The organism is Pantoea sp. Fr-CA_6 (assembly GCF_024520895.1).
Classification (GTDB): domain Bacteria; phylum Pseudomonadota; class Gammaproteobacteria; order Enterobacterales; family Enterobacteriaceae; genus Pantoea; species Pantoea agglomerans.
Map to the genome: position 1 here is coordinate 1 of NZ_JALNPO010000010.1, position 57,671 is coordinate 57,671.

The 57,671-nt window shown below is 52.1% G+C and carries 50 protein-coding genes and 3 pseudogenes (1 of these 53 running past the window's edge); 33 read left to right on the forward strand and 20 right to left on the reverse strand.

What is annotated here, in order from left to right; all coding sequences use genetic code 11:
* The 4 genes and pseudogenes from NR201_RS16725 to NR201_RS16740 form a co-directional block, all read left to right on the forward strand.
* A pseudogene (locus tag NR201_RS16725) lies at nt 1-1,815 on the forward strand (hypothetical protein); the annotation flags it as partial.
* A gap of 394 nt (nt 1,816-2,209) precedes the next feature.
* Nucleotides 2,210-3,424, forward strand: coding sequence for a TolC family protein (locus NR201_RS16730; protein ID WP_071778629.1), 1,215 nt, complete (start codon nt 2,210-2,212; stop codon nt 3,422-3,424).
* Nucleotides 3,425-3,566: 142 nt separating this feature from the next.
* Complete coding sequence (locus tag NR201_RS16735; protein ID WP_256850032.1) at nt 3,567-5,789, forward strand: type I secretion system permease/ATPase; 2,223 nt, start codon at nt 3,567-3,569, stop codon at nt 5,787-5,789.
* Entirely contained in the window at nt 5,786-7,030 is a 1,245-nt protein-coding gene (locus NR201_RS16740) for an HlyD family type I secretion periplasmic adaptor subunit (RefSeq protein ID WP_010257175.1), read from the forward strand. The genes NR201_RS16735 and NR201_RS16740 overlap by 4 nt, the downstream gene beginning before the upstream one ends.
* A 62-nt stretch (nt 7,031-7,092) precedes the next feature.
* On the opposite strand, the gene NR201_RS16745 is transcribed toward NR201_RS16740, so the two are convergent.
* Together NR201_RS16745 and NR201_RS16750 are read right to left on the reverse strand one after the other, a co-directional pair.
* The gene (locus NR201_RS16745) at nt 7,093-7,410 is read right to left on the reverse strand and encodes a NirD/YgiW/YdeI family stress tolerance protein (RefSeq protein WP_010257173.1); all 318 of its coding nucleotides are present in this window, start codon (nt 7,408-7,410) and stop codon (nt 7,093-7,095) included.
* Between the two features lie 40 nt (nt 7,411-7,450).
* Nucleotides 7,451-10,348, reverse strand: coding sequence for an autotransporter outer membrane beta-barrel domain-containing protein (locus tag NR201_RS16750; protein WP_158132484.1), 2,898 nt, complete (start codon nt 10,346-10,348; stop codon nt 7,451-7,453).
* Nucleotides 10,349-11,006: 658 nt separating this feature from the next.
* Between NR201_RS16750 and NR201_RS16755 the strand changes: the two genes are divergently transcribed.
* Complete coding sequence (locus tag NR201_RS16755; protein ID WP_223566314.1) at nt 11,007-11,219, forward strand: DUF333 domain-containing protein; 213 nt, start codon at nt 11,007-11,009, stop codon at nt 11,217-11,219.
* A gap of 537 nt (nt 11,220-11,756) precedes the next feature.
* Here NR201_RS16755 and NR201_RS16760 read toward each other — a convergent pair.
* From NR201_RS16760 to NR201_RS16770, 3 genes are all read right to left on the reverse strand, one after another.
* Entirely contained in the window at nt 11,757-11,960 is a 204-nt protein-coding gene (locus NR201_RS16760) for an Hha/YmoA family nucleoid-associated regulatory protein (RefSeq protein ID WP_010257166.1), read from the reverse strand.
* 234 nt (nt 11,961-12,194) lie between these two features.
* Complete coding sequence (locus tag NR201_RS16765; protein ID WP_033744181.1) at nt 12,195-12,638, reverse strand: PACE efflux transporter; 444 nt, start codon at nt 12,636-12,638, stop codon at nt 12,195-12,197.
* A gap of 602 nt (nt 12,639-13,240) precedes the next feature.
* Entirely contained in the window at nt 13,241-14,251 is a 1,011-nt protein-coding gene (locus NR201_RS16770; protein ID WP_256849987.1) for a LacI family DNA-binding transcriptional regulator, read from the reverse strand.
* A 108-nt stretch (nt 14,252-14,359) separates the two neighbouring features.
* Between NR201_RS16770 and NR201_RS16775 the strand changes: the two genes are divergently transcribed.
* The 4 genes from NR201_RS16775 to NR201_RS16790 all read left to right on the forward strand — a co-directional run bounded on the left by NR201_RS16775 (nt 14,360) and on the right by NR201_RS16790 (nt 17,373).
* Nucleotides 14,360-15,373 carry a Gfo/Idh/MocA family oxidoreductase gene (locus NR201_RS16775; RefSeq protein ID WP_029519484.1) on the forward strand — a complete coding sequence of 338 codons (1,014 nt, stop codon included), beginning with the start codon at nt 14,360-14,362 and terminating at the stop codon, nt 15,371-15,373.
* A 144-nt stretch (nt 15,374-15,517) separates the two neighbouring features.
* Nucleotides 15,518-16,054, forward strand: a complete 537-nt coding sequence (locus tag NR201_RS16780) for a tetratricopeptide repeat protein (protein ID WP_010257155.1) — start codon at nt 15,518-15,520, stop codon at nt 16,052-16,054.
* Between the two features lie 87 nt (nt 16,055-16,141).
* A complete protein-coding gene (locus NR201_RS16785; protein ID WP_242461297.1) occupies nt 16,142-16,591 on the forward strand; it encodes a sigma-70 family RNA polymerase sigma factor in 450 nt (149 codons plus the stop codon).
* Nucleotides 16,588-17,373: an anti-sigma factor gene (locus NR201_RS16790; RefSeq protein WP_045139867.1), complete on the forward strand. Its 786-nt coding sequence runs from the start codon at nt 16,588-16,590 to the stop codon at nt 17,371-17,373. The genes NR201_RS16785 and NR201_RS16790 overlap by 4 nt, the downstream gene beginning before the upstream one ends.
* 22 nt (nt 17,374-17,395) lie before the next feature.
* Here NR201_RS16790 and NR201_RS16795 read toward each other — a convergent pair whose 3' ends face one another.
* Nucleotides 17,396-17,974 carry a YceI family protein gene (locus NR201_RS16795; protein WP_172608116.1) on the reverse strand — a complete coding sequence of 193 codons (579 nt, stop codon included), beginning with the start codon at nt 17,972-17,974 and terminating at the stop codon, nt 17,396-17,398.
* A gap of 696 nt (nt 17,975-18,670) precedes the next feature.
* On the opposite strand from NR201_RS16795, the gene arnB reads away from it, so the two are divergent.
* Genes arnB through arnF form a run of 7 tightly spaced genes read left to right on the forward strand, consistent with a single transcriptional unit; the run spans nt 18,671 to nt 26,019 of the window.
* Nucleotides 18,671-19,807, forward strand: a complete 1,137-nt coding sequence (gene arnB / locus NR201_RS16800) for a UDP-4-amino-4-deoxy-L-arabinose aminotransferase (protein WP_256849988.1) — start codon at nt 18,671-18,673, stop codon at nt 19,805-19,807.
* 1 nt (nt 19,808) lies between these two features.
* On the forward strand, nt 19,809-20,792 hold the full coding sequence (arnC, locus tag NR201_RS16805; protein ID WP_010257142.1) for an undecaprenyl-phosphate 4-deoxy-4-formamido-L-arabinose transferase: 984 nt from the start codon (nt 19,809-19,811) through the stop codon (nt 20,790-20,792).
* Nucleotides 20,789-22,768, forward strand: a complete 1,980-nt coding sequence (gene arnA, locus NR201_RS16810; protein ID WP_022624289.1) for a bifunctional UDP-4-amino-4-deoxy-L-arabinose formyltransferase/UDP-glucuronic acid oxidase ArnA — start codon at nt 20,789-20,791, stop codon at nt 22,766-22,768. The genes arnC and arnA overlap by 4 nt, the downstream gene beginning before the upstream one ends.
* Nucleotides 22,768-23,670 (forward strand): 4-deoxy-4-formamido-L-arabinose-phosphoundecaprenol deformylase, encoded by a 903-nt coding sequence (arnD, locus tag NR201_RS16815; RefSeq protein WP_256849989.1) that lies wholly within the window; start codon nt 22,768-22,770, stop codon nt 23,668-23,670. The genes arnA and arnD overlap by 1 nt, the downstream gene beginning before the upstream one ends.
* A complete protein-coding gene (gene arnT / locus NR201_RS16820) occupies nt 23,670-25,337 on the forward strand; it encodes a lipid IV(A) 4-amino-4-deoxy-L-arabinosyltransferase (protein WP_256849990.1) in 1,668 nt (555 codons plus the stop codon). The genes arnD and arnT overlap by 1 nt, the downstream gene beginning before the upstream one ends.
* Nucleotides 25,337-25,657, forward strand: coding sequence for a 4-amino-4-deoxy-L-arabinose-phosphoundecaprenol flippase subunit ArnE (gene arnE, locus NR201_RS16825; RefSeq protein WP_022624286.1), 321 nt, complete (start codon nt 25,337-25,339; stop codon nt 25,655-25,657). The genes arnT and arnE overlap by 1 nt, the downstream gene beginning before the upstream one ends.
* Nucleotides 25,654-26,019, forward strand: a complete 366-nt coding sequence (arnF, locus tag NR201_RS16830) for a 4-amino-4-deoxy-L-arabinose-phosphoundecaprenol flippase subunit ArnF (protein ID WP_010257128.1) — start codon at nt 25,654-25,656, stop codon at nt 26,017-26,019. Before arnE ends, arnF begins: the two co-directional genes overlap by 4 nt.
* A gap of 104 nt (nt 26,020-26,123) precedes the next feature.
* Here the strand turns inward: arnF and NR201_RS16835 are convergent, their stop codons facing one another.
* Nucleotides 26,124-26,315, reverse strand: a complete 192-nt coding sequence (locus NR201_RS16835) for a hypothetical protein (protein ID WP_233267992.1) — start codon at nt 26,313-26,315, stop codon at nt 26,124-26,126.
* A gap of 177 nt (nt 26,316-26,492) precedes the next feature.
* Here NR201_RS16835 and NR201_RS16840 point away from each other — a divergent pair.
* From NR201_RS16840 to NR201_RS16850, 3 genes and pseudogenes are all read left to right on the forward strand, one after another.
* Nucleotides 26,493-26,768, forward strand: a pseudogene (locus tag NR201_RS16840) (SAM-dependent DNA methyltransferase); the annotation flags it as partial.
* Nucleotides 26,769-26,887: 119 nt separating this feature from the next.
* Nucleotides 26,888-27,219 (forward strand): annotated as a pseudogene (locus NR201_RS16845) (type II toxin-antitoxin system RelE/ParE family toxin).
* Nucleotides 27,216-27,506, forward strand: coding sequence for a helix-turn-helix domain-containing protein (locus NR201_RS16850; RefSeq protein ID WP_022624282.1), 291 nt, complete (start codon nt 27,216-27,218; stop codon nt 27,504-27,506). The pseudogene NR201_RS16845 and the gene NR201_RS16850 overlap by 4 nt, the downstream one beginning before the upstream one ends.
* Before the next feature lie 269 nt (nt 27,507-27,775).
* On the opposite strand, the gene NR201_RS16855 is transcribed toward NR201_RS16850, so the two are convergent.
* From NR201_RS16855 to pqiB, 3 genes are all read right to left on the reverse strand, one after another.
* Entirely contained in the window at nt 27,776-28,063 is a 288-nt protein-coding gene (locus tag NR201_RS16855; RefSeq protein ID WP_256849991.1) for a type II toxin-antitoxin system RelE/ParE family toxin, read from the reverse strand.
* On the reverse strand, nt 28,060-28,311 hold the full coding sequence (locus NR201_RS16860; protein ID WP_039387444.1) for a type II toxin-antitoxin system Phd/YefM family antitoxin: 252 nt from the start codon (nt 28,309-28,311) through the stop codon (nt 28,060-28,062). Before NR201_RS16860 ends, NR201_RS16855 begins: the two co-directional genes overlap by 4 nt.
* A 140-nt stretch (nt 28,312-28,451) precedes the next feature.
* Nucleotides 28,452-30,104 carry an intermembrane transport protein PqiB gene (gene pqiB, locus NR201_RS16865; protein WP_256849992.1) on the reverse strand — a complete coding sequence of 551 codons (1,653 nt, stop codon included), beginning with the start codon at nt 30,102-30,104 and terminating at the stop codon, nt 28,452-28,454.
* A gap of 593 nt (nt 30,105-30,697) precedes the next feature.
* On the opposite strand from pqiB, the gene NR201_RS16870 reads away from it, so the two are divergent.
* The 3 genes from NR201_RS16870 to yahO all read left to right on the forward strand — a co-directional run bounded on the left by NR201_RS16870 (nt 30,698) and on the right by yahO (nt 32,707).
* Nucleotides 30,698-31,024 carry a DUF3302 domain-containing protein gene (locus NR201_RS16870; protein ID WP_033759973.1) on the forward strand — a complete coding sequence of 109 codons (327 nt, stop codon included), beginning with the start codon at nt 30,698-30,700 and terminating at the stop codon, nt 31,022-31,024.
* A 1-nt stretch (nt 31,025) separates the two neighbouring features.
* Nucleotides 31,026-32,162: an HlyD family secretion protein gene (locus NR201_RS16875; protein WP_022624279.1), complete on the forward strand. Its 1,137-nt coding sequence runs from the start codon at nt 31,026-31,028 to the stop codon at nt 32,160-32,162.
* Nucleotides 32,163-32,437: 275 nt separating this feature from the next.
* Nucleotides 32,438-32,707, forward strand: coding sequence for a DUF1471 family periplasmic protein YahO (gene yahO / locus NR201_RS16880; protein ID WP_256849993.1), 270 nt, complete (start codon nt 32,438-32,440; stop codon nt 32,705-32,707).
* Between the two features lie 314 nt (nt 32,708-33,021).
* Here yahO and NR201_RS16885 read toward each other — a convergent pair whose 3' ends face one another.
* Together NR201_RS16885 and NR201_RS16890 are read right to left on the reverse strand one after the other, a co-directional pair.
* A complete protein-coding gene (locus tag NR201_RS16885) occupies nt 33,022-33,972 on the reverse strand; it encodes a sulfonate ABC transporter substrate-binding protein (RefSeq protein WP_033786327.1) in 951 nt (316 codons plus the stop codon).
* Between the two features lie 95 nt (nt 33,973-34,067).
* Nucleotides 34,068-35,957, reverse strand: a complete 1,890-nt coding sequence (locus NR201_RS16890) for a sigma-54-dependent Fis family transcriptional regulator (RefSeq protein WP_163641611.1) — start codon at nt 35,955-35,957, stop codon at nt 34,068-34,070.
* A 274-nt stretch (nt 35,958-36,231) separates the two neighbouring features.
* On the opposite strand from NR201_RS16890, the gene ssuD reads away from it, so the two are divergent.
* From ssuD to NR201_RS16915, 5 genes are all read left to right on the forward strand, one after another.
* Nucleotides 36,232-37,404 (forward strand): FMNH2-dependent alkanesulfonate monooxygenase, encoded by a 1,173-nt coding sequence (ssuD, locus tag NR201_RS16895; protein WP_256849994.1) that lies wholly within the window; start codon nt 36,232-36,234, stop codon nt 37,402-37,404.
* A 19-nt stretch (nt 37,405-37,423) separates the two neighbouring features.
* The gene (locus tag NR201_RS16900; protein WP_256849995.1) at nt 37,424-38,836 is read left to right on the forward strand and encodes an FAD/NAD(P)-binding protein; all 1,413 of its coding nucleotides are present in this window, start codon (nt 37,424-37,426) and stop codon (nt 38,834-38,836) included.
* A gap of 68 nt (nt 38,837-38,904) precedes the next feature.
* On the forward strand, nt 38,905-40,314 hold the full coding sequence (locus NR201_RS16905) for an LLM class flavin-dependent oxidoreductase (RefSeq protein ID WP_256849996.1): 1,410 nt from the start codon (nt 38,905-38,907) through the stop codon (nt 40,312-40,314).
* 358 nt (nt 40,315-40,672) lie between these two features.
* Complete coding sequence (locus NR201_RS16910) at nt 40,673-42,133, forward strand: MFS transporter (protein WP_029519691.1); 1,461 nt, start codon at nt 40,673-40,675, stop codon at nt 42,131-42,133.
* Nucleotides 42,126-43,343 carry a monooxygenase gene (locus NR201_RS16915; protein ID WP_033781081.1) on the forward strand — a complete coding sequence of 406 codons (1,218 nt, stop codon included), beginning with the start codon at nt 42,126-42,128 and terminating at the stop codon, nt 43,341-43,343. Before NR201_RS16910 ends, NR201_RS16915 begins: the two co-directional genes overlap by 8 nt.
* Nucleotides 43,344-43,637: 294 nt before the next feature.
* Here NR201_RS16915 and NR201_RS16920 read toward each other — a convergent pair whose 3' ends face one another.
* Nucleotides 43,638-44,108: an SgcJ/EcaC family oxidoreductase gene (locus tag NR201_RS16920; protein WP_033770116.1), complete on the reverse strand. Its 471-nt coding sequence runs from the start codon at nt 44,106-44,108 to the stop codon at nt 43,638-43,640.
* Between the two features lie 934 nt (nt 44,109-45,042).
* Here NR201_RS16920 and NR201_RS16925 point away from each other — a divergent pair.
* Nucleotides 45,043-46,080, forward strand: a complete 1,038-nt coding sequence (locus NR201_RS16925; protein WP_256849997.1) for a tyrosine-type recombinase/integrase — start codon at nt 45,043-45,045, stop codon at nt 46,078-46,080.
* Nucleotides 46,081-46,516: 436 nt separating this feature from the next.
* Here the strand turns inward: NR201_RS16925 and feoB are convergent, their stop codons facing one another.
* The 3 genes from feoB to NR201_RS16940 form a co-directional block, all read right to left on the reverse strand.
* A complete protein-coding gene (gene feoB, locus NR201_RS16930; RefSeq protein ID WP_256849998.1) occupies nt 46,517-48,844 on the reverse strand; it encodes a Fe(2+) transporter permease subunit FeoB in 2,328 nt (775 codons plus the stop codon).
* Entirely contained in the window at nt 48,844-49,068 is a 225-nt protein-coding gene (locus NR201_RS16935) for a FeoA domain-containing protein (protein WP_022624265.1), read from the reverse strand. Before NR201_RS16935 ends, feoB begins: the two co-directional genes overlap by 1 nt.
* Before the next feature lie 483 nt (nt 49,069-49,551).
* On the reverse strand, nt 49,552-49,932 hold the full coding sequence (locus tag NR201_RS16940; protein ID WP_256849999.1) for a YgiW/YdeI family stress tolerance OB fold protein: 381 nt from the start codon (nt 49,930-49,932) through the stop codon (nt 49,552-49,554).
* 1,011 nt (nt 49,933-50,943) lie between these two features.
* On the opposite strand from NR201_RS16940, the gene NR201_RS16945 reads away from it, so the two are divergent.
* The 3 genes from NR201_RS16945 to NR201_RS16955 all read left to right on the forward strand — a co-directional run bounded on the left by NR201_RS16945 (nt 50,944) and on the right by NR201_RS16955 (nt 52,194).
* Nucleotides 50,944-51,180 (forward strand): YgdI/YgdR family lipoprotein, encoded by a 237-nt coding sequence (locus tag NR201_RS16945; protein ID WP_010257065.1) that lies wholly within the window; start codon nt 50,944-50,946, stop codon nt 51,178-51,180.
* Between the two features lie 63 nt (nt 51,181-51,243).
* The gene (locus NR201_RS16950) at nt 51,244-51,786 is read left to right on the forward strand and encodes a YfaZ family outer membrane protein (protein WP_033770122.1); all 543 of its coding nucleotides are present in this window, start codon (nt 51,244-51,246) and stop codon (nt 51,784-51,786) included.
* Nucleotides 51,787-51,891: 105 nt separating this feature from the next.
* A complete protein-coding gene (locus tag NR201_RS16955; RefSeq protein ID WP_029519489.1) occupies nt 51,892-52,194 on the forward strand; it encodes a hypothetical protein in 303 nt (100 codons plus the stop codon).
* A gap of 52 nt (nt 52,195-52,246) precedes the next feature.
* On the opposite strand, the gene NR201_RS16960 is transcribed toward NR201_RS16955, so the two are convergent.
* On the reverse strand, nt 52,247-52,432 hold the full coding sequence (locus NR201_RS16960) for a DUF2256 domain-containing protein (RefSeq protein WP_010671932.1): 186 nt from the start codon (nt 52,430-52,432) through the stop codon (nt 52,247-52,249).
* 872 nt (nt 52,433-53,304) lie between these two features.
* Between NR201_RS16960 and NR201_RS16965 the strand changes: the two genes are divergently transcribed.
* Nucleotides 53,305-53,706, forward strand: coding sequence for an H-NS family nucleoid-associated regulatory protein (locus tag NR201_RS16965; RefSeq protein WP_010257055.1), 402 nt, complete (start codon nt 53,305-53,307; stop codon nt 53,704-53,706).
* A gap of 229 nt (nt 53,707-53,935) precedes the next feature.
* Here NR201_RS16965 and NR201_RS16970 read toward each other — a convergent pair whose 3' ends face one another.
* On the reverse strand, nt 53,936-54,382 hold the full coding sequence (locus NR201_RS16970) for a VOC family protein (protein ID WP_033781366.1): 447 nt from the start codon (nt 54,380-54,382) through the stop codon (nt 53,936-53,938).
* A gap of 68 nt (nt 54,383-54,450) precedes the next feature.
* Nucleotides 54,451-56,013: a sensor domain-containing diguanylate cyclase gene (locus NR201_RS16975; protein WP_256850000.1), complete on the reverse strand. Its 1,563-nt coding sequence runs from the start codon at nt 56,011-56,013 to the stop codon at nt 54,451-54,453.
* Nucleotides 56,014-56,288: 275 nt separating this feature from the next.
* On the opposite strand from NR201_RS16975, the gene NR201_RS16980 reads away from it, so the two are divergent.
* Nucleotides 56,289-56,690, forward strand: a complete 402-nt coding sequence (locus NR201_RS16980) for an H-NS family nucleoid-associated regulatory protein (protein ID WP_010671934.1) — start codon at nt 56,289-56,291, stop codon at nt 56,688-56,690.
* Nucleotides 56,691-56,781: 91 nt separating this feature from the next.
* Here the strand turns inward: NR201_RS16980 and NR201_RS16985 are convergent, their stop codons facing one another.
* Nucleotides 56,782-57,671: the 3' portion of a GlxA family transcriptional regulator gene (locus tag NR201_RS16985; protein ID WP_256850001.1), read on the reverse strand. Its footprint extends 103 nt past the window's final position; only the last 890 of its 993 coding nucleotides appear in the window; its start codon lies off the right edge, out of view; it ends in the stop codon at nt 56,782-56,784.

Sequence of the window (57,671 nt, forward strand, 5' to 3'; positions counted from 1 at the left end):
GTGACGTGGCAGTCGGACAACGTGGACGGTTCGGGAACCGGCATTGAAGGTATCGTGATTGACGTGGATGCGGCGTTTTACTCCGAGTACACGGTGAACACCACCACCACGGGAGCGCAGACGGTCTCGTCGGTAGCCAGCCTGCCGGACGGCGGCGCCATCGTGGTGTGGCAGTCGGCGAGCGGAGACGGCTCCGGCAGCTGCGTCAAGGGTCAGCTGCTGGATGCGAAAGGCCAGCCGGTCGGGGCGGAGTTCACGGTGAACACCACCACAGCGGGCGACCAGATCACGCCGCAGGTTACCGTGCTGTCAGATGGCACTTTCCAGGTGGTGTGGAGCACGGATTCCGGTGCGCATATCAAGGGTCAGGGCTATACCTACAGCTACGACGGTGCGGGTAACGTGAACGGCGTCGTGACTAATGGCGCAGAGTACAATGTGGACTCCAGCACCGCCGCCAGCAAAATGCGCGTTCCGGTGATCACTTCGCTGGAAGACGGCGGTTATCTGGTGGTTTGGGAAGCGAGCCTGAACGGCAACTGGACGGTTTATGGCCGTCAGTATGACGCAAACGGCACGCCGGTCACGGCGGAGACCGTGCTGGCAACCACGACCCTGAACGCAAATGCCATCATTCCTGAATGGGAGCCGTTGCCATCTGTTACAACGCTGGAAAATGGCCAGGTTGCGATTACTTATGCGATTAAAGCCACCGGATATGATGTTGGTGTGTCAGTTTATGATCCGTCAACGCATGCTGTAACAGGCAGCTTCGTAGCGAACCAGACCCTGACTAACAATCAGGCGTCATCCGCAGTCAGTGCGCTGCAAAACGGTAACTACGTGGTGACCTGGGACTCTAACGATACCAGCGGACCGGATCAGAATGGTTACAGCGTCTGGGGCCGCATCTACGCGGCAGACGGTACGGCGCTGACCAGCGAGTTCCTGATCAACACCACGACGGCTGGCGATCAGCACATGGCGAGGGTGGTCAGTCAGGCTGACGGCAGCTTTATTGCCGTTTTCCTGTCAACAACCGACATCGCGCCGGGTGCAGGTACCAGCGGTATCTACGCACAGTACTTTGATGCTGCGGGTAATAAAGTGGGTCAGCAGATCCAGATCAACCAGCTGACCTATGGTGAGCAGGTTGAAGTCGATGCGACCTTCCTGGCGGGCGGTCAGCTCTACGTGACCTGGACCGATCAGGGCGTGGGCGACGGCGATGGCTCAGCAATAAAAGGCCGCTTAGTTGATCTGAACGAGACACTGGGACTGACGTCTGAAACGGGATCGACGCATATTGAGTATCAACCTGCTCAGTACGATCTTAATGGCACTTCAGGTAATGATGTACTGGATGCACGCGGCGCGAATTCCGTCGATGCAAAAGAGGGCGATGATACTATCGTCATTAACAGTACTCATTTTAGCAGTGTGAAAGGAGGAGAAGATCACGATACGCTGGTCTGGGATTCTAATAACGATTTAGAACTCGGAACGGTATCAGGCAAAATTAGTGGAATTGAAGCTATCCATCTGGGTAATAACACGGCGCAAACATTATTTATCAGCGCCAGCGATGTGCTCGAAATTACTAAAGATAATGGTAGTGAAGCGAACACATTACATATTACGGGAGATGTGGGAAGTTCAAACAATAGTAATGCAACTGATACCGTTAATATTGGAAAATCAGAATGGACGGCTTCAGCCGCACAAACTGAAAATGGCGTTAATTATGACGTCTATACCAATAATGATGACACCACTGTCAAGCTGTTAATCCAGCATGGCTTAAACGTTATCTGATAGAACTGGCGATGACTTCGGTCATCGCCAGCTTTTTTTCACATCAAACTCACCTGATGGGCCTGTTTAAGGCAGGCCCATCAGGTGAGCCCCAGATCTGATTGCACAGATGAAAAAAATAAATAAAGACATGTGAGCAGCATGTAAAACCTAAATATTTCTTTTTAGCAGAATTAACGTTGCCATATGACATGTCGGGCGGTTAAAACAGTTCCGGTCGCAGGATTGAATTAGCGACAGAGGAAATTAGCCATCCCACTTTATTTGTTATTTTGAGTTAACTATGAAAAAAAACTTGTTTACTACAAAATCCAGATGTTCGCTGCATGGTTTAATTGCGGGATTGCTATTTTTTAATCCCCTGTTAAATGCCCATGCAACGGACTTTATTGAAATGATTCGTATGACAGCCGACCATCCATCGGTAAAGTCTGCTTTATCAAACAGCACCGGTGCTATGTATGATATCGATCAGGCAAAAGCCGCTGATGGTTTTCAGGTCAGTACGGGTATCAGCGCATCAGGATATTCAGGTCAACCCGGTTATGAGAATAACCCGGTCTCCCCGCATATCACTGTAAGTAAATTACTTTACGATCACGGACGTACTGATGCGAGCGTTGCCGGAAAGCAGGCAGCTTATTCCATGCAGCAGGCTCAGGTAAATGTCACGCGCGAAAATCTCAACGAGCAGGTGCTTTCTCTTTTTACCTCTGCAGCCACTAATGCCACAGTTGTCGCTGTGCTGGATAAAGAAATTAACGCACTGCAGGATCTGCTTAATCGGGTAAAGAATATTGCCAGTATTGATAGCGGCAGAGCTTCTGAGATCAATCAGGTTGCGACTCGCCTCAATTCGGTGATTGCCAGTCGTGAAATGAGCTACACCACCTATATACAGGCGCAGCAGCAACTCAGCTCGCTGCTGAACCACGAGATTGTTATCACCAGAGGCCTGCCCGATCTGAAAAAAGCGGGTCTGTTGCCCGCGTCACTGGCACAGGCACAACAGGTACTGAAAGAAAATCCCAACTGGGCGGTCTCACGCGAGCGTAAAGAGGAGGCGAGAGCCGCAGTGGATCTGGCCTCTAAGTGGAACAGGCCGAAATGGAGTGTGCAACTGAGTATGGACAGTCCAAAGCGCAACGGTGAAATGGAACCGTTTAAAGCGGTGACGTTACAGGTGAGCAGCGATATCAATCTTTGGGATGGTGGGGCTGGCAGGGCAAATGCCAAAGCTGAAACTCAGCGACTCATTGCCGCAGAGGCGGATCAGGATGCAACACTCCGGACATTGAAACAGCAGCTGGATCAGCTGTGGGTCTCCTTACCGCTTCGTGAACGCCAGCTCAATGCATTACAGAGACAGTCAGAAACCGCGTTGAAAACCTGGAAAGCGGGGGAAGTACAGTTCTTCGCGGGGCAGCGTCCGTTAACGGATTTAATCTCGTTTGCTACCGACTATTACACCAGTCTCGCAAGTTATCAGGAGCAGCAGATGCAGTACCTGGCTGCGCAATGGAACATCGTTGCGGCACTGGGTAAAACCAGCCAACTGGTGCAGAAGGTTAACGCTTTACCAGCGAATACCATCGAAGCGGTGCACTAATCACGCTGACGTAAAAAACGAGTATTTCTGGCCGCTGTCATGCTTTGCCGCCAGACCAGAATGAATTAGTTGTCCAGGGGACGCCATTGTGACTGATATACAATTTGAGCCTGCTGGCTCTGAACTGAATGCTGAAAACAGAGTGTTATCCAGATCGCCATCAGATACGCAGGAGACTTTGCTGGTTGCACTGCAAAGCGCACTGCGCCTGTTTGACGTCCGGCTTACGCTAAATGCTTTACGTGTGGGTATGCCTGCATTTCCACCAGACGCTGATATCAGCGCCCAGAATGACTGGGCATTGCGCACGCTGCAGAGCCGCGGCATGAGTGCTGCCTGGCAGAAGATTGACCTGACGGATGTGAAAAGCTTTGTTCTCCCCGCCATCATGCGTCTGGAAACGGGCTATTGCGTGCTGACACAGTGTAGCGAAAAGAAGTGCGCCATTATCGATCCCGCACTGGGCAGCCAGCCTGTTGAGGTCGATTTCGCTCGCCTGGCTCAGCACTATAGCGGCGAGTTGTTGCTGCTGCGACCTAAGTCTTATCTTGATCATCGTGCCGATGACATTGTCCATGTCGGTAAAGGGCACTGGTTCTGGAATACTTTGTGGGGATTCAAACGTTATATCTTTGAAGCCGCCGCATTGTCAGTCGTTATTAACCTGCTCGTTCTGGCGATGTCCGTATTCACCATGACGGTTTATAACCGGGTACTGCCTAACCAGACCTACGTAACACTCTGGACGATGGCTATCGGCGTGAGTCTGGCGTTGTTGTTTGAACTGGCTGCACGGCTGGGCCGGGCCTGGATTACCGATCGCGCCGGTAAAAAGATCGATCTGGTGTTGGGCGCACAACTTTTTCGTCACGTGCTGAACGGCAAAATGTCGGGTCGAGCCCAATCCAGCGGTGCATTTGGCAATGTCATGCAAAGCTTTGACAGCGTCCGCGAGCTTACTACGTCAGCCGCTTTAACGACGGTTGCTGACTTACCCTTTGTTTTACTCTTCCTGGTTGTAATCCATCTGGTTGCCGGGCCACTGGTCTGGTGTGTGATCCTGATATTAGTGGTCATCGTGGCGATGGTGCTGCTGATGCAGATCCCTTTGAAACGCCACGCTGAAGAGTCAATGAAAATAGGCAGTAACCGTTACGGTCTGGTTATTGAATCACTGGATAATCTTGAAACCATTAAAGTTCTGCGTGCTGAAAACCTGGTCGCCTCTAAACACGATGTTGCCAGCGTAAAACTCTCTGCAGTGAATATGAAATCGCGGTTCCTTGCCACTATGGGCTCAAGCGTTATTCAGACGACCCAGCAGTTTGGTACCGTTATTCTGCTGGTCTGGGGTGCTTATCTGGTCGGTGATGGTGATATCTCAATGGGAGGCATCATTGCCACTATGACCCTGATGGGGCGCGCCATAATGCCAATAGCAACGCTTGCCGCGCTGGGATTGCGTATTCAGCAGGCAAAAACCTCGCTGGCCATCCTCAATAAAGTGATGCAGGCCCCTGCTGAACGCGATAATGAGAAGGTTTATGTGCAGCTTCCCCAGGGCAGCCAGACCGGGATTGTCTGTCAGGGCGTTTCATTACGTTATAAAGACGATTTACCGGCCATCGTTGAGCAGCTAGATGTCCGGTTCTGTCAGGGCGAGCGGGTTGCCATACTGGGCAAAATGGGCAGCGGTAAATCTTCGCTGCTGCGCATGCTGGTTGGGCTATATCCACCCACAACAGGCACGATCACCATTGCTGGCGTAGATATAGGCCAGGTCGAGCCGGTGGAATTACGGACTCGTATCGCGCTGGTCAATCAGGAACCACGTTTTATGTATGGTTCGCTGCGTGACAACCTGGTGATGGGAGCACCCTACGCCAGCGACGAAGAACTGATGGCCGCTGCAAAAATGACCGGGGTGAGTGATATTGTCGCGGCCCATCCCATGGGCTTTGGTATGCCTGTCAGTGAGCGTGGTGAAAACTTTTCCGGTGGACAAAAGCAGGCGATAGCCCTGGCTCGCGCCATTCTGTCGAATCCGGATGTTCTGCTCCTGGACGAACCTACATCGGGGATGGATATGGGGTCGGAACGCACTATCCTGCAGGCGCTCATCCCGGCAATGGAAGGCCGAACCGTGATTATCGTGACCCACCGTCCGGCAGTGCTGAAATATGTTGATCGGGTGATTGTGATGGATGAAGGCATCAAAGTAGCTGATGGGCCGCGTGAAGAGATTATCGGTTTATTAAACAGCGGGAAGATCCCGGCCGCATCGGTGCTGCGTAACGCAGCGAAACATGCTGGCGTTGAGATAAGCACAGAGCGTCAGCCACAATCTGGCGAGGTAACAGTATGAGCAGCCTGTCCCCTGATAAAAACGTTGATCAAAAGCGCCTGACCGAACATACAGCCAGTGACATGGTGAGGGCCGCCCGTCAGGATCGCTGGGAAGGCTGGCTATTTATCGCCTGGGGCAGCGTGGCGTTAATGGTGCTGGTAATCGTCTGGGCCGCCAATTTCAACATCGAAGAGGTGACAACCGGGTCAGCCAAAATTGTGCCCAGTTCCCGCGAACAGGTTTTGCAAAGCCTTGAGGGCGGTATTTTGCAGGAGTTAATGGTGCATGAAGGCGATACGGTTGAAAAAGGTCAGGTTGTGGCCAAAATCGATCCCACGCGCGCCGAAGCCTCCTTCCGCGAAAGCGCTAACCGCCTGCTGGCACTGAAAGCCCAGGCCGCGCGTCTTGAAGCAGAAGCGACCGGCAGCGAGCTTGTGTTCCCGCCAGAGGTCATGAAAGTACCTGAACTGGTTACCCGTGAAACCGATGCCTGGAAACTACGCAAAAGGGCGGTAAATGAGTCAATTGAAGGCTATCTGAAGTCAAAAACATTGCTGCAGAAAGAGCTTGAAATGGCGCGACAGCTCTCAGCCAGATCGCTGCTGTCAAAAACTGAGGTTCTGAAACTTGAGCGTCAGATGAATGATGCCGAATTGCAAATTACCGAGCGAAAAAACCGCTACCGTAACGAGGCTAACGATGAACTGTCCAAAGTCGATGTTGAGATGACAAGCCTGCAGGAAACTGCCCATGGCCGCCATGATACGCTTGAGCGTACTGAAGTCCGCACGCCAGTACGAGGCATTGTTAACAGTATTAAAATCAATACGCTTGGCGGTGTGATCCAGCCTGGTGCCGCAATAATGGAGGTGACACCATTGGATGACCAGCTGCTGGTGGAAACCCGTATCCGGCCCTCTGATGTGGCTTTTCTGGCGCCCGGTCAGGAAGCTGTGGTAAAAATTTCTGCCTATGACTATTCGATTTATGGCGGCCTGACCGGACATGTTCAAAGTATCAGTTCGGGCGCGCTAAAAGATGAGGAGAGTAAAGCTGCCCGCAGGCCAGGCGTCGATGATACTTATTACCGGGTGATGGTATTAACGGAAAATAATACGCTGACGAAAAGCGGCAGTCAGGAACTACGGGTGATTCCCGGTATGACGGCCACCGTTGATATTCGTACGGGCGAGAAGAGCCTGCTGCAATATCTGTTGCGTCCTCTGTTGCGCGTACAGGAAGCGTTTCGCGAAAAGTAAAACCTGCCCTGAATGTAAAAAAGCCAGCGCTATAGCTGGCTTTTTTACACAGAAGTCCGGAATTATTTCAGAATGAAGAGCCGATCAACATCGATTTCGCTATGGCCGTCATCGCGATCTACCTCACCCGTTATCCGTACCTTTTTACCAATAAGGAAGCCGTTGTCGTCTTCGTCATCCTCGTCGACATCAATACGGATACGACCCGTTGAGTCCTGTAACCAGTAGTGGTCATCGTCAGCCCGTCCACTAATCGTACCGGTAAGGGTAACATGACGTTCGTCTCGCATGTTTTTTGCTTCTGCGATGGTGGACTCCTGCCGTGCGAAAGCGGATCCTGAGCAGATCAAGGCCAGCAGCATCCATAATGTTTTTTTCATTAACACCTCCTGTTATACGAGCGCTTGCTGCACGTTGATTCTAAAAACTAAAACGGTAGCCAGCATTAACCTGACGTTGGTTAAAACGTTTTCCGTCTACCATATCGGCCTCCAGGAAGAGCGTATGGCTGCTGATTTGGGCACTCAGGCCGACGCCGTTATTCCAGCCATTTCCTTTAAAGGAAAGACGTTCATTTGATCCGTTAAGAGCATAAGCAGCATCCCCGGCATACTCGCGCATTACACCCGTTTTTACATAGGTGTTGAGTTTGTAATTGCTCTGATTGATTTCATACCCTGCCAGCACGCTTGCCCGGCTCATCAGTGATTTGTAGCTTGAAAGTGTGATATTGAGACCATTAGACGCACCTACGGAAGCACCATCCTGATGACCTGCTGTCAGCTGTAGTTGTGGTTCAAGATAAAAACCTGCCAGCCGATCAGAGAAGCTGAACTTTTTGCCCGCCTCAAGCGATCCGCTCAGACCTGAAGAGACACCGTTACCGGATACCTGGTTATTCTGTGTATCGTGAACATTGAACTGATTCCTTAGCCGGTTGACTTTCACAACGCCATCAACATAGAAACCGGCATCATTTACCCAGGTGGTGTAGAAGCCATAATGCTCAGAACGGATGTTGCCGTTACCATTTTGGTAATGAGGCGATCCTTCAGTTACCCCCATGAACAGGCCCAGATAGATCGGAATTTCATCGGACAAACGTTTATCGACCCCAAACTGATAACCGGTGTAGTTCAGGCTGAAACGGCTCAGCTTGCCATTATCAAAGCCGCTGAACCGTCCATCTATAGCGCGCAGCCAGACATTTCCGGCTGTCTTCCCCTGACGAACATCACCCATACGCTGCATCAGCGTCTGCATTTCGGCATAGTTCATCAGATAGCCAGTGTTGAGGAAGTTAGCCCCTGCGTTGGCCGTGCTGGTAATGGGGGAAGTTGCGTTGTCTTGCCCGGCAGGCGCCGTGCCACCGTTATCGGCTGGAGTCGCGGCAGGCTCATTAGCAGGAGTCGCGGCAGGTTCATTAGCAGGAGTCGCGGCAGGCTCATCCGCAGGGATAACGGCCGGATCATCTGCTTCAGGGGTTTCTGGTGCTTTAGGTGAGGAGAGTACCCAGTTGTTGCCTTGCTTATTGACCGAGTAAACATAGCCACCAAGTTCCACGTCGGCGTTGCCTTTAAAGGTGGCGATGCCATCAGTCGTTTCAACCACAGTCAGTACTTCGTTGCCAGTGGTGACGGCACTGCCGCGGTTCTGTATGGTCAGACCGTAATCACCGGAACTACTCTCTGTCACCACAACTTTATCGCCAATGTTATTCACGCCAGCACCATCGCCTGCCAGATTGGTGCGCAAGGCGAAGTCGCCGCTGCCGCTGAGGTTGGCGATAGTCAATGTTGAATAGGTTGCGTCATCCGAGGCTGCAGAGAGGTCAACCAGCGAGTTACTCAATGTCAGATTATCGACATTGGATGTTCGCGATACATTCCAGGTGCTGTCGGTCAGATTAACGTTCAGATGGCCATTATTGACGTTATCGCTGCTGGCGCTGCCAGACCAAAGTGAACCCGATGTCAGATTGAGGTCGATGAGTCCGGCCCGGGATAAAACGCTACCAACGATCTGCGCTTTTCCGTCGGTGGTGATGACACCTGCTGTATAACCTTCATCATATTGCGTAGCCATGGCTATCCCATCCGGGGAGCTCATATCAATGGTCAAATCACCCGTAAGATTCGCTTTACCACCAGCCATGGCGTAGACACCTGTAGCATTCTCCGGGCCGGTAATGGTCACTGCATCACCGTTAACTGTGCCACCGCTTGTGGACCAAATACCCAGGGTCATGGTATCCACATTTTTCATCATAATATCGGTGTTCTGCAGATTAATGGTTGCGCCGGTTGACTGTGCGGATACGCCATAAAAACCTGCTGAATAGACCGTATTGCGTTCTTCTTCACTACCAATGAAGTTAACGATGGCATTGTCGCCCATAGCCACAATGCCGCCAGTCTGATCAGAGGAGATCACGCTACCAGCACCAATGTTTGAGAGGCTGTTGTCACGGCCTGACAGACCTGCAGAGGTCTCACCCGCAGTACTGATTGTCAGATGATCGGCCTTCAGCTCACCCCAGCTCCAGATGCCAGCAGAAAGATCCCCAGTGGTAATAATGGTCGAGTTGCTGCCCAGATCAACCGAACCATTATCCTGGATATTAATACCCTGCGAATTATTGCCAAGGGTGTTGATCGTCAATGCATTTGCTTTCAACGTGGCCACGCCATTAATCGACTCACCGGTCAGGTTATCAACCTGAACGGCATTACTGTTAAGGCCATTCGTCTGTAAATTACTGTCGTCGCCCAGACTGGCGTGACTTCCGTAACCACTGACGCGCAGAGCCGTTCCGCCAGTGCCCTGGGTGCTTATTTGCAGGTTATTTGCCTGCAGCGAGGAACTATTGCTGACAACGACGCCCTCGGCGAAAGAATCACCTGATGCTACCGTGGTGACCGAGGAACCGGATCCTAAACTGGCGGTTACATTTTTTCCGCCGAACTCAATGCCGACCGCTGTTTTACCGGAAACGTTGAGGGTTAACTTATCTGCAGTAAATTCACTGTTTGCCGCTTCAATAAAAATCCCTTTTGCATAACGTTCAGCATCTGTCACGCGAACTGTGCTGCCGCTGCCGATGGTAACCGTTGCGGCGGTAGCGCCATTAACCAGGATGCCATAATAACCGTCGCCAGATGACTGGTCGGCAATCAGCGTGGTGCCATCAGTTAAGATGATCTCATTGCCTGTCTGGCTTCCGATGACTGCAGCATAGCTAATCAGAGGCACAACCCCCATCCCACTTGCCAGCATTAATGCTTTTGCGATTTTATTTCGCGGGAATTTATTATTCATCTCAGTCACTCTTCCTTAAGATTTTATTGATAGTGTGATCGTTAAATGGCACCTGAATCATGAGTTGTTATTCAGGTGTTAAGCAGCAGCGATATTTAAGCGATACCAATAAGTTGTAGGTTTTATTGATCCCATTAATGGCAGTGCGCATACAAATGTTGCGGGATTATGCAGCGGGAAAAGGATTTATGTAAAGGCATCGCAAGTGTGCCTGTTTTAAGTAAACGTTAAAGGCGATGCCCTATTCGCGAGGAATTTCCATTAAAAATTAAGATAATGCATCGATTGTAATAATGGGGTTTTTGTTAATTATCTTCACATGCATTCTAATTTTGGCTTTATTCATTTTTTAATCACTGCATTAAAGGTCTATCTGCTTATGTGTCGCGTGAGGTTGTTAAGCGCGGGTTTAGTGGCAGCACGCTATAATTATGTATCGCTACCGGCAGTGGTGAGTGCAGAGTGGACGGTAGAATGGAAACATGATGATTGTCACCCCTGAGGTTAACATGTGGCAGGAGAAAGGAGGATTCCTGATAAAGTCGTTGTTGTGCTATCAGACTTAATCACACCACTGGAGGGTAAATGCTTAATTCACAAAAATAAGGTTAAGAGAGGTTTTATGACCGTCACAAACAGGTTAGCAGGAGTTTCACTGATGTTACTGGCTTCACTACTTATCGCCTGCACACCGCACAGCAAGGAACCGCAGCGTTTAACAATGCGTAATCCAGCCAGTGAATATTGCGTTAATCGCGGTGGTCAGCAGGTCCAGGAAAAATCTTCGGCAGGTATAACAACCTATTGCCTGCTACCCTCTGGAGAAAGGATTGAGCAGTGGGCTCTGTATCATCGTGACCATCTGAAATGAATTCCCGTTTTGTTCGCCTGCATGCTCCCTGTTCGGGCGAACAACATTTAAATTTAATGGTATTGCATCATCTGAATGTGCTTAATACACCCTTGCTTAACGACTGAGCAGCCTTTTTTATCACCCTGACACGATTTGCCGTTCCGGGATCGGTGCTGGTGGAGCATGAGCTAAATTGGCAGCATATCGCCTGAACAGATAATCATTATCGTAGTCGTGTGAGTCCGGAAGGCATTATTTGTACGAGCTTTTCTGAATACAACAGATGAAGCCAGTTTTGGCGTCATATTTAAAACGGTTTACAGTGGTCTGGCAGGTTTGTCTTACTATTTCTTACAGCGCTTTATGTCGTGCGTTTGTTGAGAATGACAGAGCATCACAGCACTAAAGGTGATGCTCTGATTTATCTGTTCACCGATTCTGCCCGACGGAGATCAAAATGCATCGCGCCAGGATTATCAGGAATTGATGATCTGCAGGGTGATCAGCCCTCAGCAGATAATGGGTTATGAGTGATCCTGCCCTCCTTTTTTCACCTCAGCACACCAGTCTCCATACTTCTGAAGGAACTTCACTGTAGGTTTCATTCATTATTAGTTCGGCTTTACGATGATCGTAAGCGCCTTCAAATGAAGAGAGGTCGTCACCAGGCAGTTTTTTCCGCATATAGCTTGTTACGATATCCAGAATATCGGTTGACGGGCAGTTCCTTAACTTATTCAGATAGTAGACTTTGTCCATAATATTCTTGCTGATTTAACCTGTGAAATGAGCTTATACGCAGTCTGAACTTAATTTAAGCAGACGCGCCGTTATATCAATGCTGCCAGGCGAGAGTAAGCGGCTCCTGACACCAGATATACTTGTTTCCTTACGCATCGGATACATTCGGGCGCGATCACTCGCACGCGAAGTTCCATTAGCCGGCTAAGCGAAAGGTTAATTTCTGAAAGTAAATTTTAATGGCATGATACATTAATTTAATATCTTCATTGATTTTGCTGATCTTCCCCAATCCCATAACAAATTGAACAGAAAAGCATAGGTCAGAAAAAATAGCACCAGTCCGGATTCAAGTCTCAATGCTGAGAATAGCGTAATATCCAGCCACCATGCTGCAAAGGGGATTAACACTAATAACAGACCCGCCTCAAACAGAACGGCATGGAGGCATCTCACTCGCAAGTTCTTTTTAAATCCTGTTTTTAGCTGAACACTGTCAAACATCAGGTTGAAAAGGTAGTTCCATCCCATAGCCAGAGTTGATGAAACCAATGTAAGCAACAACGACTGCGATGGTGCTGCGGAGGTAAAAATAATCAGGATAAAGAAAACCAGCACATTAGCGACAACTTCGAATACCACCGCGTGCAGCACTCTCTCAGTTCTGGTACGCACCGGATATAAACACTTTTCCAAATCATACGCTCATTAATTAGTCAGGCACCGAACTGGCGCAGGAAAAATTCAGGGTGGCCGTAATATCAGTGAAACGGTTCTTCATACTGCCCTGTTTTAAACCGACGAGAACTTAGCATCAACCTGGCAGAAAGTGAAACCCAATAGGAATATGACGATAAAAACCCATTAAGTTTTGATATTGATCAACTCTGCAAAGTACGCTTTTAATGGCTAACCGTTCAGGACTGCGAGTGTTATTCCTGCTCTGTTTCCGCACCTCTGTCGCACATTAATTCACCCGTTTCACTTCGCTGTTTGTTCAGTCGGATACGATATTAACGTCATTACTCTGCATCTGAATATTAAAACCATAAAAAATGCATATATAGATTTATATTTTAATATTTAGATAATAGTTAGATTTTTTATCTGACATAAAGGGGCGGTTTCAGCTTGTCACTGCGATCAGATTATCTGTGGCAGGCTGTTTTTTATGCACTTTTGAGCCAGTGAGCCACTTTCCCGGGCACTGTCTCGCGCGGGAAATAGTGCTGAATGCAATGATCGACGGCAGGTAAAGCATATTTCTTTACCGGTGGATATGACACAACGGGCAATCTTTACAGACAGTTTTCTGCCGTATAAATGATGAAATCCACTTTTCCGTTAATGTAGATATCGGGTCTCTCTCCCTGCTCCAGATAATTCAGCATCAGCTGCAGCGCGAGCTGGGCATGCTGCCCGGTGTTTTGATCCAGTGTCAGCGCAACGCTCTGCTGCGCCATCAGCGTGCGGGTGGTGGCGTAAAGCTCATGAGTGATCCAGATGCACTGATTCAGCCGACGATGTCGTGCCAGCGCCTGCCCGATCTCGGTATTCCCCAGCCCGGTGTTATAAATGCCCTGGAGATGACCGCTCTGAAACAGCTGCTTCTCCAGCAACTTACTGAGGGTGTCGCGATTTTCCTGGGCGGCCAGAACTTCACGTAACTGAAGATGGGGAAACCGACTGGTTATCAGGTCACGGAACCCTTCAATACGCTGACGATGTGCGCTGTAATCCCGGTGCCCACTGACCATCAACACCTCACCGGGTTGATGCAGCATTTTGCCCATCAGCTGAGCGGCTGTACGTCCTGCCTGCAGCTGATTGATCCCCACATGACAGAGCCGGGCGGCACCGGGTAAATCGGTGACCAGCGAGATCACCGGTACGCCACGCGCCTGGCAATGGTCCAGCGCCTCATAGATCGCCGGATGTTCATGGGCAAAAACGATCAGACCATCCCGCGTTTCACCGCCCTGCCTGATAAGCTTTGCCAGTCGTTCTGGCTGAGCCTCGGGGACAAAAGTGCGGCGCAGCGTTAACCGGCGATAGCCCAGATGCGAGGCGACCTCGGTAAAATCCTGTGCCAGCTGCTTAAAGAAAAACGAATCGTTGCTGCTCAGCAGCAGTTCTATCTGCCACGGATGACGATGCTCCTCCGGCAGGATCCGCTTCAGCCCGACTTCACGTGCTGCCTGCAGCACCCTGTGAACCGTCTCCGGCGCGACGCCGCCACGTTCATTGAGCACCCGATCCACGGTTGCCAGTCCCACACCTGCCCGTCGGGCGACCTCTTTCAGCGACATGCCGCTCTCCTGTGAGGTAAACACCTCAAAACACCGTGCCGCCAGTGTAAAACGCAGCGTTATCCTGCAGATGCATCTTTCTGCCGGACTATGATGGAGTTCAAAAAAATGAATAAAAAGCAACGTGTTGCCCTGCTGGGGTGTGGCTTTATTGGTGAAGTTCATGCCGCTAATCTTCAGGCGCACCCCGGAGTTGAGTTGGTATGGGTCGCGGATGCAGAACCCACTCGCGCCGCTGCCTTTGCGACCCGCTTTGGTGCCCGGGCCGCGTCTGTCACTGAGGCGATAAATGATGAGCAGATTGATATGGTGCTGATCGCCAGCGCGACGCCGACCCATGCTGACTTACTGGAAGCAGCAGCCCGCGCCGGTAAAGCTATTTACTGTGAAAAACCGGTCGATCTCTCTCTTGAGCGGGCCCGCTCTGCCGTGGCTAACGTTCTTCCTTACAACGTGCCGGTTACAGTAGGGTTTAATCGCCGTTTTGATGTCAGCCATCAGCAGCTGAAGCAACAACTCCGCCAGGGGCGGATCGGCCCGGCGGAACTGATTCAGATGGTCTGCCGCTCCTCAGCCATGCCGCCGCTGGCCTATCTTCAGGCGTCCGGGGGACAGATGCGCGATCAGGCTATCCACTTTTTTGACCTGCTGCGCTGGCTGACTGAAGAGGAGGTGACAGAGGTGGCAGCGATGGGTGCAGCGCTGGCTCTGCCCTCGATCAGCGAATTTGACGACGTGGACACCAGCACGCTGCTATTGCGGCTGCAGGGCGGAGCGCTGGCACAGCTCGATAATGTCCGCCGCACCGGCTATGGCTACGATGAACGCATCAGTGTGATGGGACCGCACGGAATGCTGGAATCAGCCTCTCATCCACAGCGCGGCGTCAGCTGCTATCAGGGTGCGCAGATTCAGCAGCCAGGCTTGTTGCCCGACTGGTTCAGCCGGGTGCAGCCAACTTACTATGCTCATCTGGATGCGTTTATCCGATCGCTGAACGGTGAGCAGGTTGACGATCTTCCTGGCCTTGAGGATGGACTGAAAGCCCAGGCGATTGCGGAAGCTGCGGTGATCTCCCTGGCGGAACGGCGTTTCTGTGCGGTGGAAAAACTACCGTTCTGATTCAGCGTGGCACCCTGGCAAAGAAATAATTTTATTTTTATCGAATAGAAACCGGCGCTGAGCTGTTTACCGTACAGCGCCGCGCTAGCGGACTGCATCCGGCGGGCTTTATCGCCTGTCTCATAGACCCGATAAGGATAAATTATGACAACGCGTTCTGGTTTTTCTCTGCTTGCCGTTCCGGCACTGCTGCTGATGCTGCACTCTCCGCTGAGTATGGCGATGGGCGACAATGACAGTGATAAAAAGACGCCTGACTGCCCCAAAGGTCAGGTCTATGACAGTCACACTAAAAGTTGTGTGCCTGAGAAGACCAGCAAGCTGAGTGACGACGATAAAACCCGCTATGCCTGGCATCTGGCGAAAAAGGGCGAATATCAGGCGGCGCTGAACCTGCTGGATACGCTGAAAAATCAGGATACCCGTGAAGCCTGGAACTATCGTGGTTACGCCACCCGTAAACTGGGCCGCACGGACGAGGGCATTGGCTATTATCAGCGCGCCATTGCACTTGATCCCCGTTACGCTAAAGTGCGTGAATATCTGGGCGAAGCCTGGATGATCAAAGGGCGTCCGGATCTGGCGCGTGAACAGTTAAAAACCATTGCCGGGATTTGTGGCACAGACTGCGAGGAGTACCGCGATCTGCAGGCCGCAATCAATGGTCACCCCGAGGTCTGATGCGGCAGGGAGGAGCGAAAAATCACTCACAGTGACATCCGTCAGCACCTTGCGGAACATCTGACGCGGCTCTGGCGTTACGGCTATGTGCTGTCACACAACCGTGACATGGCAGAAGAGCTGGTGCAGTCAACCTGCGTACGCGCGCTGGAACGCAGCGCGCAGTTCACGCCGGGCACACGCATTGATCGATGGCTTTTTTCGATCCTTCATTCCATCTGGGCCAGTGATTTACGGGCGCGAAAGGTCCGGCAGGGACAGGGATTCGTGGATCCCGATGCGCTGCTGGCCGCAGATAACCACGCCACCAGCGACGACAACCGCCATTTCCAGCGCATTATGTTACAGGTTAACGCCTTACCCGAGGCGCAGCGTAATGCGCTGTTTCTGGTGTATGTCGAAGGTCTGACCTATCAGGAGGCGGCAGAGACGCTCTCCGTTCCGATTGGCACTATTATGAGCCGTCTGGCCGCCGCACGTGCCACGCTGGCCAGACAGCCGGCGACCTCGCCCGCACCGCAGGAGAAACGGAGATGAACAGGGAAACTTTTACGCCACCGTGGCGCGATGAGGCAATCGTTGCCTGGCTGGATGGTGAGATGACGCCACAGGAAGCCGTGCAGTTTGAGCAGGCGATGGCAGGGGATCCCGAACTGGCGGCACGGGTTGAGCATTTACAGCAAAGTAATCTCGATTTTGAACAGGCTTTTGCGCCGCTGCTGGAACAGGCACCGCAGGCCAGAATGGCACAGCAACTGGCAGCCATCACGGCACCAGAGTCAATGCCAGCCAAAGGCTACAGCCGTCGGGCACTGATTGCTGCGTCTGTCAGCTTTTTGCTGGTGGGCAGTGGCATCGGTTTCCTGGCAAGACCGGAAGATGATGAGAAAGATGAAAGCCAGAATATCCGCGATCTGGAGGCGCGTTATATGTCGCTCTACAGTGCTGAAACGCTGGCCGATACGCCTGATGACGCCGCCATGCTGCAAAGGGGGCTGGACCGTACCCGACTCGATTTAGGATTGCAGCTGCATCCTCAGCAACTCAGCCTGCCAGGGGCTGAACTGAAAATGGTGCGGATCCTGCGCTACGAACGGACGTCGATTGCACAAATCGCCTGGCTGCATGCTGATTATGGCCCGATGGCGCTCTGTATCTCGCCTGAGCCGGACAGCGCGAATCCCATCGCCCATGAAAAGCGCCATGGCATGCAGCTGGCCTGGTGGAAGCGTGACGGCTATCAATATGTGCTGATTGGCCGCAACCCACCGGCTCAACTGGCTGCCACAGCGGAAACATTGCAGACAGCACTCAGTTAATCGGACCCTTCAGCGGTTACCGCTACAGCGGCTTTCTGCCCTGCGCGGCAATGGCCAGCGCAATGTTGACGCGATCATCAACCACCCCGACCAGCCGATCCATTCCGAAGGCTGAGCGGGAGATGGCGGTGGAGGCATGTAGCGCCAGCGAACCTGAAGCCGGATCAATTGTCTTTCCGCTGTCCAGCGAGGCCAGCATCACGACTGGCCGGCTGACATTTTTAACCGTCAGCACACCAAAAATACGGTAATTGCCGCCACCCAGTGAGGCCACGCGACTGCTGACAAAGTGAATGTTTGGGTAACGCTCTGCATCAAAAAACAGATTACTTTTCAGTTGCCAGGTTAACAGGCTGTTCGAGGCCACCAGCGTCCCTACCGGAATAGTCACTTCAATACGATCGTCACGGTCTTCATCAGGATTGAGTGTCACCGTACCGGTCACACCCTGCAGTCTGGCCTGCGAAAATTGGTGACCAAAGGCGCGCCATGAAAGGCCTATCGACGTTTTATCGGGGGTAATGGCATAGGTTACCGGCGCGGCGTAAAGCACCGGGCTGAGCAGGGCTAACAGAGTGCATAAACAGGCGGCACGCATCATCACTATTTTCTCTTTTTTAGGCAGACCCAACGTTAACGCCTGAAACCGCGATCCTATTCACTTTTTTTAGCACTGTTTTTACCTTACAGGCACAGATAATCTGACAGATATTAACTGACTGTCACCTGAGAATCACCAAAGTGTAATGATTATTGCCAGGGCAGAACATTAATAACGAAAAATATTAAGAATACATTAAGACGGCTTTATTAATCTGTGATTCTCCTGATATGAGCGGAGCGCTATTTTTTCGATGTGATACTGTGAGTAGCAGGCTGAATTTAGCCCAGCAATATCAGCGTGTTAATTTTTCTCTCCAGAAGTGACTTCATCAGGATGAGCTGAACCCTGCTCTGGTGACTAACAGAGCCTGCTGATTTTAAACAAAATATCAATAAATCAAAAAGAGTTGAGGCCAGAGCTATTATTAGCCATTTAATAGTGAACTTTTTCTGAAATCCTTAAATTGCTCTCCCTTGATTTTATTTAAATTCACACTCTTCATTTAATGTTCAGTTAACTTTCATACGGTAGTTTGTATTAGCAGTCCGGTAACCTTAATTCCAGAACGGGAAAGCGTGGTGTCGATAACACCCTGGCCGACTGTGAGTCATTCGCTATTTCAATTATTTTCTGGCGTTGTGCCTGATTAACAACGCGCGACAGCTTATGGGTTTGATCTGCAGGAGTTTTAGCATGGATTTTTTGCCATTTTCCCGGCCTTCATTCGGTGATGAAGAGCTGGCTGCTGTTAAAGCGGTATTTGACTCTGGCTGGATAACGACCGGGGCAAAATGCGCCGAACTGGAGCAGGCCTTTGTTCAGATGACCGGCAACCAGCACGCCATTGCAGTAAGCTCTGCCACTGCCGGAATGCATGTCACGCTGATGGCGATGGGGATCGGGCCTGGCGATGAGGTGATCACGCCGTCCATGACCTGGGTCTCTACCCTGAACCTGATCACGCTTCTGGGTGCCACGCCGGTGATGATTGATGTGGATCCCGACAACCTGATGGTCACGCCGGACCGGATAGCGCAGGCGATTACGCCCCGCACCCGCGCGATTATTCCGGTGCATTACGCTGGTGCACCTGCCGATCTCGCGCCAATCTATCAACTGGCTGAGCAGCGTGGGATTGCCATTATTGAAGATGCGGCTCACGCGGTGGGCACCACATATCACCAAAAACCGATCGGGCATCGTGGTACGGCGATTTTCTCTTTCCACGCCATCAAGAATATCACCTGCGCGGAAGGGGGCCTGGTGGTGACCGATGACGCCACTCTCGCCGATCGTATACGCAGCCTGAAGTTTCATGGCCTGGCAGTAGATGCGTTTGATCGTCAGACCCAGGGGCGTCTGCCGCAGGCGGAAGTCATGATGCCGGGCTTTAAATACAATCTGCCCGATATCAGCGCGGCGATTGCGCTGGTGCAGTTACAGAAACTGCCGGGCTTTATTGCCCGCCGCCGTGAGATTGCTGAACGCTATCTTGAAGCGCTGCGCACGCTGCCGTTCACGCCGCTGTCACTGCCCGCCTGGCCACATCAGCATGCGTGGCACCTGTTTATTATTCGCATTGATGAACAGCGCTGCGGTCTGTCGCGCGATGCCTTTATGCAGGCACTGAAGACGCGGGATATCGGCAGCGGATTGCATTTCCGTGCGGCGCATACCCATAAATATTATCGCGAGCACTATCCCGATTTACGTCTTCCCGCCAGTGAACTTAACAGCCAGCAGATGTGTTCGATTCCACTGTTTCCGTCAATGACGGATCAGGATGTCGAACGTGTGATTCAGGCTTTACATGACATTGCCGGAGCCTGAGATGCGCGATATTAAACCGATCAATATGCTCTCCGTGGTCATCCCGGTCTATAACGAGCAGGAGAGTCTGCCGGAGCTGCTTCAGCGCACCTGCGCCGCCTGTGACTCAATTAAGATTGAGTATGAAATTCTGCTGGTGGATGACGGCAGCAGCGATCGTTCTGCCGAACTGATTGAACAGGCCGCCACCGTTCCCGGCAGCCGGATAACCGGCGTGCTGCTCAACCGCAACTACGGTCAGCATTCCGCCATCATGGCCGGATTCAGCCAGGTCCGTGGCGATCTGATTATTACGCTGGATGCCGATCTGCAGAACCCGCCGGAAGAGATCCCGCGGCTGGTAGACGCCGCACGTCAGGGTTATGACGTGGTGGGTACCGTCCGTCAGCAGCGCCAGGACAGCTGGTTCCGTCGGAAGGCCTCGCGCACGCTCAACCGGCTGATTCAGCGGGTCACCGGCAAGGCGATGGGCGATTACGGCTGCATGCTGCGCGCCTACCGTCGCCACATCGTCGAGGCGATGCTCAACTGTCACGAACGCAGCACTTTTATTCCGATCCTGGCCAACACCTTTGCCCGACACACCATTGAGCTGCCGGTGATCCATGCCGAGCGCGCTTTTGGCGATTCGAAATACAGCTTTATGCGGCTGATTAACCTGATGTACGACCTGGTGACCTGTCTGACCACCACGCCGCTGCGATTGCTCAGCGTGGTCGGCAGCCTGATAGCGCTCTCCGGCTTCGCCTTCTCTTTGGTGTTGATCGTGTTGCGACTCTTTTTTGGTGCGGCCTGGGCGGGTGACGGCGTCTTCGTGTTGTTCGCCGTGCTGTTCATGTTTATCGGCGCCCAGTTTGTGGGTATGGGACTGCTCGGGGAGTACATCGGGCGCATTTACAACGACGTTCGGGCGCGTCCGCGCTATTTCGTTCAACGCATTGTTCACGCTCCAGAAGAGCCTTCAGTACAGGATATTCAATCATGAAGACCGTTGTTTTCGCCTATCACGACATGGGCTGTGTCGGCATCAATGCGCTGCTGAGTGCAGGCTATGAAATCACCGCCATTTTTACTCACAACGATGTGGCGACCGAAAACCACTTTTTCGGCTCAGTAGCCCGTCTGGCGGCAGAGCATGGCATTCCGGTCTATGCACCTGACGAGGCGAATCACCCGATCTGGCTTGACCGCATCCGCACCATGGCACCAGAGATGATCTTCTCCTTCTACTATCGCCATCTGCTGAGCGATGAGATCCTGCAATGCGCTCAAAAGGGTGCTTTTAACCTGCACGGCTCGCTGCTGCCAAAATATCGCGGCCGGGCACCGCTGAACTGGGCGCTGGTCAACGGCGAAACTGAAACGGGCGTTACGCTACATCGCATGGTAAAGCGCGCGGATGCCGGTAATATTCTGGCGCAGCAGAAGGTCGCTATTGAGGATCAGGACAACGCGCTGACACTGCATCGTAAACTGACCCAGGCTGCAGAGCAGTTGCTCGGCGACGTTTTACCTCGTCTGCGCGAGGGTGAGGTGAGTGAATGGCCACAGGATGAAAGTCAGGCGACACGGGTTGACCGCCGCACGGCCGAGGATGGCCGCATTGACTGGAATCAGCCTGCTCAGACGATTCACAATCTGGTCAGAGCGGTTACCGATCCCTGGCCTGGCGCATTCGCCTTTGCCGGTTCGGTTAAATTTATCGTCTGGAAGAGCCGGGTTCATCCGCAGCAGCATCAGGCAAAGCCAGGGACGGTACTCTCTAAGCAGCCCTTCCTGATCGCCTGTGGCGAAGGCGCGCTGGAAATCCAGACCGGCCAGTCCGAGCATGGCGTTTACATGAATGGCAGCCAGCTGGCGCAGAGTCTGGGCATCGTCCCTGGCGCACTGCTCTATTCAAAACCGCAGTCAGCGCTGCAACGTCGTACCCGCGTGCTGATCCTTGGCGTTAACGGCTTTATCGGTAATCATCTCACTGAGCGTTTGTTACAGGATGAGCATTTCGAGGTCTATGGCCTGGATATCAGTTCAGACGCGATCAGCCGCTTCCTGGATCATCCGCGCTTCCATTTCGTCGAAGGGGATATCGCTATCCATTCCGAATGGATTGAGTATCACATCAAAAAATGCGACGTCATCCTTCCGCTGGTAGCCATCGCCACGCCAATTGAGTACACCCGCAATCCACTGCGCGTGTTTGAGCTCGATTTCGAAGAGAACCTGAAAATCATTCGCGACTGTGTGAAGTATCAGAAGCGCATCATTTTCCCATCCACTTCAGAAGTCTACGGCATGTGTACCGATGCCAGCTTCGATGAGGATTGCTCTAATCTGGTCGTCGGGCCGATCAACAAACAGCGCTGGATCTACTCGGTATCCAAACAGCTGCTGGACCGCGTTATCTGGGCCTACGGCGAAAAAGAGGGGCTGCGTTTTACCCTGTTCCGTCCGTTCAACTGGATGGGACCGCGTCTGGATAACCTTAATGCAGCGCGCATCGGCAGTTCCCGCGCGATCACTCAGCTCATCCTCAACCTGGTAGAAGGTTCGCCCATTAAGCTGATTGACGGCGGCAAACAGAAGCGCTGCTTTACCGATATTCAGGATGGCGTTGAGGCGCTATTCCGCATTATCGAAAACAAACAGCTGAATTGTGATGGTCAGATCATCAATATCGGTAATCCGGACAACGAAGCCAGTATCAAAGAGCTGGCCGAACAGCTGCTGGCCAGCTTTGAGCGTCATCCGCTGCGCAGCCAGTTTCCGCCGTTTGCCGGTTTCCGCGAAGTAGAAAGCAGCAGCTACTACGGCAAAGGCTATCAGGATGTGGAGCACCGTAAACCGGCTATCCGCAATGCGCGTCGCTTACTCGGCTGGACACCGACCGTGACGATGGATGTCACTATCGACAACACGCTCGACTTCTTCCTGCGCACCGTTGAGCCACAGGCTGATAAGTGATGAAGAAGATCGGTCTGCGGATTGACGTAGATACCTGGCGCGGCACGAAGCAGGGCGTGCCGGCGCTGCTTGAGCTGTTCCGGCGTCATGCGGTGCGGGGCAGCTTTTTCTTCAGCGTGGGACCAGACAACATGGGCCGCCATCTCTGGCGGCTGGTGAAACCGGCGTTTCTTATGAAGATGCTGCGCTCCCGTGCCGTGTCGCTCTATGGCTGGGACATCCTGCTCGCCGGAACGGCCTGGCCGGGAAAGCAGATGGGACGGAGATTGCGGCACATCATGCAGGACGCCACTCGTCAGCACGAAGTCGGTCTGCACGCCTGGGACCACTTTGCCTGGCAGACCTGGGCCGGCGTCTGGCCGCAGGATAAGCTGGTTGAGCAGATAGCACGTGGCACCGAAACGCTGAGTGAGATACTCGGTCATCCTGTCAGCTGTTCGGCCGCCGCGGGCTGGCGAGCCGATGGCCGGGTGATCGCCGCCAAACAGGACTTTGGCTTTCACTACAACAGCGACTGTCGCGGCAGCGGCCCGTTCCGGCCCATGCTGCCGGATGGACAGATCGGTACCGTACAGATTCCGGTGACGTTGCCCACATGGGATGAAGTGGTTGGCCGCGAGGTCAGCGCAGAAGGCTATAACGACTACATTCTGGCGAAAATGCTCTCTTCTGATGATGGGGCGGTCTACACCGTGCATGCCGAAGTCGAAGGGATTATCGGCTACCCGGACTTTGACCAGCTGCTGGCTGCTGCGGCCCGTCACGGCATTCAGTTCTGTCCGTTAAGCGAGCTGCTGCCCGACGATCTGAGCACCTTGCCAGTGGGCAAAGTAGTCAGAGGCGAAATCCCCGGACGGGAAGGGTGGCTGGGCTGCCAGAAACTGACTGAAGAGGCGAACTAGTGCGGATACGTAACAACACGAAGTGGCTACTTTTTTTCAGCTTTTTTATTCTCTATTACATGCTTCCGCCGATGTTCCGCGATCTCTGGCAGCCGGATGAGACCCGTTATGCGGAGATCAGCCGGGAGATGCTGGCAACCGGTAACTGGGTGACGCCACACTTCTTCGGTCTGCGCTATTTTGAAAAACCGATTGCGGGTTACTGGGTCAACTCGCTGGGTCAGTGGCTGTTTGGCCACAACAACTTTGGCGTGCGGGCGGGATCGATATTCTCCACGGCGATGACCGCCGTGCTGATCTACTGGCTCGGCAGGCGGCTGTTTAGTTCGGCACGCACGGCTGCCGTCGGCACGATTATTTTCCTCAGTTCGCTGCTGGTCTATGGCGTTGGCACCTATGCGGTGCTCGATCCGATGCTGATGCTCTGGCTGGCGGCCGCGATGTGCAGCTTCTGGCTGGCGACGGAGGCCAGCGGACGCGCCGGGCGGGCGGGCGGCTATCTGCTGCTGGGTCTCGCCTGCGGCATGGGGTTTATGACCAAAGGCTTTCTGGCGCTGGCAGTGCCGGTGCTGGCGATTCTGCCTTGGACGATCTGGCGGCAGCGACTGCGCGAACTGCTCTGCTTCGGTCCGCTGGCGCTGCTCTCAGCCGCGGCGATCAGCGCACCCTGGGCGCTGGCGATCTATCATCAGGCACCGGATTTCTGGCACTACTTCTTCTGGGTTGAGCATATCCAGCGCTTTGCCGAGGACAATGCCCAGCACAAAGCGCCTTTCTGGTATTACCTGCCGGTTCTGCTGCTGGGAACGCTGCCGTGGCTGGCGCTGTTACCGGGCGCATTGATGACCGGCTGGCGCGAGCGTCAGCAGCATCCCGGCGCGCTCTATCTGCTGAGCTGGACGGTGATGCCGCTGCTGTTTTTCAGCCTGGCGAAAGGCAAGCTGCCAACCTATATCCTGCCCTGTTTTGTGCCGCTGTCGCTGCTGATGGCGCACTATGGCCTGAACGCCGCACAGCGGGCAGGGCGCGCATTAACAGTCAATGGCTGGCTCAACCTGATTTTCGGCATCATTACTCTGGCAACGGTCGTGCTGGTGCTCGCTCCCTGGAGTGTGACGCATCATCCGCTGTTCGCCACGCACGAGATGCTGAAGCTTGCGCTGGGGGCACTGGCATTTCTCATCTGGGGGCTGGTGGGCGCATATAGCTGCCGCTCTGCACAGCGCCGCTGGCTGGCGGCCGCGCTTTGCCCGCTGGGCGTCGCCCTGTTTATTGGCACGGCAATCCCGGATAAAATCCGCGACGCCAAACAGCCGCAGCGCTTTGTCTCGACGATTAGCCAGCGTCTGGCCTCAAGTCACTTTATCCTGGCGGACAATCCCGGCGTGGCATCTGCCGCAGCCTGGCATCTGCAACGTAGCGATATCGGCTTCTATGACACCAAAGGCGAGCTGGAATATGGGCTGGGCTACCCTGATGCGCAATCCCGCTTTGTCTCTCAGGCGGACTTCGGCGGCTGGCTTGCCGATCATCGCCGTACGGGAAGCGTATCACTGCTGTTGCTGGTTGATTCAGTACACAGTGATATCGGCGAGGATGTTCCGGTGCCGGACGCCGTCTATCGCCAGGGCAGGCTGGTCTGCCTCTATTACAGTCAGATGAAGTGATGCTGCTGCTGATTGTACTGGTCAGTCTGCTCAGTTGCAGCGCGCAACTGTGCCAGAAACAGGCGACCCACGCGGCATCGCGCCGGGTCCGCTTAAGCTGGATTGGGGTGAGCGTGCTGTTGCTGGGTGTCGCGATGCTTCTCTGGCTGCTGGTGCTGCAGCGGGTGCCTGTCAGCCAGGCCTATCCGATGCTGAGCCTTAACTTCATTTTCGTTGCGCTGGCAGGACGCATCCTCTGGCGCGAGCGCCTGACGCTGCGCCAGATCGCCGGCACGCTACTGGTGGTGACGGGTGTGGCGCTGATGGCGAGCCAGCTATGAAAGGGTATGGATGGGTCGCATGCAGCGTGCTGCTGGTCTCAGCGGCACAGCTGATGATGCGCTGGGCGATGCCGCGACTGCCCGATGTCAGCAGCATAACGTCGCTGCCTGCTGTTGCCCTGTTGCCCGCCTTGCTGCTATTGGCCGGGCTGGGCGCTTATGGTGTCTCCATGCTCTGCTGGATTCGGGCGCTGCGCTATTTTCCGCTGAACCGGGTCTATCCGCTGCTCAGCCTCAGTTATGTGCTGGTGTGGCTGGTGGCTGTCTGTCTGCCAGTATTCCATGAGGCGTTCAGCTGGCACAGCCTGGCGGGCGTAGTGATTATTGTCATCGGCCTGCTGTGTATCGTGGTTAAGCCCTGATTTAAGAATATTGTTAGTGTTTTCGCATTAACTACGCCTTTTATTAGCGTTTTTGGGCAGCGAGTAACTCTCGCGGCATTAAAGTATTTGCGGTAAACGGCGGGTCAGCAAAGCGGTTTTATCTTTGCAGCCAGCTCGCCAATATCGCTGACGATCAGATCAGGCACAGGCGCCAGCGGATACAGTGCCTGCCCTTTGCGGGTAACAAATGCAGTTTTCATGCCTGCACGTTTTGCTCCACCCACATCCCAGCCATGCGCAGCCACCATCATGCACTCTGAGACGGGCTTGCCCATCTCCTTCATCGCTTACTGATGCGCTGGAGAGACTCTATCCGCTGAAACAGGCATGCAATGAGAACGGGGACTGTGAAACGTTCATGTTTGCAGAAATGTACTGCGGCGGGATAACGGACATTTATGCCTGTATCGATGTGCGTTACTTCCGCCTGCTTAATTACACCCACATAACCGATGCTACCTTATGCAGATTGCCTGATTGAAGCCGGATTTAATCCATCAGTTCAGATGTCCGTCAGTTGATTTGATATTGATCCTGTCACGGTGGATATGGCGTTTATACAGCTTTCCCTGCTGGGCATTGCAGCCGAGGTTGTCACCGGTAATACGCTGACGCTGGAGTTTAACCGGGTGCGCTATACACCGGCTTACTATCTCAACGATTTTGAAGAACGTCTCAAAAGCCAGCGCCGGATCAAGGCGATGCTGGATTTTATCAGAGCAATGTAGGCCATGGACAAAACAGCAGGAAACTACATGGTAGGGAAGCAGTGGTTACGGGTTTGTATGGGGTGCATGAGTAATGCAGAAATTGCACAATATACGAAATTTCGTATAATGAGGTGATGATGCGTAAGAAAATCAGTTTTATTGACAGCAGTCTTGAGGATCTACGGCTTTCCCGGAAGAGGCCCGGACCGCATCAGGGTATCAGCTTGACCTGATCCAGCAGGGACTGGAGCCGGACGACTGGAAGCATTTTGCTACGGTAGGTCAGGGAGCACGTGAAATCCGAATCCGGGGTAATGACGGCATTTTCCGGATCATGTATGTCGCCAAATTTGAAGAAGCCGTGTATGTGCTGCACTGTTTCCAGAAAAAGACACAAAAGACCAGCCAGAGTGACGTAGAACTTGCCCGAAATCGTTATCGCCGATTGGTTGAGGAGCGTAAAAAATGAATATTCAGACTTTTGATAATGTGTGGGACGCTCTTAGCGAAACGCCAGAGCAGGCGGAAAATATGAAACTCCGCGCCGAGTTAGTAGGCCGCCTGAATAGCTGGATTAAACGTAATGGCCTGAATCAGGCCACTGCTGCTGCTGCGCTGGGCGTTTCACAGCCCAGAGTGTCCGAGCTGGCAGGAGGTCGGATCAACTGCTTTTCAATTGATAAGCTGGTCAGCATGATGTCACATGCCGGACTGCACATAACCAGTATTGAGATAAGCGAACCAGAGGAAGCTTGAGCTGCCTTTTTGCATCGCGCGAACTGCCAGGACGGTAGCCCCTTCGGGGCAGGATAAACCCGGTGCTGATGCACCGGCTATACCCTTTCACCTGACCGTCTTCATCCCTTCCCATCTGACGCTGATAGCTTGCCGTTTCTGCTATCAAGTGACACTACCAAATTGGCCATCTGCAGAAGTGCGCATAATACTAATTATGTTAAATAAGATGTCTGATTATCAATATCGCTTGAATTACGTCAATACTCATCGGACACAGCCCTCCCTCCCTACCGCATCCTTTCACTGGCAAGATGATAAACATCGCTGCGCTCGCGTTTACCCACAGCAACAACGGCAATCACCAGCTGATCGTCTATTACCTGATAAACCAGGAGAAACCCGGACGCTCTGAGTTTGATTTTATAGCAGTCTTTAATCCCACGTAGTCTGGCAGAAGGAATATGGGGATTATCACAACATTTCTTCAGTTTTTTGGCAAACTGCTGCTGGAGAGATTTGTCCAGCTTCTGCCACTCTTTAAAAGCCTCTTCCCTGAATTTGACGGTATAACTCACAAAAGCGCATCCAAATCGACATCAAGCAGACGCTGGCCGCTGCGTTCACTGACCAGCTTAACCAGTTCCTGATCGTCAAGGGCATCAAGCATCTGTTCATAAAGCTCAGCCGGGACGCAATAGAATGCAGGCTGGTTGCGGTTAAGAATGGCGACAGGATAACCGTCACCTGCATTAACCGTGGCCATCGGGTTTTTCTTCAGTTCGCTTACGCTGGCGCTGGTATCGCTTAAAATAATGTTTGGCATAGAGCCTCCAGGACTGCTTAACAGGTCTTTATAGTAGCAGCCTCAAGACCTGATAACCAGTCTCTTTCGGTAGATACAAATGGCTATGTTTGATGAACTGCAAAGGCTGAATGAGCCATTTGAAATGCCGGAAGATGGGGTTATTTTTCATTTCTCTTTTTCGCGCCGACAGGAACAGGATCGTCAGTTGCAGCATCCTGAATAATCAGCGCGTTGCTTTTATTATCTAAGGTCTTGAGAAGCGGCTGCAATTCTCTGAGCACAAGGTCCAGGCGCTGCATATCCCCCGTCAATTTTTGATATACGGGCGATCCAGGCTGAATACCTTTTATGCTGCGGCTGAGCTGTTGCAGGCTTTGCTGCATATCCTCAGACAGTGTTTTCATTGCAGGGCTGCTGATAAATCCATCAATATGCCTGAGCGATTTTTGTATTTCTGTCATGGTGCGCTGACTTTGTTTTAGCGTACCGGTCGCAACTGAAATCAGTGGCCGAAGCGGAAGGCTGTTCATCTTATCCACTATAGCCACAATCTTTTGCTGTATCTGGTTTAAACCACCAGGCGTTGTGGGGATGACTTTGTAACCCGCGACGATATCCGGTCCTTTGTCGGGTGCAACATTTGCATAATAGTCTAAGTCGATAAACAGCGAACCGGAAAGCAGACTGCCTGTTTTCAGGGAGCCTCTTAACCCCTGTTTTTTACCCAGCTGTAGCTTTTTCTCCAGGTCAAAGTCTTCCCTCATACCGCTCATGAATCTCTGGGGTTCAATGTGAATCAGTACGGGAACCTCATAATGGCTGCGAAAATTCTGGGTTATCTCTGGCGAGGTAAAAGGAACCTGAGCAACCGTCCCCAGGCGTATTCCACGAAACTCGACAGGCGCGCCTGCCTGAAGTCCGCGAACAGAATCGGAAAAGAACATCACGAAGTCGAGGTGTTCGGTATAACGTGAATTCGCGATGCTTCGCAGATCGTCATAAAGAGTATAAGTTGCTACGCCCTTAACCGGCTGGCTCAGGGCCACGCCTTCAGGCAGGTCAAAACTGACCCCGCCACTTAATAATGTGGTGATGGAGCCCATCTCCACGCGCATCCCGGATGAGGATAAATCCACAGCAATCCCACTATTCTTCCAGAAACGAACGTTTGAGGTGACAAGCTGATCAAAGGGCGAAGCGATAAAAACCTGATAACGCATCATCCTTTTTTCCATATCAAACCGGCTGTTCTCGACTGACCCGACACGCAGGCCGCGAAACAGTACCGGGTAGCCCGGCATGAGTTGCCCCGCTTCACGACTATTAAGCGTGATTCTGATCCCCTTTGCATTCGGTGAGGCCTGGGGAGGCGCATCTGACAGCCGATAGCGTTCCGGCGCTGGCCCCGGAGAACCTGGCTGTAAGGCTATATAGGCGCCTGAGAACAAGGTGCTTAAGCCCGTTATCCCTTCGAATCCAATTTCAGGCCTGACCACCCAAAAAGCGCTATTGCCGGTCAATAGTTTTTGCATATCAGTGTGCATGCGAACCTTGATCTCGACGTGCTTAAGATCGTCAGTAAGCTCGGTACTTTCAACGACACCCACATCAATGTTGCGGTTTTTTATTACGGTTTTACCTGCCTTAATCCCCTGTGCGTTTTCGGTCATCAGAATCACCAGAGGTCCCTGCTGGCTTTTATGGTAATACAATAAAAAGGCACCGATGAGCAGCGTGACAAAGGGAATGATCCAGACAGAAGACCATCTTTTGTTGGGGTTTACTTGAGCACTATCCGGCTTATCCGACAAAGTATGGACTCGTGTAAGAACAGAGTAACCTGTACTTTTCAGGGCGTTCTGTTGAAGAAGGATTCGATCTCAGGGCTATGTATTCGCTGGTCTTTCCTGAGGCCATGATAGTTAATCTCATCATTAAGCGTTAAATTTCGATAAGTCAGGATCATAAAATCTACTTTCAAACGGAGATGCATTATTTTCCAGTAAATAATGGATCGGATAATTCGCAACAACGTCGGGGCAGGAAAGTTAATAAGTATAAAGATATTTTTTAAATAAAGCTTTAGAAATACAAATCTGTGATCAACGTGTCATATTATTTTAATAAAATCAAATCAATCAGTTACCAACATCATGGAGGTTAACGACTCAAAATAAAGAGGAATAATCCTGCGTTTAAAGTCTAATAAATCCACTAAAATCATCACCAATGAACAGTATTGCCCACCTACGTCCTCGCTGAAGTGCCTAAAATCCCTGAGCGCTGCATGACTTTCTGGTATTGCGTCTGTCACCGAGGTATGTCAGGTTAACTCTTTTACGAATAGAAACATTCTTGCAGACGTTCTAATTTCACTTCGCATTCCAATTTAGCAGAGGCACCTATGTTCCTTAACTATTTTGCTTTGGGTATGCTGATCTTCGTTTTCATAATTATTTTTTATGGAATTATCGTTCTTCATGATATTCCCTATTTAATCGCAAAGTCCCGTAATCATCCTCATGCCGATGCCATTCACGTCGCAGGTTGGGTAAGTTTGTTTACACTGCATGTCATATGGCCTTTCCTGTGGATCTGGGCCACTCTTTATCGTCCGGATCGTGGTTGGGGTATGCAGAACCAGTACACTTCATTACTGGAACTGCAGCAGCGCGTAGCAGAACTGGAGCGTTTACAGGCTGATTCGAAACCGCTGCGACCGGAGCGATGATATGGATCTGCTCATTATTTTAAGCTACGTTGCGATAGCCTGGGCTGTTTTTAAAATATTTCGCATACCCGTCAATAAATGGACAGTGCCAACAGCGGCCCTCGGTGGCGTTTTTCTGGTCAGTGCGCTAATTCTGCTAATGAATTATAACCATCCCTATACGTCACTGGCACAAAAAGCGGTTGTCGCGATTCCTGTTACTCCACAAGTGACCGGTGTCGTAAATGAAGTTACTGATAAAAAAGAAGTGCTTATTAGAAAGGGAGAAATGCTCTTCACCCTGGATCAGACACGTTATAAGGTCCGCGTCGAAAGATTACAAGCCGACCTGAGCACCGCTATTAACAATATTGAAGCGATGAAAGGACAATTAAGCGAAGCCGTTGCCTACACAACCCATGTATCTGCTGAGCGGGATAGATTATTTCTGGACTATCAACGCTATCTCAAAGGCAGTAAGGCGAAAGTCAATCCATTCTCCGAACGTGACATTGATAATGCCAGGCAGGCATTTCTGGCGCAGGATGCCCTGGTAAAAGGTTCACTGGCGGAACAGGAGCAGCTCAGAAGCCAGTTGACCAGTGTATCAGGAGGAGAACAATCCCAGATAGCCAGTCTGCGCGCGCAATTAGCAGAAGCCCGGTATAACCTGGATCAGACAGTTGTTCGCGCACCCAGTGATGGTTATGTCACTCAGGTCTTAATCCGTCCCGGAAGCTACGCAGCCGCCCTGCCGCTGCGCCCGGTCATGATATTCATTCCTGTACAAAAACGTCAGATCATTGCTCAGTTCAGACAAAATTCCCTGCTTCGCCTGACGGCGGGAGATGAAGCAGAGGTCGTTTTTAATGCCCTTCCGGGACAGGTATTCTCAGGAAAACTGCTCAGAGTTTTGCCAGTGGTTCCAGGCGGAGCTTATCAGGCACAGGGAACGGTGCAATCACTGAGCCTTGCTTCAGGTTCTGATGGCGTATTAGCCATAATTGAATTAAACCCAAATCAGGACGTTGATGCATTGCCAGACGGCATATTTGCTCAGGTTGCGGTCTATTCTGACCACTTCACGCATGTTTCGGTCATGCGTAAAATTTTGCTGAGAATGACCAGCTGGGTGCATTACCTCTACCTGGATCACTGATGATGATAAATATATCCTTAACTTTCCATCGATTAACCGTTTGCCCCCTTTCAGAAGAAGTTAATCAGAACAGTTATGAGCGGCCTGACTTTGTAATAAGCCCTGATTTGAAATTACCCTGAAAACACGATGGGTGGTTAATTAAATTACTGATCGGTTATCACAAAACAGGATCGTAAATAAGCTTTTGAAATAGCTGTTTGCATTGAATATGCTATGTTTTAAATGTAGTTACGAATTCTAATCGTCTTTTATAACATTCCGAGGATACGCATATGAAAAAATTAATTTTTGGTGTGGTTATTTGCTCTTTATCGTTTGGCTCATTTGCTGCCGAAATGATGTCAATGAATGATTTTATGAAAGTGAAGGATCAGTATGAAAAGATAGGCGATATCTCAACATCAGGTGAGACCAGCCCTTCAGATGCAAAAGCGGAGCTATCAGAAATGGCCGATAAAAAAGGCGGCGATGTGTTCGTGCTGACCTCAGCCAATACGAATAACAAAATTAAAGGTACCGCTGATGTATACAAGAAAAAATAGCGAAATAACGAAGCTATCTGTCTGAAATACAGACTGAAATAGATGATTTTTTTCGGAGCCTCAGGAAATATGTTCTTAATACAGGTTAATCGATGCCCTTTACTAACGTAAAGGGCATCTTTCTTACAGCACCATCAGGACTTTAAACCGTTTTCAGCGAGGATGAGCTGAACGTCGGTGACAGGACCTTATCTGCCCAGGCTGATGCGCGGATAACACGTCACGCTAATCCGCCTGCACTTGATTAACTCCAGGCGATGACGTTATCAGCCGTCAGGCGAAGGTTCCGCTAATCAGCCGCCGCCCGCCTCCCCCTATTTCTTATCCAGCGACCAGGTTGCACTGCGGATATCGACCTTCACTGGTAACAGACCAATCTGGGTAAACTTATCGGCCAGAGCCTGCTGCTGCGTGAAGACTTCAGGTGTCATCCGCTCAGCCCCGAACGGCATCCTTGCCAGCGCCCGTTGCCAGATCGGCTGCGGCAGACCGGTTGAGGTGGACATGATTTTTGCCGCCTCTTCCTGATGTTGATTGGCCCAGGTACTTAGCGACCCAAGCTCATCCACCACCTGGCTGGCGATTTGCGGCCAGGTTTCCGCAAACTTACGGCTGGCAAGATAGAAGGTGTAGTGTGGCACCAGGCCTTCGGCATTTTTAATCAGCCGCGCGTGGGCGTTGGTTTCAACTTCTGCGTAGTAAGGATCCCAGATTACCCAGGCATCCACTGCACCGCGCTGGAAAGCGGCACGCGCATCCGCGGGTGGCAGATAGACCGGTGTAATGTCTTTATAGCTCAGCCCCGCCTGTTCCAGCGCAGTGACCAGCAGATAGTTAACGTCAGAGCCTTTATTCAGCGCCACGCGTTTGCCTTTGAGATCCGCCACGCTTTTAATGGGGGAGTCGGCGGGCACCACAATCGCCTCAGTTTTGGGGTTGGCGGGAGAATGTGCCAGATAAACCAGATCGGCCTGTGCGGCCTGAGCAAAAGTCGGTGGCGCGTCGCCGGTTGCGGCCAGATCGATACTGCCGATGTTCAGGCCTTCCAGCATCTGCGGCCCGGCCGGGAACTCAATCCAGTGAACCGCAATCCCCTGTTTTTTAAATTCCTGATCCAGCGTGCCGCGATATTTCAACAGGGCAAAGATATTGGCTTTCTGAAAACCAATGTTAACTGTTTCGGGTTTCTCTGCTGCTGCCTGGGTGTTGAACGCTAATCCCGCCTGGGCGGCAATAATCAATGCGCTAAGCAAAACTCTTTTCATCTCTCATTCCTGAGTCTGGTTGTTGTCAGCGCAACATAACAAACGCAGGTTGAAGCGCTTAGCGATCAAATGTTCGATGCTTAGCGAAAAAAACGCTATGGATGCCAGACCGACTCACGTACCCGAATGGCGCGACTCAATAGCCCCAGTGCATAGAAGCGGTCAGCGATGGTCTGCTGTTCCCGGATGATGGCCAAGTTCATGCGCTGGGTCTGGTGGCTGCGCCGCGCTAAGGCATGCATCAGTGAAGGCGCTGATATCCCGAGTTCGGTGGAGAGCAACGCAGCGGCTTCAGCACGGTGTGCATCGATGTAGCGGCCAGTCTGCTCCAGCGCGGTGAGCAGAACCTGCAGCAGATCGCCCGACTGCGCGGCGAACCCGCGTTCGGCAAGGTAAAACTGATGATTATTGACCCGGCCGGTGCCATCAGCGATCACCCTGAACTGTCCGCTGTTCTCTGCATCGCTGAGCAGCGGATCCCACATCATCCAGGCATCCACTGCGTTGAGATCGCTGGGCGTCAGCGGATATTTGGGCGGTGCATAGACGATGCGCACATCATCCAGCCCTAAACCCGCTTCATCCAGAATCTGCAGCAGCAGATAGTGAACGTTGGAACCACGATTCACGGCGATGCGTTTTCCTCTGAGATCGCCAATCTGCTGAACCGGGCTGCTGTTCGGTACCAGCAGTGCCACGCTCTGCGGCGCGGCGGGTTCCCAGGCAACATAAACCATCGGGCTGTTGCTGGCCTGCGCAAACAAGGGGGGAACTTCACCGGTCGTGCCGAAATCGATCTCCTGTTGGCTCAGCGCATGCAGAAGCTGCGGACCCGCAGGAAACTCACTCCACAGCACGCTGACGCCTCTATCGGCCAGCTGCTGTTCCAGTGACTGGCGCGCTTTCAGGATGCCGAGGTTGCCAAATTTCTGATAACCGATGCGCAGTTCCCGCTCCCGTTCGGGCTGCTGATTCAGAGAAGTGTCGCGCTGACGCAGTGAAGTGCGGCGCGGTTTAATCACCCCCAGATGGCCCAGTTGGGTGCGCAGCGTATGACGACTGATGCCAAGCAGCGCGGCGGCCTGCAGTTGATTGCCCTGAGTGAGTTCCAGCGCATTCTTTATCAGCGCCTCAATCACCCGGGGATAGAGCGGTGTTTCGCTCTGCTGCATCTGTTGCCGTAAAAACTGATCCAGCGCCTCCTCTCCCGGTGGTAACTCGCTACCCGTGAGGTTATTCAGCCGGAGCTGCTGCGGCGTGACCAGCGAGGTTTTGCTGAGCAGGACGGCATTATGCAGGGTGTTCTCCAGCTCGCGGATGTTGCCCGGCCAGCTGTAGTCCATCAGCGTGGCGACAGCATCTTCACTGAGACGTAACTGAGGTCGGCCCAGACGACGCGCATAGAGCTGCAGGAAGTGAGTGGCCAGCACCGGGATATCTTCGCAGCGCTGGCGCAGCGGCGGCAGCGTGACGCTGGCCACATTCAGCCGGTAGTAGAGGTCTTCCCGGAAGCGCCGTTCACGGATCGCCACCGCCAGGTCGCGGTTGGTGGCCGCAATGACCCGCACATTGACCTTTACAGCCCTGGAGGAACCCACACGGGTAATCTCACGCTCCTGCAGCACGCGCAGCAGCTTCACCTGCAGCGACGCACTCAGTTCACCGACTTCATCCAGCAGCAGCGTCCCGCCCTCTGCCGCCTCAAACCAGCCGCGATGCCGATCCTGTGCGCCGGTAAATGCCCCTTTCTCATGACCAAAGAGTTCCGACTCCGCCAGACTCTCAGTGAGGGCACCACAGTTGACCGCCAGAAACGGCTGTCTGCTGCGGGCGCTGTGATGATGCAGATAGCGCGCCATCACCTCTTTACCGGTGCCGGTTTCACCAATGATCAGCACCGTCGCGTCGGTAGGCGCAAGCTGATCCAGCACGCTTTTAAAGGCGCGCGATGCGGGGTCAATCAACTCAGGGCTGGCAATCTGCATCTCATTTACCGGGTTAACAGGAAAGCCATGACCATACCGCGTGGGTAACGCGGAAACGAGAGGCTAACCGGACCGGATTGTTGCCAATGCAGCAGACTGTAACTTTACCTGTCGCAAATGCAGCAATATTCAGCAAGAGAAAATATAAATATGTTATTGAATTGATGAGATAAATTTTAATAAACAGACTGGCACGCATCCTGCTAACACCTATATAACTAAAGAATTTATGCCTATGTATTAAATTCAAATATTGTTATAAAGGAATCTGCTAATGAGTCATGCGACACAGGAAAACCTCAACCTCTTCTGGTTTCTGCCCACCCATGGCGATGGGCGCTATCTTGGCACCACCGAAGGCGGCAGAGCTGTCGATTTACCCTATTTACAGCAGGTTGCGCTGGCGGCAGATAATCTGGGCTACTACGGTGTATTAATCCCGACCGGTAAGAGCTGCGAGGATTCCTGGCTGGTCGCCTCTGCACTGGCACCGATCACCAAAAAGCTGCGCTATTTAGTAGCCGTACGTCCTGGCCTGCAACCGCCAAGCCTGGCGGCGCGTATGGCGGCTACGCTGGATCGGCTTTCTGGCGGACGGTTATTGATTAACGTGGTCACGGGCGGCGATCCGGTTGAGAACAAAGGTGACGGCATCTTTCTGAGTCATGAAGAGCGCTATCAGGTGACCAGAGAGTTTCTTGAGGTCTACTCGCGCCTGCTGAAAGGCGAGAAGGTCGATTTTTCGGGTGAGCATATCCGCGTGGAAGGCGCTGAGATCCTCTTTCCGCCGGTGCAGGAAAATGGCCCACCGCTCTATTTTGGTGGCTCGTCTGATGCCGCTATCGACGTTGCGGCGAATCAGATCGACACTTATCTGACGTGGGGCGAGCCGGTTGAGCAGGTGGCGGAAAAACTGGCGGTGGTTAGTCAGCGGGCACATGAGAGTGGCCGTAGCCTCTCCTACGGCATCCGGTTGCATGTCATTGTCCGTGAAACCGAACAGGAAGCCTGGGCGGCGGCCGATCGGCTGATTTCTCATCTGGATGAAGAGACTATTGCCGCCGCGCAGAAGATCTTTGCCCGCATGGACTCAGCCGGACAGGCGCGGATGAGCGCGCTGCATCAGGGCTCGCGAGACAGCCTGCGCATTGGTCCCAATCTCTGGGCAGGCGTCGGCCTGGTGCGCGGCGGCGCGGGTACTGCGCTGGTGGGGAGTCCCAAGCAGGTAGCCGATCGCATCCGGGAGTATCAGGCGCTGGGGATCGAGAACTTTATTTTCTCCGGCTATCCGCACCTTGAAGAGGCGCACCGTTTCGCTGAACTGGTGATGCCGCTGTTACCGCTGGCTGCCAACGCCGAAAAGAAACAGCGCAGCGTGAACACCGGTCCTTTTGGTGAAACCATTGGCGGCGACCGTCGTCCTGATAAACAGGCCAGCGCCAGTTAACAGAAGAGAAGGTTCGCTTATGTCACAGCAGCAGATAGTCATTATCGGCGGTGGTTTTACCGGCACCGCGCTGGCGATCCATCTGGCCCGGGCTGGCCAGGCAGGGTTGCACGTGACGGTGATTGAACCACGAGCGCAGCTTGCTCAGGGTGTGGCATACGGCACTACCGATCCGGCCCACCGCATCAATGTGCCAGCGGCCAGAATGCAGCTCGCTGGGGATGAGGAGGGCATATTTGACCGCGACTATCGCGCATCGCCCGCCTTTCAGGCCGACCCGGACGCGTTGTGGCGTGACGGCAATGTCTACCCGCAACGCGGGGAGTTTGGTCGCTGGGTCAATGCGCAGTTTGTGCATCAGCAGCAGCATTCGCCGGTAAAACTTAGTCATCTGCGTGATAGCGCGGTTGCGCTGCAGGATGGTGTAGTGACCACAGCCTCAGGGCAGAAGATCCGGGCCGATCAGGTGGCGCTGGCCATCAGCCATCCACCGCCGGACCTGCCCGCACTGCTGAAGCCCTTACAGGGGCATCGCGGGTTGATTGCCAATCCCTGGCAGAATGGCGCGTTGTCACAGATCGCACCTGATGATCGGGTAGCGATTATCGGTTCAGGCCTGACCATGTCCGATGTGGTGGCATCGCTGCATCGCCAGCAGCATCGCGGAGAGATTACCGCCTTCTCACGCCGTGGACAGCTGCCGCGAGCCAACCTGAGCGGCAGCGATGAGAGCTACACCCTGGATTACAGTCAGCCGCAGCCCGCCAGCGCACGTGGCTGGTTACATCGGGTGCGTCAGGAGGTAAAACAGGCAGCCGCGTTAAATCTGCCCTGGCAGCTGGTGCTGGATGATATCCGCCGTAACGGCCAGCGTATCTGGCAGAGCCTTTCACTGCATGAGCAGCAGCGTTTTCTGCACCATCTTCGCCCCTGGTGGGATGTTCACCGCTACCGGATTGCCCCGCAGGTAAGCCAGATTCTCAACCAGCAGCAGGCGAGCGGTCAGTTGTCACTGCTGGCGGCGCGTCTGATGGGCGCGGAAGCGATGGGAAACAATCTTCAGCTGACGCTGCGCCGGCGTGGAGCGCAATCAGAAATCCGGGGGGTGGATAAAGTGATTGTCACCACCGGGCCAGCGCACAACGCACTGCTTAAAAGCAACGCGCTGCTGCGCCAGCTCCACGACGACGGCGTGATTCAGCCCGACCCGCTGGCGCTGGGCATTCAGGTTAACGCGCTGTCACAGACGCTGAATGCGCAGGGTGATGCCAATCCTCATCTCTATGTAGCCGGGCCTGCCGCGCGTGGTCGCTTTGGCGAACTCATGGGATTACCGCAGGTTGCAGAACACGCTGAGTCCGTAGCACGGCAGCTACTCTCCACTACGCCGCTGCCCCTCAGCGAGCGATGTCCCGGCTCACTCATCTACTGAACCACCCTTCCGGAACAATCACTAAAAGGTGGGCGGCAAGCGATTGCCGCATCCGCCCAGGAGTCGCTATGTCATCGCAACGTGAAATTCGCCTGAATGCTTTCGATATGAACTGTGTCGGTCATCAATCGCCCGGCTTATGGGCGCATCCCCGGGATCGCTCCTGGCAGTACAAAGATCTGGAGTACTGGACCGACTTAGCACGCCTGCTGGAGCACGGCAGGTTTGATGGACTGTTTATTGCTGATGTGCTTGGGGTCTACGACGTGCTCAATGGCAATAACCAGGCCGCGATTCGGCACGCCACGCAGGTGCCGGTAAACGATCCGCTGGCGTTAATCACGCCGATGGCGCTGGTGACGGAACATCTGGGCTTTGGCCTGACCGCCTCACTGTCGTTTGAACACCCCTACCCGTTTGCGCGGCGGATCTCGACGCTGGATCATCTGACCAAAGGCCGCATTGGCTGGAATATTGTAACCTCCTATCTGGAAAGCGGTGCGCGTAATATTGGACATCAGGCCCAGACCGATCACGATGCGCGCTACGACTATGCCGATGAATATCTGCAGGTTATCTATAAGCTGCTGGAGGGAAGCTGGGAAGATGGCGCGGTCCTGCGCGATCGTGAACGTCATATTTTCAGTGACCCGAATAAAATCCATCCGATTAATCATCAGGGTAAATTCTTCCAGGTGCCCGGCATCCATCTGTGTGAACCTTCGCCGCAGCGCACGCCGGTACTATATCAGGCGGGCGCCTCCAGCCGCGGTAAAGCGTTTGCGGCGGAGCATGCCGAATGCGTGTTCGTAGCGGCTCCTTCAAAAGTGCTGCTGAAGAAAACCGTGGCGGATATTCGCCGGAGAGCCGCTGAAGCGGGACGCGATCCCCGTTCCATACTGATCTTCAACCTGCAGACAGTCATTGTTGGCGAAACCGACCTGGCGGCGCAGGCCAAATGGCAGGAGTACAAGCGCTATGTCAGTTACGAAGGCGCGCTGGCGCTGATCTCAGGCTGGACCGGTATTGATTTCGGGCAGTATCAGCCGGATCAGGTACTGAAACATCTGCACACCAATGCGATTCAGTCGGCAGTTGAGACATTCTCCACTGCCGATCCTAACCGCCAATGGACGGTGCAGGGCCTGGCAGACTGGGTAGGCATCGGCGGATTTGGCCCGCTGCTGGTGGGCAGCGCCGAAACGGTGGCCGATGAGCTGCAAAGCTGGGTCGAAGAGACAGATGTCGATGGTTTTAACCTCGCCTACGCCGTGACGCACGAAACCTTTACTGACGTGGTGGAACTGCTGGTGCCGGAACTGCAAAAGCGTGGCGTCTACAAGCAGGAGTATCAGCCCGGTACGCTGCGTGAAAAGTTATTTGGCCAGGGGCCGCGGCTGGCGTTGCCGCATCCGGGTGCCGGTTATCGCCGGAGTGCTGGTGTTGAACAGCCAGCAGCAAAGGTGGAAGTTTCATAACAGAGACGGCTGGCTGCCCGGCATGAATAACCGGCGCATAGCAAAGTGCAAAGAGGCAAGAGTACGTCTTGTCGCCGGTAGATGGACAGGCATTATCGGACCGGTCATTGCTGTTAACCGTTGCTGAACCGGTCTGCCATGTGCTGCTGAAACCTCACCCGTTTCAGCAGTATAAAAACAACATTTCGCTGAATGCTACCGGATGAACTTTATATTTCATGCGGGGTCTGGTGTGGGCGAGATATAAATCTATCTTATTGAATTAATTATAATAGTTATCTGATTTTGTTGGTTGTTAACTATGCCAGTAATTCATATAAAACCCTCGTTACCTGCTGAATATAATAACGAGGATACGATGAGTACATTAGAAATTGACAACACCTTAACTGCGCCACCGCCTCACTCTCAACCGGTTCGATCGGTGAGTGATGTGGCCCGGCTGATCAACAGTAACACCGAAAAAAACAGCTATGCGCGCTGGATTGTTTTCCTGGCGCTGGGCGGCGTGTTTCTTGATGCCTACGATCTCACTACCCTCTCCTACGGCATTGATGATGTGGTGAAGGAGTTTGGTTTAACCCCGGTACTCACGGGCCTGGTGACGTCGTCAATCATGATCGGCACCATTGTGGGTAATCTGGTCGGCGGCTGGCTGACCGATAAATATGGCCGTTACTCAGTGTTTATGGCGGACATGTTGTTTTTTGTCGTCTCCGCCATTGCGGCAGGTCTGGCCCCCAACGTCTGGGTGTTGATTGGTGCCCGTTTTCTGATGGGCATCGGCGTCGGGATCGATCTGCCGGTTGCCATGGCCTATCTGGCAGAATTCTCTAAGTTCTCCGGCAAGGGCAATAAAGCATCGCGCCTCGCAGCCTGGTGCCCGATGTGGTATGCCGCTTCGTCTGCCTGCTTCTTTATTATTTTTGCACTCTATTTCCTGCTGCCCGCCGAACATATCGACTGGCTGTGGCGCGCCTCGCTGCTGTTTGGCGCCGTACCGGCGCTACTGATTATTGCGGTGCGCAGTAAGTTTATGAATGAGTCACCGCTGTGGGCGGCGAATCAGGGCGACCTGAGCGGTGCGGTGCGTATTCTGCGTGACTCTTACGGCATTGTTGCGCATGAGGAGCCGCCCGCTAAAACCGATGCGGTGAAAGCGACGCCGAAAGTGCGTTTCCGCGTACTGTTTCAGAAGCCTTATCTGGAGCGCACGGTCGTCAGTGCGGTGATGAACGTCTGTATTTCATTTGAATACACCGCCATCGCTTTCTTCCTGCCCTCTATCCTGGCGCAATTTCTCGGCGCGGGCGTATTTGAAACTATCTCTGCCTCGCTGGGACTGAATGCGTTGTTCGCCTTTACCGGCGGGCTGTTGGGGATGCGACTGGCGTGGAAATTTCCCTCACGGCATGTCGCAATCGCCGGATTTGCGCTGCAGTTTATCGCGCTGATTTCGCTGGCATTGATTGGTCATCCGCAGGCGACTGCTGGCGTGGTGTTTGCGGTGCTGATGCTGGGTTTGTGGCTCTTTGCAGAGGGATTCGGACCCGGCGCGCAGTTGATGATCTATCCGGCGCTCTCCTACCCGACCCACATACGCGCCACCGGTGTCGGCTTTAGTCGTTCGCTCTCCGGTGTGGGCAGCGCGCTGGCGCTGTTTATTCTGCCAATTTTGCAGGCGCGTTACGGCACCAATATGTTCTGGATTGTCTCGCTGGCCGCCCTTATCCCGATTATTTTCCTGTTAATCATTCGTTTTGAACCGACCCGACAGGACATCGATGAACAACCCGACTCAGGAGAGGATCATGTCTGAATTAAATCGTACCGAATTTGCCGAACTGGTTCAGCATTTCAGGCCGCTGTTCGCCCGCATCGCTGAGGGGGCATGTGCCCGTGAAACCGAACGCACACTGTTGCATGAGCCGATCAGCTGGCTGAAAGCGGCGCGCTTCGGCACCCTGCGTATCCCTAAAGAAGAAGGCGGCTTTGGGGTTTCGCTGCCGCAGTTATTTGCTCTGCTGACCGAACTGGCTGAGGCAGATTCGAACCTGCCACAGGCGCTGCGTGCGCACTTCGCATTTATTGAGGATCGCCTGAACCAGCCAGCCAGTGAGGATCGGCGTCGCTGGTTCCGCCGCTTTGTGGACGGTGAGCTGGTGGGCAGCGGCTGGAGCGAGATCGGCGCGGTGAAGCTGGGTGAAGTCAACACTCAGGTTTCTCCCGATGAGGGGGGATGGCGGATCAGCGGTGAGAAGTTCTACAGCACCGGCACACTCTATGCGGACTGGATTGATGTCTATGCTCAGCGCGCGGATAACGGTCGTGATGTGATTGCCCTGGTGAACACCCACCAGAATGAGGTGGAGCGCGATGATGACTGGGATGGCTTCGGGCAGCGACTGACCGGCAGTGGTACGACGCGCTTTCATCAGGCCCGGGTTGAACTGCCACATGTCTATGATTTCAGTGAGCGTTTCCGCTATCAGACGGCATTCTATCAGCATGTCTTACTGGCCACGCTGGCGGGCATCGGGCGGGCGGTGGTGCGCGATGCTGCTCAGGGCGTGGCGCAGCGTAAGCGTATTTACAGCCACGGTAATGCGCCGCAGGTGAAGCAGGATGTTCAGGTGTTGCAGGTGGTCGGTCAGATAAGCAGCTGGGCATGGGCAGCCGAAGCCGCCGTCGACCGGGCGACCCATTCGTTGCAGCGGGCATTTGAGCTGCAACTGAGTGGCGCAGATGAGGCACAGCTTCATGCGGCAAATGTGCTGGCCGAAGTAGAGTCCGCTCAGGCACAGGCGGTGGCCGTTGAGCTGGTGACGCGTGCGGCAACAGAATTCTTCAATGCGCTGGGTGCATCTGATACCCGAGTCAGCAAGGCACTCGACCGGCACTGGCGTAATGCACGAACGGTGTCGTCGCACAATCCGGTGATCTACAAGCTACGTAACGTGGGTGACTGGGAGGTGAACGGCACCGATCCGACCTTTATCTGGCAGATAGGCAATGGAAATGGCGTATAAAACCGCTGTTTCATGGGCAGATATTTGCGTTTGGGAATTGATCAGCCTGCAATGGAAGCACCAAACCGACAGGTTTCAGTTTATTCGGATGGGAAACTGACGCTGGCCATTTAATAGCACTTATACTGTAAGTAATACAGGAAACAGACACGCTAAATGCGAAGAATATTAATTGCCATTTATTAAGTATGAGTCAGGCGTTATTATCTTCAAGCCCGAACGTTTATTTTCGCGTAAAGGGAAAAGAGCCAGCATCACATCATGACGCTGGCTATTTTTTCATCAGCGCGTCTGTTAAGGCTTGCTTACAGGCTCTGGCATAGCTGAAGAGTGATGGGTTGAGATTTTCCAGCCCTTACCATCCCAGACATAAGTGAAGGTGTAACGTGCTGTGACGTGCGTGTTATCTTTAAAAGTAAATGTATAAACGCCGGTATCAATCGCTTTATTACAACCAATTCTGATAGTCCGGGAATCAATTTTACCGCTCGGCCCTTTTTTCAGGAAATCTTTAAAATAATCGATACGTTCCTGATCGGTCAGACGTACCTGATTTGAAATGGTCGGCAGCAAAACGGCATCGCTGACATATAATTCAGAGACTTTTGTTGCATCACCGGTTGCCAGAGAGTCATTCCAGGCGTCAAACAGGTTGGCCACATCCTGCTCTGAGGCTCTGACACAGGTCACTGACTGTTGTGCCTGCGTAACAACTGGGGCGCAGGAAAGACCTAAAAGACACAGCGATAATAACGTTTTTTTCATGAAAATATCCTCATATTTACCCTGGGTGAAGCCAGCGTTCTGTGCGTTCTTCCAGACGCCGCCATAAAATGTGTATAACTCGTTAATACGTCTTAATCCGGCTGATCAGCCAGAATAATACTGCTGCGATAAATACATTAGCCGCTTTATTCGATTAAAAAGCTGATGCATATACTTATCGACGCTTTTGATATGCAGGGGAACAAGATAGATGAAAGGAAGTGCTGTCTGGTATTTAAATCGGCGATAAGCTGTTATTTAGTTTTTTGTTCTGAGGGTTAATGCCTGGATCTCTTGTGGTAGCGTAAATGACATGTCGCCTGTTCAGAACTATGAACGTAATATCGGAAAGTTGTGTTTAATTTATGTACTCTATAAAAATTTTAAAAGGATATTGCCTTTGAGCAGTGTTATATGGAACCTTTTTATGAGTTATTAATTTAACTGACTAACTAATTAACGTAGTCTGCCATTTTTCAACATCTCTATTTTGATGCTCCTGGTCATTATTGCGCTGGGAAAATAAAGCATCGTGATGCGCTGATTTAATTAAATAATGATTAAACCGTTCATAGCTTGGTTTAAACGCGCCTTAGTTTGAGACATTTTTTTTGCATCGTGGTTTCACTTGAACAACTCGCAGTGAGTTACGTTCAGCTATCGATAAAGCGTGTGACCTATACCTTCCCTGACTGACTGCGATGAGCGTCGATCCGTTAAAAGCCAGACGGGATCAGTTACGATATACTAACTTCGTATAATTGTTCTTATACGAAGTCATGACATAGGGATGGTGCCGGGTTAAGATGGATAGCAGTAAAGTTCGCCCTGAAAATGACAACGCTACGTAAATTCTGACCGGTTATCCCCCTGCTTAGTTCTCAGAATTAACGTAGCGCGATCATCGGCGTCTTTGGTTGATAAGTGAGCAAATATGAGTGAGTTAGTGCCGTTAACCCCTCTGACGGTTGACCGGAATAGCGATATCACCGAGCGGCTCCGGCAATTCGTTCAGGATAAAGAGGCTTTCTCACCTAACACCTGGCGACAGCTGCTTAGCGTAATGCGAATCTGCAATCGCTGGTCGGAAGATAACCAGCGCAGCTTCCTGCCGATGAGCGCAGACGATTTGCGTGACTATCTCTCTTTTCTGGCTGAAAGCGGCCGGGCCTCCTCAACCGTCACTTCACACGCGGCGTTAATTTCGATGTTACACCGTAACGCTGGATTGCCGGTGCCCAATGTCTCTCCGCTGGTTTTCCGGACGATGAAGAAGATAAACCGTGTGGCGGTGATCAACGGAGAGCGGGCAGGCCAGGCCGTGCCCTTCAGGCTGGGTGACCTGCTGGCGCTGGATGAAGAATGGTCAGGTTCTGATAACCTTCAGGCGCTTCGCGATCTGGCTTTTTTACATGTGGCTTATGCAACGCTACTGCGTATCAGTGAACTGTCGCGTTTGCGGGTGCGGGATGTGATGCGTGCCGGCGATGGTCGCATCATTCTGGATGTGGCATGGACAAAAACTATTGTGCAGACCGGCGGATTGATTAAGGCGCTCAGCGCCCGTTCAACTCAGCGACTGGAAGAGTGGATTGAAGCGTCAGGGCTATCCAGCCAGCCTGATGCCTGGCTGTTTACTGCAGTACATCGGTCTGGCCGGCCACTGATTGCCGAAAAGCCGATGAGCACAAGGGCACTGGAACAGATATTTAGCCGTGCATGGCGTACTGCCGGAAAAGAGGGCGGAGTAAAGGCCAACAAAAATCGCTACACCGGCTGGAGTGGCCACAGCGCAAGGGTGGGTGCTGCGCAGGATATGGCCGATAAAGGCTATCCGATTGCCAGGATCATGCAGGAAGGCACGTGGAAAAAACCAGAAACACTGATGCGCTATATCCGCCATGTGGATGCACACAAAGGTGCCATGGTGGAGTTTATGGAACAATACGGTGACCCTGATTATCCTGACTGATGGCCTCCTGAAAAGAGAATAAAGCCCTTATTCAGGCTGAAGTTATCCACAGAAAAAGTGGACAGCCTGTGTGTAAGCCGGTACGGATTATCACTGTGTTGGCCATCCACAGAGCTCATCCGGCTGATTTAGTTGATTTATTCTTACTGTCATACCGCATGCTGCAAATCTGTCTGCAAAACAGGAGCCGCTATCCCTAATAAGGGCATGCTGCAGTGCATGGTCAGAGTTGCTTTGGTAAACATCTGCCTTCAGCGGGAAGGATAATGCTTCTGGCCGGGTTAATTGTCATGTGGCCGTTGTCACTGCTCATACGCTAATCATCCCACTATTCTGGCTTCAAATCGTAAGAACAATCAACAGGACAATCCTCACCTGTCCGCTGCGGCCAGAAATCGCCGGCAGCGGAAAGAGTGAATGTCATCAGTACTTATTTTTACCGGGCAAAGCCTTTCTGCTTATCACAGCCGCCGTGGCAGCCGCTGCAACTCCCCTTTTCCTCCCTGAGCATGACCGGTATTGACTGCACCCGGCTTCCCGCTTTTCGCAATGCCAGCAGGATGATTCCGTTCAGCACCAGCACAATTATCAGGCAGGTCGCACTGAATGCAGGATGGTCGGCAAAAGTGACGGTCTGGTAAAACAGCGTGGCGGTGGCGTAGGCAATATTGAGTCCCCAGAAGAAGGAGAACATCATCCATTTTTTACCGGCTTCCCGCGCAATAGCCCCCATGACCGAGACGCAGGGAACATAAAGCAGGACAAAAATTAAGTAACTGTAAGCGGCAAAGCCACTGCCAAATTTGGCTGACATCACGCCCATCGAACCAGTCGCCATCTCACCATCGCCTTTACTGGCATCGATGGGATGGGCCAGCGCATCAATTCTGAAGGCAGCCGTTAACCCCGCCCAGGTCTCTGTCAGCGCCTCTTTAAGCTCACCAGGCAGGTCAAAAGCCTGCGGATCAAATGGACTGCTCTGGATTGCCTCTGTGGTGTAAAGGCTGTTGAGCGTGCCGACCACGACCTCTTTCGCCATGATGCCGCTCACCAGCCCCACTGTTGCCTGCCAGTTATCCTGAGTGACCCCAATCGGCAACAGCACGGGGGTGATCGCTTTGCTGGTCGCCGCCAGCGCAGAGTGGTTAATGTCATTAACCATCTGGCCATTAAAGGCAAAACTGCTCAGTACGCCAATCAGCATGCTCACCAGGATAATCACCTGTCCGGCTCGCACCACAAACATTTTCAGCCGTTGCCAGGTCTGCAACAGCAGGCTTTTGAGGTGAGGCCGGTGATAGACCGGCAATTCCATGATAAACGGCGAGGCTTCTCCGCCCAGCAGGGTATGCTTAAGCACCAGCCCGGTCGCGATGGCCACCACAATGCCCAGCAGATAGAGGGAGAAAACCAGGCTGGAACTGTGGGTGTTAAAGAATGCCGCCGCGAAAACCGCAAAAATCGCCAGCCGTGCGCCACATGACATAAAAGGCGCAATCAACACCGTCAGCAGACGCTCACGCGGTGTATCCAGCGTCCGTGTCCCCATGACCGACGGGACATTACAGCCAAAGCCGACAATCAGCGGCACAAAGGATTTTCCCGGCAGGCCCAGTGACTGCATCAGACGATCCATCACAAAAGCGGCGCGCGCCATGTAGCCGGAGTCTTCAAGGAAAGCGAGGAACAGGAACATCAGGCCAATCTGCGGAATGATCGGCAGCACGGTATTGATACCGGCACCGATACCCTGCGCCAGGAAAACCGTCAGCCAGTCAGGGAAGTGGCAGACATAGCCCAGCCATTGCGCACCATGAATGAATATCGCCACCGAACTGCTGTCGAACAGTGGCTGTAGCGCAGCACCGATGTTAATTGAAAGCACGAACATTACATACATCACCGCCAGGAATATCGGAATGCCCAGCCAGCGGTTCAGCACAATTTTATCGATCCTGCGGGTCAGACCGGCGGGCATAGCCTGATGAATGTTACTCACTGCCGCGCAAAGGGTATTGATGGTGCGATAGCGGTAATCGGCAATCTGTACGCCGGTCTCTCCACCGGCCTGCTGCATAATCTCGGGCAAATGCGGAACCAGCGTCGGACAAAGTTTCTGACTGTTGATATCCCCTTCCAGCAGTTGCAAGGCCAGCCAGTAGCGTTTTTGTGGGGCTATGGCGGCGGGCATCTGTTGGCAGAGCTGCTCAATGGCCGTTTCAATCGCGGCCGGATAACGTACCCGTTCCGGTGCTCTGTAAATATGGGGCTGGTCAATCAGCGCTTTGAGCTGGGCAATGCCATCACCTTTGGTTGAGGTCAGTGAAACGACCGGACATCCGAGATGAGCTGACAGTGCTGCGACATCAATAGTGATGTTCTGGCTGGCGGCAATATCCTGCATGTTCAGGGCGACAATGCAGGGTACGCCCAGTTCCAGCAGCTGAAAGGTCAGGAACAGATTACTTTCCAGACTGGAGGCATCGACGACGTTAATCACCACATCGGCGTGATCCTGATAGAGATACTGGCAGGCGATGCTCTCATCTATCGAGCTTTCAGCAGATAGCGTTGTCAGCGATCGGGTGCCTGGCAGATCAATAAGCCTGACATCTGACTGCGCGGTAAAAAATTGACCCTCTTTGCGCTCAACTGTGACGCCAGCCCAGTTCCCGACCCGCTGTCGGGCACCGGTGAGCTGGTTAAACAGCGTGGTTTTGCCGGTATTAGGGTTACCAATCAGCCCGATGGTTATCTTCTTCATCAGACGATTTCCTCCAGGATGATGTCATCCAGGTCACGCTGCCGCACCGCCAGGCTGACACGGCGGGTAGAGATCTGCACCGGATCGCCCATTGGCGCCACGCGAATGACCTCAATAACTGCGCCGGGAAGCATGCCCATTGTCAGTAATTTCTGGCGCCAGGCGGAATTTACCGATGGCTGATAGCCAAGGATCCGGTAGGTGCTGCCCATATTCATTGCCATATCACGCCCTGCCTAAAAGTAAGAAGCACTCATTCTATAAATGATACTCGTTTCGGTTTTTGATCTGGCATCGGGCAGGCAGAAGAAAACTGCCGTCAGGGTCAACGGCAGGTCAACAGCGCATTAAATGGGGGTTCTTCCAGGCGCGGGTTCAACAGTTAAAGGCGGATGTGGAGAATGTTGAATCATTCCCGCACTCTACATTTAGTTACATCATTCAATATACCGTAAGTAACTATTACGGCCCTTCGGGCCGTGCGGGGCGGCTAGTCAATGAGCACTCGGATTCACAGAACGGCTCCGTTCAGGTTTAATCAAAAAAACCAATCTGGCAGGATATCGCCGGTAACGTAATCTGCTCAAATAGGGTGTTGTAACTAAATTGCGGCTGCTGTAATGAAAGAAAGGCGTCCTGGAAGGATCATTTTCACAATGGCAGTGCCCTGATTTTCAGGCCACCACCAGGTGATGAGCGAATAAGGATTACTTAAGAACCCGAACCGTTTTTACATCAATCTCAACACTGTTCCAGTCTTTATCAACTTCACCTTCAAGACGGACTTTATCACTCGGTGATAACGATTGTCCCATCCAGTGCTTGTCATCAATATCGACATTAATCGTTCCGGTAGCATCTTTGAACTCATAAAGTTCATGCCCCACTTGTCTGATGATGTTACCTTCCAGAACGACCCATGCGTCATCACGCAGCGTCTTAACCTGAGCGACAGAAGAGACGCCGGGTGTCGGACCTTTAAATCCGCCCTGAGAATACCCCTGCCCTGCTGGATTAACAAAACCTTCCTGTGCAGCAACTCCAAAACTCATACCGGCAAACAATGCTGCTAAAAGAAACTTTTTCATATTTATCTCCGTTAAAATTGTCGGGCTAATTTACGATGCAGATCTTAACGGGATCTTAAGAAAAGTGATTACCTCCATGTGTTTTAAAAATGTAATGAGCATGATGCGCACGATAAATCCGCATCAGAAAAACAATCAAAGTTAAATCCATGTTGTTAACAAAATAAATTGATAGATAAACAGTTACGTGAGAGCTGAACTTTTAACATTCACTGTATTATGGTCATTGTTACGCTTTCACTTTGCATCATTTCTTATAAATCCCATAGCTAACATGTCTGTTAACAGATATTATTTCCTGGCATAGATATATCCCAGTATTAAAACATTATGTATCGCAGTTTTGCTCATTAACTATTTTTTTCTTTTTACAACCACTCAACTGAGTGGTTTTTTTCTATGCCTGGTTCCCGATGATAGTAACAGAACCCAGTAACGCTGCGTATGCAGTGTATCGACAACGGATTCCATTCGGAATGCAGCCCTTTCTGGCATTAAAAGGGGAAGAATGTTGCCTGATACTGTCTGAAAATGCATAAACAGAAGAGGAGAGTGGTTAAAGGCCGATATGCTTTGCAACTTTCTCAGAGAGTGGTGATAGCCTGATGCCCACCCAAACTGACAAGAGATAAAGGAACATGCGGAATTTACCGAAGTTCGGAGATTCGCCAGCGTGAGCCTACGAGTAAATGAGTTTAATTCAGTCTTTGAGCATCAGCCTGTCCTTCTTTCAGATTCATTTTTGCGGATTCGAGCTTAAGTTTCTTTTCCTCTACCTTGCTGGTTTTCTTCCTGATTCTCTCAATACGACCTTCTGCCTTCGCTTCCGCAAGTACTGGTCGCAAAACAATCAATACCCGCCATGGTTGCTTACTCCTGAGCAACCCATGATATTGATCCAGATCATTATCATCCTGATAAAGAGGCAAACAGCCGGATTGTTAGCATGTCGTTTAACAATCATAGCGAATAATGCCGCATCTTCTTAAAAAGAAACGACAGGAAAGTAAAATGACATCTTTTAATTCTGGCAAGAAATTCGCTTTTGCTATAGCGATGATAACTTCTGTTATGTCCCTTTCCGCCTGCTCAAGCAATTATGTGATCTCCACCAACGATGGGCACATGATTACGACTCATGGCAAACCCGCAAAAGATAAAGAAACAGGCATGATCTCTTATAAAGACACGGATGGAAACATGCATCAGTTACAACAGCACGATGTTAAAGAGATTGTGCAAAAGTAATCCTGCTTTAATAGCAATCTTAATCATTATCCTGAAAATCTGATTCTGTGGAAAAACTGAGCAATGAAAATTTCTGTAATTGGCTTTGGCTTATTATTGTGTGCATCCTCCTCAGCCATGGCCATTGGCCTGAATGCCGAACAAAGTAAAAACACCTCGGTGCTGGACGCAGAAATCGGCCGTTCATCTGGCGGGCTTTATGTTGATGGTCAGTGGATCAAAAATACGGCGGATGGTGTTCAGATTGGTCAGGCGGGTACCGGTTATAACCTTGAAATTGGACCTGTGATGCTGACGGCTGGCGTTAAAGCCGCTTACATCGGCGGCAAAAAAGGAGATAACGGCGTTGCGTTTCCTGTTGGCGGCGGTGTGAAAATCAATCTGCCCGCTAATTTTGCGTTGTATGGAGAAGGTTATTCCGCCCCGGAACAGCTGACCAACAGCGTTAAGAATTTCGTTGAGGCCAATGGCGGTGTCAGCTGGTCACCTGTGGATCCACTGGTGTTAAAAGTGGGCTATCGCTATGCGGGTGTTGATGGCAAAGATGGACGTCCGGGTCATACCCTGATCGATGGTCCCTATATCGGTGGCGGCCTGACATTTTAACGTCGGATGACTCTTCCCTTTTTTTGTGGTGAGGAAACCCTGCCGATCGGTTTCCTTACTCAATCACTCGTCTCAACTCAGGCGGGGAGCACTGAGAAACAGATTATGAAACCTCTTATGCTGATGTTATTTACTCTCTGTCTGACCGGATGTGTGCAGTATAAATGGGTCAAGCCAGATGCATCTGAACAGCAGGAAACAATAACGGAAACAGCCTGTCGGGCCCAGGCACTGCGGGATTTACCCCCTGACAATGTCGTTAGCGGTAAATACACCTCAAAAGACAGTAAATATAAAACCACTGACACCGATTACTCCACCAGCGACGCCAATGAAAGCCAGCGAGAGATACTGGTTAAAGATTGTATGTTTAAAAGAGGCTGGCAACAGATCGAGGTACAGCAATAGCCCCATTCCCCTGACTGAGGCCAGGTCAATCCCTGGCCAGCTTTGATCAGCGTCAGAGGTCAGGTTCAGGTTTTATTTCTGTATCATCCTCTTGCCGATCAGTACGCTGCCGCCGGCACCGTTCCGAGCAATACAACACCTCGTCCCAGCATCGTTCCCACTTTTTTCGCCATGACATCGGTTTATTACACGTTTTACAGTAGCGAACCGGTAATGACTTTTTATTGCCTTTGAACACGCCAGTCTCTCCTGAGAACCCCTTATAACGCTGACAATAGCGTCTCTTATACAGTTTAGCTTGCTTGTGAGTAAGTATTGGGGGCAATTGAGATCGCACTGTTTACCGCTTCATCGGCGCATAAGGCAATATGGTACCCGGATGATGTGGCTCAGGTTTCCTTGATTAGCGGACAGCCTCTCTGGCCCCATACGGCGGCTAAAAAGTCATTACGCCCGTAAATAATCAATCCAGGGTCATACAGGTCACGCGTGATTCTGACTGTTTTATCCCCCTTTACTGGGGTTTGTCTCTCCAGGCTTTTAAAACAAAGCCATAACCCGTCTGGTGATGATCGCCTTAACCAGAACGTTAATTAAGTGATAAATTAATCTGATTTCATGACCTTACATATAGTCTGAATAAATCAGCCGCCTGATGGTTATTTTTTAGTAATTTTGCTATGCGTCCTTTACAACCCTATTATGGTGGCATCATGGACATATCCAGCTTTATCTGGAGAAGTATGCACGGTGACTGCCTTTCGGAACAAAGCAGCTCCGTGATTAGCGAAGCGATTCCGCTGGAAAAGCGACGTGAAAGCCCGGTTTATCCATAACGTAACTAAATTATTGAACATCATCAGATGAGGCACCTTTTTGACATTTTGAGCGAAGAGTGTAAAAAAAAGAGTAACTTTACTTTTGTTTAAGGGTCTTACGTTAATTACAGTTTAAACTCTTTGAGAAAGCGATTAATATGTTGGCGTTGAACTATCGGTTCTGTATTTTGATTCTTCGAAGGCAAGCATCTTAAAAAAGCAGGTCTGACGAAAAGCATCAGCGTGAACCCGCTCTGTATTTTATTATCTGAACATGACTATGGTGACTTTGATGAGTGACACTCTCAACAGCTTGAATAATATCCGTACCCTTCGCGCAAACGCTCGCGAGCTTGACCTTGCTGCCCTGGAAGAAATGCTGGAAAAACTGTCGGTTGTGGTGAGTGAGCGACGTGAAGAAGCACAGGCTTCTGAAGCAGCTAATCGTGAAAAAGCTGAGAAACTGGCAAAATACCGTGAATTACTGTTGCAGGAAGGTATCGATCCTAACGAACTGTTAAATGGTATGCCGACTGCACCAGCCGTGAAGAAAAAACGCGCGCCTCGTCCGGCTAAATATCAGTACACCGACGAAAATGGTGAGGTTAAGCAGTGGACTGGCCAGGGCCGTACCCCATCTGCTATTAAATCTGCCATTGATGCAGGTAAATCGCTGGATGATTTCCTGATTTAATCCAGTATGCATAATGAAACACCGCCTGCATCAGGCAGGCGGTTTTTTCACCATAAATCGTCAGGCTCAAGCATCTCAATTACCGGCCAGCCTGTACCCTTTCCTTTCTCATCTTGTTATTGTCTCTCCATCCATAATCCTGCTCAGGCGTTACCCTGAACTCAATAACTGAAAAGCTTTACGCAGTCACGCAACAGGTAATGGGATTCATTCTGTTCTCTCAACCGCTTTATTTATTCAGCGATTGCGTGTTGCGGGCTGTGATAATTTCCAGTCCGATCTGCTGACCATAAGAGAGCTCAAGCGTATTGCCATCAGGATCGGCAAAAAATGCCCAGTAGCCGACTGGCACACCAGATTGCTGCGCGTCGCGTCGTAACACACCTTCGAGCCGTGCGAGTGCCACTTTTTCATCTATCTCTTCACGGCTGCTACAGGCCACCCCTATATGACCAAATGGACCCAGCGGCGTATCTACACTGTTGTCAGATTGCACCAGCACCAGCGCAAAAGGTCGGGTTAAATCCGACAGCCATGCCACTTTCTGTGCTTCAGGAATGCCAGGTTCACGCTGATGTATCACCTGCATCCCGGCATAACGCTGATAAAAATCTACGCTCTTCTCTAAATCCCGTACCTGTAAAGCAAGATGAGTGAAACCGGTATCGTTTGACATGGCCGCTCCCTGTTTAAGTTGAGCAGTCACCATGCCACAGGCAGGATTCAGGATTTGATCACGGATGCTCAGCCGCTACGTTCTTCACACATGGCCTGGTTACGCCCTGCCCGTTTCGCGTGATACAAAGCCTCATCCGCGCGCGCTATCAACGATTCTTTTTCCTGTTGTGAGTCTGAAGCAAGATAGACGGCGCAGCCTGCACTCAGGGTGACGTGCTTTTGCGGCAGTTCCGTGGTGAGATGCGGAATATCGAGCCTGTTAACAGCGTCTATGATCGATTCAGCGAAGTTCAACGCGGCTGACAACGGCTGTCCGGGCAAAATAATGGCAAACTCTTCGCCGCCATATCGGGCCGTAAGTTCGTTTTTGCGGCGGGCGGCGTTTTTCAGAACAGTAGCCACTTTTTTCAGGCAGTCGTCACCCGCCACATGGCCGTAGGTATCGTTGAAACGTTTAAAATAATCGATATCGAGCAGGATTAATGACACCGGCTGGCCACTGCGCTCCGCGTTCTGCAGGCATTCAGTCAGCATGTGATCAAAATGGCGCCGGTTGGCAACACCCGTCAGCCCGTCACTCTGTGCCAGATTTTCCAGTGCGCGATTAGCCGCGGTCAGATCATCGCGTAATCGGGTCAGCTCAAGCTGATAACGCAGCGTATGCCGTGCCTGACGCAGTACAAATGCACCCAGTAAAAGAATAACAATCAGCAGCGCCAGGCTCAGAATCAGATCATGTACCCAGCTCTTGAGCCAGTGGTTAAACAGCGCGCGCTTGTCATATCCCGCGGCCACCACCAGCGGGTATCGCTGTGAGCGGACAAAGCCAAAGATGCGTTTTTTACCATCAAGCGCAGCGGTCCACTGACCGCTGCCTTTATCCGCATGGGCCAGCATCCTGAGGAAAAGCGGACTCACTGAGAGGTTTTTGCCGATGTAGCTATCCGGCATCGGACGGGCGTAAAGCACGGTACTGTCTGCCAGCATCAGTACCAGTACATCGCCTTCGCTAAGTTCATAATAGCTGTAGAAACGGCGGAAATAGTCCACTTTGATGGTGGCGAGTAAGACACCCCGAAAGCCGTTAAAGGCATCGTTCACACGCAGCGTAACCGGGATCACCAGCTCGTGAGTGGTGCGGCTGCGAAGCACCGGGCCGACGTGCAGGGTATCGCGCGGGCTGGTGCGGTGATAATCGAAATATTCACGATCGGAATTATTGATGTCAGGCGGTATCCGGCTCATAGAAGTGGCTATCCATTTCCCCTGCGCATCATAGTAGAACAAACCGTGTAGTTGTGGCAGGTGGCTCTGCAACAGGCGCATCGTCTGGCTCAGCGCCTCGCCATCTACACCGGTTGTGGCAATCTGCTTTTCGAGCTCGCGTTGCACCTCGCGCAAAGAGAGCTCGGTCTGCAAAAATGTATCGTCCGCCTGGCGCGCCTGTGACAGTGACAGATTAACCGCCGTATCTTCAGCTTTATCGACGGTTTCATTCCAGTCTTCCCGCAGCGTCCACACATTTAAGCCAATCACCGCCACGCTGAGCAATACGCCTGAAAGGATAATACTTCTTAGCAGCGGCGAGATTTTTGGCGCTGAACCCTCATTTTTTTGGCGAAACTTCATGCCTGTCCTTAATAAACCCTGTTGACTGATTTAAGCACAGTTAATCAAAAGCAAAAATGCAAATCCCACAATCCTGTTTCAACAATGATAATCCGCAATTAACCAGCAGATTTCGCTTAAAATTTCTTCTTTATTGGTTCAACCAGCACCATTAATAGAGGATTAATAGCGAATAAGACTACACTAGCGCTTCAAATATCACGTGGGTAAATGTTACCCTTGCCAGCTGAATAATTTGCACTTCATTGATTAAGTTGAGTATTTGAGGATTTGTTATGAGTAAGAACCTGAGCAGCCTGAACAATATCCGCACGCTTCGTGCAGAGGCGCGCAATATGGCTTTAGATATGCTGGAAGAGTTACGCCAGAAATTAGAGACCGTGGTAAATGAACGTCGTGAAGAGGAAAATGCGCGAGCAGCGGAAGCGCGTGAGAAAGCAGAAAAACTGGCGTTCTACCAGGAGCTGTTAATGGAAGAAGGGATCAACCCGGCGGAGCTGGTGAAGAGCGCATCCCCCTCGGTAACCGGCAAAAAGAAACGCGCAAAGCGTCCGGCGAAATACCGTTACAATGACGAAAATGGTCAGGTTCGTTACTGGACGGGTCAGGGCCGAACGCCCTCCGTAATTAAGGCGGCCATTGAAAACGGCCAGTCGCTGGATGATTTCCTGCTGTAGTCGCATTTATTTCTGCCGGAATAGTGACCGTCATTACGCGGGAATATTCCGGCAGGCAAAGTCACAGGCGCAGAAATTCATCCGGGCCTGGTCACTCATCGTCCTGTCGTAATGTCTCATCACTCATCACCGGATGCGGCCCCCGAAATGTCCGGCGCCACTCGCTGGGAGAGACGCCAAACCGGGATTTAAAACGCTGACGAAATGATACGGGCGAATCAAAACCCGCCTTTTCTGCCACACATTCAATGCTGATGCCGGTGGTTTCGAGTAATAGCTGGCTGCGTTGCAGACGCTCTGCTGTCAGCCACTCTCCCAGGGACATGCCTGTCGCCTTGTGAAAATGACGCGTCAGCGTTCGCCTGCTCATGCTGAGCGTCCGCGAAAGTGAGTCAAGATCCTGTGGCTGATGCAGATTCTGTCGCAGGGACGCCAGCAACGCGTTGATCTTACTGTCACGCGTTGTTTCCGGAACCGGCCGCTCAATGAACTGCGCCTGACCGCCTTCACGGTAAGGCGGCACCACCATGCGTCTGGCTACCCGATTAGCCATGGCGCTGCCATAGTGGTGACGGATGATATCCAGGCAGCAGTCGATGCCCGCCGCAGTGCCGGCAGAGGTGATCAGACGAGTGTCACGGGTATAAAGAGCATTACTGTCGAGGTGAACCTGCGGAAAGCGCTCGCAGAAGTCACGCTCAAATTCCCAGTGAGTGGCAGCACGATGCTTATCGAGCAAACCTGCATAAGCCAGTACGTAAGTGCCCAGACATAGTCCAACGATCTCTGCGCCGCGCTGCCAGGCTGCCACCAGCTTATCAAGCAGCGCCTGCGCAGGTTTTTCAGCCGGATTATGCCAGTAGGGCACGATAATAATGTCCGCCTGATCAAGCGGGTCAAGACCCTGTTCCACCGTAATTGACAACCCCATCTCTGAGATGACCGGGCCTGGTTTCAGTGCGCAGATATCGACATGAAACA

Coding starts and splice junctions, on each gene's coding strand:
- NR201_RS16950 (WP_033770122.1), top strand. CDS start 51,244: ATGAAAATTTCTGTAATTGGCTTTGGCTTATTATTGTGTGCATCCTCC.
- NR201_RS16795 (WP_172608116.1), bottom strand. CDS start 17,974: ATGATGCGTGCCGCCTGTTTATGCACTCTGTTAGCCCTGCTCAGCCCG.
- NR201_RS16760 (WP_010257166.1), bottom strand. CDS start 11,960: ATGGACAAAGTCTACTATCTGAATAAGTTAAGGAACTGCCCGTCAACC.
- NR201_RS16750 (WP_158132484.1), bottom strand. CDS start 10,348: ATGAATAATAAATTCCCGCGAAATAAAATCGCAAAAGCATTAATGCTG.
- NR201_RS16965 (WP_010257055.1), top strand. CDS start 53,305: ATGAGTGACACTCTCAACAGCTTGAATAATATCCGTACCCTTCGCGCA.
- NR201_RS16835 (WP_233267992.1), bottom strand. CDS start 26,315: ATGGGCAAGCCCGTCTCAGAGTGCATGATGGTGGCTGCGCATGGCTGG.
- NR201_RS16970 (WP_033781366.1), bottom strand. CDS start 54,382: ATGTCAAACGATACCGGTTTCACTCATCTTGCTTTACAGGTACGGGAT.
- yahO (WP_256849993.1), top strand. CDS start 32,438: ATGAAAAAATTAATTTTTGGTGTGGTTATTTGCTCTTTATCGTTTGGC.
- NR201_RS16740 (WP_010257175.1), top strand. CDS start 5,786: ATGAGCAGCCTGTCCCCTGATAAAAACGTTGATCAAAAGCGCCTGACC.
- NR201_RS16770 (WP_256849987.1), bottom strand. CDS start 14,251: ATGTCGCTGAAAGAGGTCGCCCGACGGGCAGGTGTGGGACTGGCAACC.
- NR201_RS16745 (WP_010257173.1), bottom strand. CDS start 7,410: ATGAAAAAAACATTATGGATGCTGCTGGCCTTGATCTGCTCAGGATCC.
- NR201_RS16910 (WP_029519691.1), top strand. CDS start 40,673: ATGAGTACATTAGAAATTGACAACACCTTAACTGCGCCACCGCCTCAC.
- NR201_RS16780 (WP_010257155.1), top strand. CDS start 15,518: ATGACAACGCGTTCTGGTTTTTCTCTGCTTGCCGTTCCGGCACTGCTG.
- NR201_RS16935 (WP_022624265.1), bottom strand. CDS start 49,068: ATGGCAATGAATATGGGCAGCACCTACCGGATCCTTGGCTATCAGCCA.
- NR201_RS16975 (WP_256850000.1), bottom strand. CDS start 56,013: ATGAAGTTTCGCCAAAAAAATGAGGGTTCAGCGCCAAAAATCTCGCCG.
- NR201_RS16940 (WP_256849999.1), bottom strand. CDS start 49,932: ATGAAAAAGTTTCTTTTAGCAGCATTGTTTGCCGGTATGAGTTTTGGA.
- NR201_RS16890 (WP_163641611.1), bottom strand. CDS start 35,957: ATGCAGATTGCCAGCCCTGAGTTGATTGACCCCGCATCGCGCGCCTTT.
- NR201_RS16925 (WP_256849997.1), top strand. CDS start 45,043: ATGAGTGAGTTAGTGCCGTTAACCCCTCTGACGGTTGACCGGAATAGC.
- arnA (WP_022624289.1), top strand. CDS start 20,789: ATGAAGACCGTTGTTTTCGCCTATCACGACATGGGCTGTGTCGGCATC.
- NR201_RS16850 (WP_022624282.1), top strand. CDS start 27,216: ATGAATATTCAGACTTTTGATAATGTGTGGGACGCTCTTAGCGAAACG.
- NR201_RS16945 (WP_010257065.1), top strand. CDS start 50,944: ATGACATCTTTTAATTCTGGCAAGAAATTCGCTTTTGCTATAGCGATG.
- arnE (WP_022624286.1), top strand. CDS start 25,337: ATGCTGCTGCTGATTGTACTGGTCAGTCTGCTCAGTTGCAGCGCGCAA.
- ssuD (WP_256849994.1), top strand. CDS start 36,232: ATGAGTCATGCGACACAGGAAAACCTCAACCTCTTCTGGTTTCTGCCC.
- NR201_RS16905 (WP_256849996.1), top strand. CDS start 38,905: ATGTCATCGCAACGTGAAATTCGCCTGAATGCTTTCGATATGAACTGT.
- NR201_RS16870 (WP_033759973.1), top strand. CDS start 30,698: ATGTTCCTTAACTATTTTGCTTTGGGTATGCTGATCTTCGTTTTCATA.
- NR201_RS16755 (WP_223566314.1), top strand. CDS start 11,007: ATGTTACTGGCTTCACTACTTATCGCCTGCACACCGCACAGCAAGGAA.
- NR201_RS16900 (WP_256849995.1), top strand. CDS start 37,424: ATGTCACAGCAGCAGATAGTCATTATCGGCGGTGGTTTTACCGGCACC.
- NR201_RS16920 (WP_033770116.1), bottom strand. CDS start 44,108: ATGAAAAAAACGTTATTATCGCTGTGTCTTTTAGGTCTTTCCTGCGCC.
- NR201_RS16955 (WP_029519489.1), top strand. CDS start 51,892: ATGAAACCTCTTATGCTGATGTTATTTACTCTCTGTCTGACCGGATGT.
- NR201_RS16915 (WP_033781081.1), top strand. CDS start 42,126: ATGTCTGAATTAAATCGTACCGAATTTGCCGAACTGGTTCAGCATTTC.
- arnD (WP_256849989.1), top strand. CDS start 22,768: ATGAAGAAGATCGGTCTGCGGATTGACGTAGATACCTGGCGCGGCACG.
- NR201_RS16980 (WP_010671934.1), top strand. CDS start 56,289: ATGAGTAAGAACCTGAGCAGCCTGAACAATATCCGCACGCTTCGTGCA.
- arnC (WP_010257142.1), top strand. CDS start 19,809: ATGCGCGATATTAAACCGATCAATATGCTCTCCGTGGTCATCCCGGTC.
- NR201_RS16875 (WP_022624279.1), top strand. CDS start 31,026: ATGGATCTGCTCATTATTTTAAGCTACGTTGCGATAGCCTGGGCTGTT.
- feoB (WP_256849998.1), bottom strand. CDS start 48,844: ATGAAGAAGATAACCATCGGGCTGATTGGTAACCCTAATACCGGCAAA.
- NR201_RS16790 (WP_045139867.1), top strand. CDS start 16,588: ATGAACAGGGAAACTTTTACGCCACCGTGGCGCGATGAGGCAATCGTT.
- arnB (WP_256849988.1), top strand. CDS start 18,671: ATGGATTTTTTGCCATTTTCCCGGCCTTCATTCGGTGATGAAGAGCTG.
- arnF (WP_010257128.1), top strand. CDS start 25,654: ATGAAAGGGTATGGATGGGTCGCATGCAGCGTGCTGCTGGTCTCAGCG.
- NR201_RS16730 (WP_071778629.1), top strand. CDS start 2,210: ATGATTCGTATGACAGCCGACCATCCATCGGTAAAGTCTGCTTTATCA.
- NR201_RS16775 (WP_029519484.1), top strand. CDS start 14,360: ATGAATAAAAAGCAACGTGTTGCCCTGCTGGGGTGTGGCTTTATTGGT.
- NR201_RS16860 (WP_039387444.1), bottom strand. CDS start 28,311: ATGCCAAACATTATTTTAAGCGATACCAGCGCCAGCGTAAGCGAACTG.
- NR201_RS16885 (WP_033786327.1), bottom strand. CDS start 33,972: ATGAAAAGAGTTTTGCTTAGCGCATTGATTATTGCCGCCCAGGCGGGA.